The sequence below is a fragment of the Burkholderia sp. WP9 genome, from assembly GCF_900104795.1.
In the GTDB taxonomy this organism is placed as follows: Bacteria; Pseudomonadota; Gammaproteobacteria; order Burkholderiales; family Burkholderiaceae; genus Paraburkholderia.
The window spans coordinates 1,953,738-2,011,408 of record NZ_FNTG01000001.1 but is presented as its reverse complement, the minus strand read 5'-3'; the positions used below and the strand labels follow the sequence as shown (position 1 = coordinate 2,011,408).

Genomic DNA, 57,671 nt, shown 5'->3' with positions numbered 1-57,671 from the left:
CGCTCTATGAAAGCTGGACGATCCCGTTGGCCGTGCTGATGGTGGTGCCGCTCGGCGTGATCGGCGCGGTTGCCGCGGTGCTGTTGCGCGGCCTGCCCAACGACGTGTACTTCAAGGTCGGCATGATCACGGTGATCGGCCTCGCGGCGAAGAACGCGATTCTGATCGTGCAGTTCGCCCGCGATCTGTATCAACGCGGCCTGCCGTTGACGCGTGCGGTGACCGAGGCGGCCGGTGCGCGCTTCAGGCCGATCGTGATGACCTCGGCGGCGTTTCTGCTCGGCGTCGTACCGTTGGTGGTGTCGAGCGGCGCGGGCGCGGAAAGCCGCCGCTCGATCGGCACGGGCGTATTCGGCGGGGTGCTGGCTGCCACAGTGTTCGGGCTGGTGTTCGCGCCGGTCGCGTTTCATGCGGTCGCGTCGCTCACGCATGGCCGGCGCCGGCTTGCGGAGTTGCATCGCAAGCGCGAGGCGCGGCGGGCACGCCGTGCTTCGCTCGAACGCGCGCCACTCGACGAATCGCCGACCGCCTGACGGCGTGCCGCCTGCGCGTTGTTCACCTATGCGTGATCCACCTGCATGATCCACGTGCATGGTCCACCTGCGGCGCCGCGCTCAACCGGCCGGCTGATGCGCCGCCGGAGCGGGGGTAGCGCCGGCCGGCGCCTGCGTATTGCTCGCCGACACGTGCGGTGCGGCAGGCATGCAGTCCGCACGATACTCGGTTTGCAGCCTGTGTTCAGCTTGTTCCAGGTCGCTCGGGTAGTTGTCGTCATCGTCGCTGGGTTGGTAGCCGACCGCTTCGAGTTCGCCGAGCTCGCGCATCAATTGCTTGTGCGTCACTTCGCCTTTCAATTGTTTGAACGGGTAGTCGTTGCATTGCTGCGGTGTGAGATGTGGCGCCGCCATGGCCGATGCGCTGCCGATCAGAAGAAGGGCGCTGAGCAGGGTTTTCGTTGCAAGTTTCATTTCCGATTTATCCACGAGAAGGTTTCATTTGTCCCGCGAGGAGGAGTTGCGGGCTGACATCAGGCTAGTGGAAGCGGCCTACCGGGAAAGCGTCGGGAAAATGAAACTTGTTTTATCGTCGCGTGGTTTTCCGGACTTTCACGGCCTCGCGGTGAACTTAAATTTTTCTTCATGAAGCGGATATCCATCCGCTAACCCCCCTCGCGTAGCCTGCATGCAGGCATTTGGGCGATGCGCCGGCATCCGTCGACCGCTCTCCCGTGCTCAGAACGCGCAAGCCGAATATGGCATCATGTCCTTCTACTGATAACCTGTCGCGCCGGCCGCTTGCATCGTTTGAGCTGGCTGCGGCGCATGCAATGATCATGTCGCGAGTATTGACGATCGAAGACGATGAAATTACCGCGAATGAAATTGTCGGTGAACTGAAAAGCCGTGGCTTCACCGTGGACTGGGTGGCCAACGGCCGGGACGGCATGGCCCGCGCGATTAGCGAAGACTACGACGTGATCACGCTCGATCGCATGCTGCCCGGCGTGGATGGTCTGACGATACTGACCACCATGCGCAGCATCGGCATCCAGACGCCGGTGCTGATGTTAAGCGCGCTCGGCGACGTGGACGAGCGGGTGCGCGGGTTGCGCGCCGGCGGCGACGATTATCTGACCAAGCCTTTCGACCCCGAAGAGATGACCGCGCGGCTCGAAGTGTTGCTGCGCCGCAGTCAGACTTCGACTGCTCAACTCGAAACTCAATTGAGAGTCGGGCCGCTCGAACTCGACCTGATTTCGCGCAAGGTGCAGCGCGACGGCGAGGAAATCGCCCTGTTGCCCACCGAATACCGCGTGCTCGAATTCATGATGCGCCATGCGGGGCAGACCATCACGCGCACCATGTTGTTCGAAGCGGTATGGGGCTATCACTTCGATCCGGGCACCAATCTGATCGACGTGCACATGGGGCGCCTGCGCAAGAAAATCGACCCGCCCGGCGTGACGCCGATGATCCAGACCGTGCGGGGCTCGGGCTATATCCTCGCATGAGCACATTTTGATGGACACTTCCTTCCCGGCTCAGTCCGCGCTCGGGCGGCGCTGGCACTCCACCACCTTTCGCCTGCTTTCCGTCTACGCAGTCATCTTTTCGTTTTCCGTGATGCTGTTGCTGGGCTTCATCGGCTGGGCCGTGACCGGCGACATGGAGCGCGAGACCGATGTGGTGATGGATTGGCAACTGATCTACTTCGATTCGCTGCCTGATTCGGACCTTGCGGATGCGATTCACCGGCGCATCGAACATGAGCGCATGCACACCAATTACTACGGTCTGTTTGCCGCTGACGGCCGTCTGCTGGCCGGCGACGTGCTCGCGTATCCGGCCGCGTTGCCCACTAACCGGAGCGGCAAAACGCTCGATCTGACGCTTGCGCTGGGGCGCAACGATCAGGCGCCGGTGGTGCGCGCCATGGCCGAGCGGCGTAAGGACGGCTCGACGCTCGTGATCGCGCGCGACCTCACGCACATTCTGCGGATTCGCGAGACCATCATCAATGCGCTGGTGGGCGGCGGCGTATTCTGTCTGCTCGCCGGCGTGGCCGGCGGCCTCGCGATGAGCGTGCGGCAGATGCGCCGGCTGAAAGCGATCCGGCGCGTCACGCAGCGCATCGCGCAGGGTGATCTCGCGCAGCGTCTGCCGATCGGCGGACGTGACGAAGTGGATATGCTTGCGCATCTGGTGAATCATATGCTTGCCGAAGTCGAGCGTCTGATGAACGAAGTGAAGGGTGCGTGCGACGGCATCGCGCATGATCTGCGCACGCCGCTCGCGCATGTGCGAACCCTCCTTGCGCACGCGGCGGAGCGCACGGAAACGCTCGACGATGCCGCGCTCGCGAAACTGGTGGATCGCGCGCGCACTGAAACGGACGCGCTGCTCGACCGGTTTCGCGCCATGCTGCGCATCTCCGAGATCGGCACATTGCAGCGGCGCGGCGGGTTTGGCGAGACGCAACTCGAGACGCTGATCACCGAGGTCGGCGAACTTTACGAGCCGCTTGCCGAGAGTCGTTCGATCCGGCTTTCTGTCCATGTCCAGCCGGTGGATTCGATTTACGGCGACCGCGCGTTGCTCTTTGAAGCATTGAGCAATCTGGTGGACAACGCCATCAAGTTCACGCCCGAAGGCGGCGTGGTGCGTATGGAACTGCGGCAGACGGCAGCCGGGCCGCAGGTGGATATCGTCGACAACGGTCCAGGCATTGCCGCCGGCGAGCGCGATGCGGTGCTGCAGCGTTTCTATCGCGGCGAGAGCACGCGGCATCTGGCCGGCTCCGGACTGGGGCTGAGCATCGTCTCCGCGGTGATGCGGGTGCACGACTTCACCATGAAGATCGGTAATGCGCAACCAGGCACCCGGATATCCATCGAATGCTGGTCGAGCACGTTGGCGTGAGTCCTGTTTCTTTTTCTCGTTCCTGAAGGGTAGTGAATGCGTGTTCTCTTCGTGGGTCCTGCTCATCCGGAAGCTGCGTGGCTTTTCAAGGCGCTTCAAGAGAGCGCGCACAGTTTGCAGCGTGCCGATGATCTGCGCGATGGGGTCTTTCTCGCGACTCAGGAACCCTTCGATACGATCGTTTTGATGGTGCTGGAAGTTGGTTTTTATCCCACCCTGCTGCAGTTCATTGGGGAGTTTGCCGCGGCGCGCAGTGGCGCGGCGATCGTCGCCGTGCTGGGAGCGGCTACCGCCCAGGATCGCACCAAGGTCTTGCGCGCCGGCGCGGATGCCTGTTTCTGTCAACCTTATTCATTCATTGAAATGCATGAGCGGTTGCAGGCTTTGCAGCGTATTGGCGTGGCACGGGTGGCGTTTGGCGGTTCTGGTCCCACTTCGTTTTCTCCGGTTCTGAATGCTGCCGATGAACCTTCTCTCGACGCGGCTACGCGGGAGCTCGTTTTTGGCGGGCGGAGGGTCGCTGTTACTCGTAGGGAGTTTCTGCTGCTCGAGTGCCTGATCAGGCAGGTGAATGCGCCCGTGGCACGGGATCAGCTTATTCGGTATGCCTGGCCGGAGAAGGAGGATGTCGATCCTTCGAGTGTCAATCTTGTCGTTTCCCGGTTGAGGAGAAAACTTTTGGGTGATTTGCCCGAGGTCAGGATTGAGACGGTCAGTCGGTTTGGGTATCAGGTTTCGGTTTGACGCCGGTGACAGGTTGGTCTCTTTTTCACGCATTCCTTCCGTTTTCTCCGATCCGCCATTACGGCCTGAGTCAATGATCTGTTCATGAAAATCCAACGCATTAATTGAAAGTCTGTCTTGCAGGCGTGGTGATTTCTGATCCCGATATATTCGTGGCGTGGTCGCATACATCGTAGTGTGATCGCTTTTGTCAGGCATCCTCAATTAAATGAAAGGTGATTCATGAATCAGAAGATGAAGCTGGTGCGTCTGGTCGGGGCACTGTTTTGCGTCGGCATCGCATCCTCCGCGCATGCGCAGAGCAGCGTTTCTCTCTACGGAATTCTCGATACGGGTATCGACTTTGCCAGCAACGTCAATGGCAACCGTCTCTACCAAATGGCCAGTGGTGTCAGCGCCGGCAGCCGTTGGGGGCTCAGAGGCAAGGAGGATCTCGGGGGTGGCCTGTCCGCCATTTTCGATCTTGAGAGTGGTTTCAATTCGACCAATGGCAGCCTCGGCAGCGGACTCGCTTTCTCGCGTAATGCCTACGTGGGAATCGCCAGTCAGACGGCCGGCACTATCACCCTCGGGCGGCAGTGGGATCCGATCGTCGATCTGATCGAACCGTTCTCGCTCAACGATAGCTATGGCGGCTGGTATTTCTCCCACCCCAACGACATGGATAACCTCGATAACGGCTTCGCGATCAGCAACGCCGTGAAGTACACGAGTCCCACTATCGGCGGCTTCACCGGCGAAGCGCTCTATTCGTTCGGCGGTCAGGCGGGGCAGTTCTCGAATAATGCGGCTTATAGCGCGGCGGCCTCGTACACGAACGGGCCGTTCTCCATTGGCGCGGGCTATCTGCGCGTGAACGATCCCGAGGAGTCGATCCAGAGTTATCAGAACGGCTCGGGATTTACCAATGCGGTGTACGGCAACTATCTGGCCAATGCGCGCAGTCAGGGCATCTTTGCCGCGGGTGCTTCGTATCAACTCGGCAAGTTCAAGGTAATGGGTAACTTCACCAACGTCGATTTTCAGCAGGGCGACGCGGGTCAGGATGTCAAATTCCAGAACTACGAATTCGCCGGCACTTTCGCGGCGACCAGTCAGCTCAATCTCGCAGCGGGCTATACCTACACGGATGGCAGGAATCACGCGACCGGTCAGGAGCCGAAGTATCAGCAGCTCAATCTGAGCGCGGAATACGAGTTGTCCAAACGCACCGCCGTGTATGCATTGGCCGCCCTGCAAAAGGCGAGCGGCGGCGCAGTGGCGCAAATTGCAGGCTTCGATCCGTCGTCTGACGGCAAGCAGGTGGTCGGCCGGGTTGGCGTGCGGCACTCGTTCTAGGGCTGAAGCTGTTGGCAGAAAGAGCGCGCTAGCCGTAAGGTTAGCGCGCTCTTTTTTCTAGGAACCAAAATAGATGTTGCAAAAACTGGGTGGCCCGACGCAGTTGTCGGCAGTGCTAGAAGGTGCCGTCGCGCAACCGGATAACAGCAGGCCGGCGGCAACTGCGGCAGCGGCGAAACGGGTGGATCGTTTAATCGCGGTGCGAAAATTCATCGATATCGTTGGCGAGAAATTTGATCGTGCACTACAGGTATCTCAGTGCGCGTAAATCGTCGAATTCAGATACGCGAGTTGTCCGTCTTTCTCCGCGTGTACCAGTTCCCGGTAGACCTGAGCACGCGTCTTTTCACCGGTGGACTGGCCATAAGGTGGAATCCACGAGCCGGCGGCGTTGACCGCCGCGGTGCTATTCGCGGCCACTTGCATGGAGGGCGCGGCGGACTGCTGGTTTGCCGCAGTAGTCGATTGAGCGAAGGCTGAAGCCGTTGCGGTGGCGCCGATGAAAGCGATGGCGAGTGTCAGGGTTTTCATGTCGTAATCCTCACAAATCAGATTGGGTGAGACCGATGCGCGAACCTGGATGCGCTCGCGAATCGGTTGATGAGAAGGATAGACAACCGGGTTTAGCGGATCGGCGGTGTGTGCATGAAAAGATATTTATCCGTTGAAGCGTCTGTTAGCCGATGAATGGGTTGCCCGCAGTACGCATGTCATGAAGATAAAAAACGTTTCATTGAGCGACCGGTTTTGATCACGGGTGTGTCATTGCGGCTATCTACATTGCGGCTACCCGCACGGTGTGCGGGGTCGGTCTGGCGATGCGCGGACCGGCGCCTTCTCTTACCCGGAATCAGACATGAACAAAGCACTGGCAACCACTCTCGTCGCGCTGGCCGGCACCTTCTGCGCGGCAGCGCACGCGCAAAGCAGCGTGACACTCTACGGCACGCTCGATACGGGGCTCGACTACATCAGCAACCAGAAGGCGGGCACCGGCGGAAAAAGCAACTGGATGATGGAAAGCGGCAACGTAAGTACCGATCGTTGGGGGCTGCGCGGTAACGAGGATCTGGGCGGCGGACTGAGCGCAATCTTCGATCTCGAGAACGGTTTCAATATCGACAGTGGCAAGTTCTCCAACGGCGGGGATGAATTCGGCCGGCAGGCGTGGGTCGGTATCGCGAGTACGCAGTGGGGTAGCGTGACAATGGGCCGGCAATACGACTTTCTGGTGGATTTCGTCGCACCGCTGTCCGCGACTGGTTCGGGTTTCGGCGGCAACATTGCAGATCACCCATTCGATAACGATAACCTCAACAACGATCTGCGCATGAACAATTCGGTGAAGTTGCGCAGCGCAACCTATGACGGCGTTACGTTGGGCGGCGCCTACGCGTTCAGTAACGCGGCGGGCGGCTTTAGCGACAACAACGCCTATAGCCTTGGTGCGCAATGGGCGGGCGGCCCGTTCAATCTGGCGGTCGCCTATCTGCAGGCTAACCAGCCGGGCGGTGTCAATCAGCCCAATAATACGGGCGGCGCGCTGAGCAGCAGCGACGGCGATGCGACCTTGACCGGCGCGCGTCAACGCATTCTGGGGGCGGCGGGGCGGTACACGTTCGGCGCCGCGACGGTCGGCCTCGTCTTCACGCGCACAATGCTCGACGACCCGCACCAGATCACGCAAGGCGGTGTCTATTCCACGCTCAACGGCGATCTGCTGACCTTCAATAACTATGAACTGAACGCGCGCTATGCAGTCACCCCCGCGTTTATGCTCGGTGGTTCTTATACATTGACCGATGGGCATTTCAGTGACGCCGGCAAGAGTGTCTCTCCGAGATGGAATCAGTTCATGCTGCAGGCGGACTACGCGCTGTCGCGCCGCACCGATCTGTATCTGGAGGGCGTGTATCAACGCGTCTCGGGCGCGGACGGCATCGCAGTGCTAGCCAATGCCTCGATTTATTCATTGGCGGCTTCTTCGAATGATCGCCAGGCCGTGGTCGCGGTCGGAATGCGGCACAGGTTCTGAGCGTAGCGCGGGGATTGCCCGCTCGACGGAAACGCAAGATTCGCCGGCAACGAGCCGGCGACTTCTCCATGCGCTGTTGTTCGCGTCAACTCGTGGCGCCGGCAACGCTTACCCTGGCAGCCTGCACTCGCACTTGCGTTGCTCCATTGTCATGCGGGCTGCTGACGCCCTCGGCCGACCAGCCGCCGCCCAATGCTTCGATCAGCCGCACGGAAGCCTGCAAACGCCGCGTATCGAGGTTCAGCGCGGCGATCTGCGTGTTGAGTTCGGTGGTCTGCGCGGTCACCACGTCCAGATAGCTGACGACACCGTCCCGATAGCGCGACATTGAAAGCGTCAAGGTGCGTTGCGCGGCGATGAGCGCCGCGTTCTGTTGCGTGGCTTCGTCGCCGAGATGGTGCAGTTGCGCGAGGCTGTCTTCGACTTGCTGGAAAGCGAGCAGCACGGTGGCCTTGTACTTCGCGCCATTCTCCGCGAGCCTGGCGCGAGCCTGCTCGGTCATCGCGGCCCGGCGGCCACCGTCGAACAGCGTGAACACGAGGCTCGGCCCGACCGACCAGATTTCGTTTGGCGCCATGAGCCAGGGCGAGAGCGTGTCGCTCTGATAGCCGCCGTCGAGGCCGAGCGAAATATCCGGGAAAAACGCGGCTTTGGCGACGCCGATCTGCGCGTTCGCCTGGGCAACGCGTCGTTCGGCCGCGGCGATGTCGGGCCGCCGTTGCAGAAGCGCCGCCGGCACGCCGGTCGGAATGGACGGCAGGTAAGCCGAACCGGCCGCGGCGCCGAGCGTGAAGTTCGGTGCGGGTGCGCCGGTCAGGCTCGCGATGGCGTGTTCGTAGAGCGCGCGCCGCGCGGCGATGTCGTCGGCGGACGCGCGCGCCGTGTCGAGCTGTGTCTGCGCGCGCGACACGTCGAGGTCCGACGCGATGCCGCCGGCGTGCCGGCTTAGCGTGAGCTTGAGAGCACGCTGATAAGTGTCGATCGTATCGCCGAGCAGTTGCTGTTGGGCGTCGAGTCCTCGCAAGTTGAAATAGGCACTCGCGAGGTTCGCCTGCAGGCTGAGGCGTACAGATTCCAGATCGGCCTCGCTGGCTTGCATCGCTGCGCGTCCGGCGGCAACTTCATTGCGAATTTTTCCCCACAGGTCGAGGTCGTAGGCGATGCCGACATCGACGGTATTGGCGCCGTACGCGGAAGGTTGTCCCGCGCCACGCAGCGGCCGGTTATCCGACTGGCGCTGACGTTCGACGGACGCTTCGGCGCCGATCGTCGGGAACAAACCCGACCGGGCTTGCGCGAGGTAGGCCGTGGCTTCGTCGTGGCGCGCCATGGCCGCAGCCACGTCCGGATTGGCGGCCGCCACCTGTTTTTCGAGGCGGTCGAGCACGGGGTCCCGATACACGCTCCACCATGCATTGCGCGGCACCCGGTCGGCGGGGCGAGCGAGTTGCCAGGGGCCGCTTTCCTTGAACGTCGCCGGGATGCTGGTCGCCGGCGTGTGATAGGTCGGCGCGAACGAGCAGCCGCTCAGCATCGCCGCGGCCGCCAGTGCCATGCATAGACGGCGTTTATCCATGGGTGCTCTCCGTCGCGCGCCGGCCCGCCAGGGCAGTGTCGCTCGTGCCGCTCGTGCCGCTTGCGGTGCTCTGCAGGCGCACTTCATCACCCGACGCGATGGAGTCGGGCGGATTGTCGATCACGCGATCAGTGGCATTCAAACCCGATGCGATTTCCACATGCGTGCCGAGATCGGTCGCGATCGATACGGGTTTGAGTAGCGCGCGATTGTCCTTGCCGACCACGGCGACCTGCAAACCGTTCTGCCGGAAGATCAACGAACTCGCCGGAATCGACAACGCGTGCGCATTGGCCGGCAAGGCGAAGTGCACCTCGGTGTACTCGCCGGGGATCAGGACGCCGTCGTGATTGTCGACCGCGAGCTGGACGAGCAGGGTGCCCGAAGAGGGCGTGATGGCGTCGTCCGTGTCGACCAGCTTCGCATCGAATTTCACGCCCGGACGCTCAGGAACGGTCAGCGTGGCGTTCATGCCGGGCTGGATGGCGGCCGCTTCATCTTGCGGCACACTCACGTAGACGCGCAGCCGGCGCGCGTCGGACACCGAGAACAGCTCGGGCCCATTGCCGCCGCCCGCATTGATGAGCGCGCCGATGTCTGTCGTGCGGGCGGTGACGATTCCGTCGAACGGCGCCGTAATACGCTTGAAGGATTCGAGCGCTTCGAGGCGCCGCACGTTGGCCTCGTTGGCGGCGACGGTCGCCTGTTTGGCGACGAGATCGCTGGTCTTTTCATCCGCTTCCTGCTGCGAGACGGAGTCCTGCTGCAACATCTGCGTCCAGCGGCGCGCGGTGGACGCCGCGAGTTTTTCGTTGGCCACCGAGTTCTGCAAGTCGGCACGCGCCTGCTGCAATTGCTGATCGAGATCGGGTGTATCGATGTCGGCAAGCAACTGACCGGCTCTGACATGCGTGCCGATGTCCGCGTACCACGCATGCAGATAGCCCGACACGCGCGCATAGATCGGCGCGTTGACGAAGGCGGACAGGCGGCCTGGCAGCACCAGCGTCGGTGCGGCGAGATCGTGCTTCGGGGTATAGGCCACCACGGTGGGCACGGCTTGCTGGGCCGACCAGGTGGTCAGTTCCTGCTTCGCATGCACGCGGCTGGCAATGCCGCTTGCCACGACGCCCGCCGCCGCCAGCAGCGCGACGATACCGGCGAGCTTCAGGTGACGCAGCCGTTTCGGCGAATTGATCTCGATCTCAGTGGACATGATGCACTCCGGGTTCGGAAGAAGAGGGGTCTGGAGAGGGGCGGTGAACCGCGGCGTCGCGCCGGTGCACGATGCTGAAAACGACGGGTACGAACAGCAGCGTGGCGAACGTTGCGCAAAGCAGGCCGCCGATCACGGCGCGGCCGAGCGGCGCGTTCTGTTCGCCGCCATCGCCGAGACCGAGCGCCATGGGCGCCATGCCGATGATCATCGCCAGCGCGGTCATCAGGACCGGGCGAAAGCGCGTGAAGCCCGCTTCCATGGCCGCGACGAGGGCATTGCCGTTAATGGCCAGCCGCTCACGCGCGAAGCTCACGACCAGAATGCTGTTGGCGGTCGCCACGCCCATGCAGAGAATCGCGCCGGTCAACGCAGGCACCGAGAGCGGCGTGTGCGTGGCGAACAACATCCACACAATGCCGGCCAGAGCCGCCGGCAATGCGGTGACGATCACGAACGCGTCGCTCCATGAATGGAAGTTCACGACGATCAGCAGATAGATCAGCACAATCGCGCCGACCAGACCTAGCGACAGACCGAGGAACGCGCTATTCATCGTCTGGACCTGGCCGCGCAGCGTGACGATGGAACCCTTGGGCACGTCGTTCGCGGTCGAGCGCAGAATGTGCTGGATCTTCGCCGCCACGGCGCCGAGATCCTGACCTTGCGTTGTCGCGAACACGTCGTAGAGCGGTTCGATGTCGTAGTGCGAGACCACCGCATTGCCCACCCCGCGTGTAATCGTCGCAATGCCGCCGAGAATCTGCGCCTGGCCGCTCTTGCCCGTGACGGGCAGATTGTTCAGATTCGATAGAGACGTCATGCGATATTGCGGCGTCTGCGCGACGATCGGGTATGACACACCGTTCTTCGGATTGAGCCAGTACGTCGGCGATACCTGACTCGTGCCGGACAGGCTCGCCACCACGGAGTTGGTGACATCCTGTTCGGTGATGCCGAGCTGATCGGCGCGCGAACGATCCACTGAGACGGTGAATTGCGGATATGTCGACGCCTGTTGCATACGGGTATCGGCAATGCCGGGAATCATGCGCATGCGGCGCAGCACTTCGCTTGCGTACTGGTGATTGGCGGCCTGGTTCGGGCCCGCAACCTGCAGATCGATTGGCGCGGGTGCGCCGAAATTCAGAATCTGGCTGACGATATCGGCCGGCAGAAATGCAAACGTCGTGCCCGGGAACTGGCGTGGCAAGGTTTCACGCAACGCGCGCACGAAGTCCGCGGTGGGGCGATGATTTTCGTTCAGCGAAATCAGAATGTCGCCGTCTTGCGGGCCGATCGTGCCGCTATTGTTATAGGTCAGGTTGATGCCGCTGTTCGGCAAGCCGATGTTGTCGATGATGCTGCGCAACTGGTCTGGTGGAATGGCGCGGCGCACCGCGTTTTCGATCAGATCGAATTGCGCCGCGGTATCTTCGATCCGCGTGCCGACCGGCGCCCGCACGTGAATGGCGATTTCGCCGGAGTCGATGTCCGGGAAGAAATTGCGGCCGAGCCACGGAGCGAGCAGGAACGACGCTCCGACCACGATCAGAAAGCCCGTCACGAAGCGCTTGCGATGGGTGAGCGCGAGGCCGAGCACGATCCGATAAACGCCGCGCACGCGTTCGAAGCGATGTTCGAAGCCGCGCTGGAAGCGCACCAGCGGATTTCGCGAGGGCGCCGCGTGGGCATCGCCGCCATGCGGGGCCATCGTCGCGGCCAGTTCGCCGGAAGCGTGGCCGCCCGACGCATGCGCGCGCAGCAGGTATTGCGCCATCATCGGCACGAAGGTGCGCGAAAGGATGAAGGACGCGATCATGGCGAAGATCACGGCCTCGGCCATCGGCACGAACAGGAAGCGCGCAATGCCATCGAGCAGCAGCATCGGCACGAACACGATGCAGATGCACAGCAGCGACACGAACGCGGGCGCGACGATCTGCGCGGCGCCGTCGAGAATCGCGCTCTTGACGTCCTTGCCTTGCTCCAGATGCCAATTGATGTTTTCGATCGTAACGGTGGCATCGTCGACCAGAATGCCGACGGCCAATGCAAGGCCGCCCAGCGTCATGACATTGAGCGTCTCGCCCATTGCCGCGAGTCCGGCAATCGCCGCCAGCACGGCAAGCGGGATCGATGCCGCGATGATCAGCGTGGAGCGCCAACTGCCGAGAAACAGCAGGATCATCAGCGAGGTGAGCGCGGCGGCGATCACGCCCTCGCGCGCCACACCGCTCACGGCGCCTTTCACGAAGGTCGATTGATCGCCCATCGTGACGAGTTTGAGTCCCGCTGGCAACGTGGCCTCGATACGCGGCAGTTGTGCCTTCACGCCGGAGATGATGTCCAGCGTGGAAGCGGAACCGTTCTTGAGGATGCTCATCAGGACCGCGCGGTGTCCGTCCACGCGCACCACGTTGCCTTGTGGCGGATAGCCGTCGCGCACGTGCGCCACGTCGCGGATATAGATCGTGGCGCCGTCCACCGTCTTGATCGGCAGCGCGTTCAGTTCGTCGAGCGCGAGCGGACTGTTGTTCAGTTTGATGTTGTATTCGAAGCGGCCGATCTTCTCGGTGCCCGCCGGAATGATCTGATTCTGCTGCGCGAGTGCGGTGGCAACGTCGTTTGCCGAAAGTTTCTTCGCCTGCAAGGCCTGCGGATCCAGATCGATCTGCACTTCACGCGTCTTGCCGCCGTACGGCGTCGGAATCGCCACGCCCGGTACGCTCAGCAATTGCGGGCGAATAAAATTGGTCGCGTAGTCGGCGAGTTTCTGTTCGTCGAGCGTATTGCTGGTCAGCGCCAGTTGCAGCACCGGCACGGTGGAAGCGTTGTAGTTCAGGATCTGTGGCGGCGTGGTGCCGGGCGGCATTTGCTTGAGCACGGTCTGCGAGACGGAAGTCACCTGCGCGGTGGCGGTGCGGATATCCACGGTCGGCTGGAAGAATATCTTCACGATGCCGTAGCCGCGAAACGACTGCGACTCGATATGGGCGATGTCGTTGACGGTGGTGCCGAGCGTGCGTTCGTAATAGGTGACGATGCGCCCGGACATGTCGTCCGGTTGCAGGCCGGCGTAATTCCACACCACGCTGATCACGGGAATGCGGATGTCGGGAAAGATATCCGTCGGCGTGCGCAACGCGGCAAGCGGGCCGATCAACAGGATCAGCATCGCGAGCACGATGAACGTGTAGGGCCGGGTCAACGCTAACCGGACTATTTTCAACATCGAAGGCTGCTCCGTTCAAAGACGCGATTGAATCTGCGCGGGAGTGTGGCAAGAGGACTCGCGCCGTTGGCGCGCTCCGGTAACGGCATTCTGGGGAGCGAGGCCTAACAGGCGCGGGCTAAACAGATGAAACTAGTTTTAGGAAGCGGCGTTTGACCGGCGATTGCCTCGATAGGCCTGCGCAAACGGCATTAGCGCTGCATGCAGCGCTAATGCCTGTCTGTGAAAACGGGAAGGTGTCGGTCAGCCGAACAGATAACCTGAGCCGCGAATCGTGCGAATCAACGGGCGCTCGCCGGGCATTTCAACTTTCTTGCGCAAACGCCCCACGTGCACGTCGATCAGGTTGGTGCCCGGGTCGAAGCGGCAACCCCATACGGCTTCGAAAATCATCGTGCGGGTGAGCACCTGGCCGGTGTGGCGCATCATGAATTCGAGTACACGGAATTCAGTGGGTTGCAGATCGAGTTCGCGCTGGCGGTGGGTGACTTTGCGGCGTACCAGGTCCAGCTCCAGCGCGCCGTTGCGCAGCATGGTTTCAGCTTTCGCATGACGTGGGCGCCGCCGCAACAGCACCTCGACGCGCGCGAACATTTCCTCGGGCGAGAATGGCTTGGTCAGATAGTCGTCGCCGCCGGCTCGCAGGCCCTGTATGCGCTGATCGACATCGGACATCGCGCTCATCACCAGCACGGGCGTTTCCATGCCCACGCCGCGCATGGTCGCGACGATCGTCAAGCCGTCGAGATCGGGCAGCATGCGATCGAGCGTCACGACGTCGTAGTCGCCTGCCATTGCTTTGGCCATGCCTTCCCGGCCCGTGCGCGCCACATCGACGGAAAAGCCGCTCGCGCTGAGCGTGCGAACGATGTCGTGAGCGATCAATTCGTCGTCTTCAATCGTCAATATTCTCGGCATGATGCGCGGACCCGATTCAGGCGACCGCGCGCAGGGCGACCGGGCGGTCCGGCGCGCGATACTGGCCGACCGCGAAGTCGATGAAGGTGCGCACGCGCATCGAAAGGTAATTACGGCCGGAGTAGAGAATCGACACGTGGCGCGAGCCGCCGTTGATCTCGAACTGTTCGAGCACCGGAATCAACGCGCCGCGCGCGAGATCGTCCGCGATGATCGGCATGGGCAGCAACGCGATGCCCATGTGGTTGAGCGCAGCCGCACGCACCATCGCGCTGCTGGTGGCGGTGAGCGCACTGCCGGTGCTGACGCGATAGATGCCGTCGGCATCCGCGAACTCCCAGGCTCGCGACGAACCGTCGGACACGGTCAGCAGACCGTGCCGGTTCAGCGCCGCGGGATCGCGAGGCGTGCCGTTGCGTGCGAGATAGGTGGGCGAGGCAACGGTGAGCTCGTCGACGCTGGTGAGTGTGCGGCTGACCAGGCTGGAATTGGCGAGGCGCCGGTCGTCGGAGAAGCACACGTCGAAGCCGCCTTCCACGAGATCGATGTGCGTATCGAACGTGGTCACGTCGAAGTCCACGCGTGGATGCAGCGCGCGGTAAGCGGCCAGTAGCGCGCCCAGCCCCGTGGTGGCGAAGGTCAGTGGCGTGGCGATCCGTAATGTGCCTTGGGGGTCGCGCGTGGTTTCAAGCAGACTGGATTCCATTTCGTCGAGCTTTTCGATGATCGCGCGGCAACCGTCGAGATATTCGCGCCCCACGTCCGTCAGCGAAAGACTGCGCGTGGTGCGGTTCAGCAAACGCATGTTCAGATGCGCTTCCAGGGTGCCGACGCTGCGCGTGACCGCCGCCGCGGATATACCTAACTGTCTCGCCGCGAGATTGAAGCTGGCGAGATCGACTACCCGAATGAAGACACGCATCGCTTGTAGCTGGTTCATGTTGGAACGGTAGAGAGGGGCGATGGATGCATCATCGGCGATGGTGGATAAATCCGCGCTGCTAGGTGCATTAAGTCTTTTTTAATTTCGTGCAATGTTCATGAACTGCGTGCGCGGACTGCTTCCGGTTCCGGAAATAAAGATCAGCAAAACTAAGCAAGGAGAAAGCGCGCAGACGAGGCCGCGCTTATGGAAGAGGCTTGAATGAAAGTGACGGCAGCCGGGTTGCGTCCGAAGTGGGGGGCTGCATGGCGCGGTGCGCGCGTGATCTGAAACGCAGTGCTGCGCGACGCGCAACAAACCCCCGCGCGCGGATGCTTCAGTTGAGCATGCCGTGGGTTGCCAGCGAGTCTTCCAGGTGGCGCGTGAGCGCGTGATGCAATTTGGCGAGGTTTTCGGCTGGCAGCGCGAAACCGGCCCAGCCGAGACCGGAATGACGCAGGAACAGCACTGCGCCGTCGTGCAGCGGATGCTTTTCGGTGTGCCAGCACGGGTCGATCTCGATCACATACTGGTGGGTGCGCAACGGCTCCGTGGGCACTTCCGGGCGCATGGCGGCGCGCAAGACGCCGAGGTGTTCGATCACCGCGTCCAGATCGGCCACCTCGAGCAGTACGACGCCGCCTTCGACGGCGATGCGAACCGCGTTCTGACCATATTCGTTGACTCTTTCAATGCTCATGGGGCGCGACATGTCCAGGCTCCTTGTGCAACTATCACGGTGCAGGAATTATGTCGCGGCCATGCCGAGGAAATCCTTAAAGTGTGCGATCCGTGGATGAAACTTTGTTTAAGGAACGTGCGCACCGCACCGGCCCTGCGTCCGCCAGAGTTCCGACCGCCGCGCGCTGCAAATATCGATTAAGTCATACTTTTAACCGACCCGATGTTTCAATATAGAAACATTTTTAGCCGTTCGGGAAATGCGCTGAAAAACCTTAAATCGAAGTTGAACGGATAAATAACGACCGGTTGCATCGAGGTGGCCGTTAAATTCCCGATTTGCGAATGAAGGTGCTATGGAACGGTCATTATCTGCGAGGTTTGGATTTCAGGTTTGAAACACTTTTGAATGTGGCTGCGACATACGTAAGTCACAAAACAGCTTGCTTGACAGGGGCGTGAGCGATACGCCACGATGACCGAAAAGGTCGTCTGGTAGCCACTTCCGGCGCTGGAGCCAAAGTTCAGTGCCGCAGCGATTGGCAGCGGATCCGATACGACCAGCGTGCCTCATATCAAACACCCGATAACTGTTTTCTTCATACATTCCGTTTTTCGATAGTATTTGTTTTTCAAATTTACTATAGCGAGGGGTTCGGCTAACATCACGCTTAATCCGTTAAGTGGCGTTGTCCGAAATCTTCCTCGTCATAATCATTCCGTTCATATCGGCCGCTAACGGGATCGGGGTCCACAATGTACGACAGCCTGGGGAAATATCATGCCGCACATGCACCTTGATACTGCGAGGATCACCTGGCTGCATACGCCGACACTGAGCGCGCGTAATGCGACGCGGCGAATCGGCGTGTTGCTTTTCGACGGCTTCTGGCTTCTGGGGCCGGGCACGGTGGTGGAGATGTTCCAGACCGCCAATGAACTCACCGCGTCACGCGCTGGCGAAGAACAGCCTTACGAAGTGCAATTCCTTTCAATGGACGGCGGCAGCGTCGCCAGTTCCTCTTCGGCGCGCATCTGGACTGACCGAATCGACGCGCGTTTCGGCAGCGGCTTCGACGTACTGTTTATCGCCGGCGGCTACGGTGCGCATGTGGCCGCGCGCGACGAGCGCGTGCTCGGCTGGCTGCGCGCGGTGCAATCGCGCACTCGCGCGATCGAAACGATCGGTGAAGGTCGGCTCGTTCTGGAAGCGGCCTGCCCGTCGGATCACGACGGACCGCAGGTGAACCGCTATCTGAACAGCGTGACCAACGACTCCGCACTGAGCGCATCGAATGATCGGCATGACTGTGCGCGCAGCGCGCTCATGTTCATCAAGCGTGATCTTGGCGCCGAGCTCGCCCGCAGCGTCGCCGACCGTGTGATGCCCGGCATGGCCGCCACCTGGGTGCCGTTGCCGGCTGAAGGCGGCACGCTCAGCGTGGCCGAAAAAATCCGTGCCGCGGCGCGGTGGATGGAGGCGAATTGCGACCGTCCGGTTTCGGTGGCGGACGCCGCGCAGGTGGCGGCGATGAGCGAGCGCAATTTCCTGCGGCGTTTCAAGCACGAAATGCAGGTCACCCCGTCGGACTATCTCTTGCAGATACGCCTGCGCATTGCCTGCAACTTCCTGACCGAGACCGAATTACCGGTCGACAAGATCGCGCGCCGCAGTGGTACGGGTAATGGCGATCGTCTGGCGAAAATCTTCCGCAAGCGCATGGCGTTATCTCCAACGGAATATCGCGCCCGCAGCCGCGTCGTGACGCAGGCGTAGTGTTGGTGAATGCGGCTGCGCCATTAGCCGCGCGCCTTATGCGAATTGGACGCGGCCGCCATCACGGCCGCGTTTTCGCCGGTCTAGCTTCTTACGAGTACAGCGGCAATGGGCAACAAGGTGATCGCGACGGCATTGCCGGAGGTCAAGCTCATCGAGCCCGAGGTGTTTTGCGACGAATTCGGCTTCTGCTTCGAGAGCTTTAGCGAGGACGAGTTTAACTGTGACGTCTCGCAAGCTTTCCAGTTTGTGCAGGACCGGCATTCGAGCGCGGTGCATGGCGTATTGCGCGGGCTGCACTATCAGGTGCAGCGTCCTCAAGGGCGGCTCATGCGGGTCGTCGTGGGCGAAGTGTTCGGCGTCGCCGTGGACGTACGGCTCAATTCGCCGAATTTCGGCAAGTGGTGTGGGGCGCATCTGAGCGCGGCCAACCACCGCCAGATCTGGGTGCCGCCGGGCTTTGCGCACGGTTTCGTGGTGCTGTCCGACGTCGCCGAGTGTTTGTGGAAGACCACGGAATACTGGTTTCCCGAACTGGAGCGCTGCATCCTGTGGCGCGATCCCGACATTGGCATTGAGTGGCCAATCGATTTCGAGCCGATCCTCGGCGCGAAGGATGCCGCGGGCCGGCGTCTCTACGAAGCGGAAAACATCGCCTGAGCGGAGCGCGGAGTGCAGCCGCGCGTGCCGCTGTCCTGCGCTTCCGATCAGCGGCTTGCGACCACGGCGCCGACACTTGCAGTGACCACCAGCAGCGAACCCGCGATCTGCAATACCCCCATCGCCTGATTCAGCACGACGAAGCCCGCTAACGCGCCGATTGCCGGTTCGACACTCATCAGGATCCCGAATGAACCGGCCGGCATGTGCCGCAATGCCACCATTTCGAGCGCGTACGGCAGCAGCGGGACCAGTATCGCGAGGCCCGCCGTCGCCGCGACCTGGGCGCCCGCGACGTGCAGCCCGCTTTGCGCAAGTCCGAAAGGCGTGGCCACGAGTGCGGCGGCGATCAACGACACCGATAGTCCTTCGAGTCCCGCGAATAGGGTGCCGGTCTTTTTCATCAACACGATATAGCTGCCCCAGCCGAGCGCCGCGGCGCACGCGAGCAGCACGCCGAGCGGTTCGCCGATCCAGCCGGCGCGATCGCGCGAAAGCAGTATCACACCGGCAATCGCCAGCGCGGGCCAAAGCAATGCTCGCGCGCGGCGCACCGCGAAGGTCGCCACTGCGAGCGGCCCGAGAAAGTCGATCGCGACGGCAAGCCCTAGCGGAATGCGCTGGAGCGCCGTGAAGAAGCACAACGTCATGCCGGCCATCGCCGCGCCGAGCGCGCCGGCGGCCATCCAGTGCGAACGCGAGTAGCTTCTGAAGCGCGGGCGCACCAGCAGCGCGAGCACCAGCGCCGCCCAGCACAGGCGCAGCCACGTGGTGCTGAGCGAACCGTACGCGGCCATCGTCGGTGCGGAGAGGGCGGCGCCGAATTGCACGCTCGACATCGACAGCACGCACAGCAACGCCGCCCCGGCGGCGGCGCGGGCCGGCTTCACGTTGTTCTGCGAGGAATTCAGCGGGGATTGAATAGTCGTGTCCTGCATGGTCGTCGGTGTGCCGCTCGATGGAATCTGTTGACCCTATCTTATCGGTGCGTGCGGTATTAAGATAAGTTGATATTTCTTATGCCGACTTCAAGAACTTTTATGACCCGAGATCTCGACAGCAGCCTGCTGCGCACCTTTGTCACCGTGGCGGAGACGGGCGCGGTGGGTGTGGCGGCGGCGCGGCTCGCGCGTACCCAGGCGGCGGTGAGCATGCAGTTGCGCCGGCTCGAAGAAGAACTGGGGCAGCGTTTGCTCGACCGCTCGCCGCGCGGCGTGCAGCTCACCGAAGCCGGGCATCTGTTGCTGCCCTATGCTCACACGATCCTCGGCGCGGGTGCCGACGCACGCCGCGCGTTGGGCGCCGGGCAAGTGTCCGGCACCGTGCGACTCGGTATGCTGGAGGACATCGCGGTCGGCCGTTTGCCGCGGGCATTGCGGCGTTTTTCGATCGCATACCCGCAAGTGGCGCTGGAAATCGTGGTCGACAGCAGTGCGGCATTGTCGAACCGGCTCGCGGACGGCAGCCTCGACGTGGTGGTCGGCGATCCCGCGCTGGTCGACGCCGCGCCGCTTCTTACGTGGACGCAGCCCCTCTTCTGGGTCGGCGCGCGCGGCTTTGGCCGCGACGCGCGGGCGCCGTTGCCGGTGGTGGCATTCGGCGACGCGTGTCTGTGGCAGCAGCAGGTGCTGACGGCGCTACGGCGCGCGGGGATCGCGTGGCGCATCGTGTGCACGAGCACCAGCTTGCCGGCCGTGCAATCCGCCGTCGAAGCCGGGCTTGGCGTATCGGTGCTGCTCGACGGCAACATCCGCTCGGAGTCGATGCGCGTGCTCGGCCATGCCGAGGGTTTGCCCGATGCGCCCACGGCGGACTTCGGGCTCTTCATGCGGGAGGTTTCCGGCGCGCAGGCGGCGGCCGTGCAGACTTTGCAAACATTCCTCTGCGAGGAATTGCATCTCGGCTTGCGCGAAGGCGAGCCACAGCTTGCGTCGGCTGCGGGCTAGTGCGCCATTCAGCGCTCCCATGTGAGTTTTTACGACATTTTTTCTTGAGACGCACCCACTCGAAATCTACACTTCGGGCATCCTGATACCGCGAGGTGCTCAACGTGAAGCGACGTGCAACGACGCAACAATCCGTTCGTATCGATTACGTGTGTCACGGCGTGGGCCGTGTCGAATTGCGCCGCTTCGATCCGGCGCGCGATTCGTTCGTTGCGCTGACGGCAATGTTGCATCGCGCTTTCACGCCGCTCGGCGCGATGGGCCTCAATTGCACTTGTGTCGATCAGACCGTCGAGACGACACGCCTGCGCGCAACGCGCGGCGATTGCTATGTGGCGGTATGCGACGGACGCATCGTCGGTACGATGACGCTCTATGCCCTGGACCGTGAGTCGGCCTGCGAGCTTTACCGTCGCGACGATATCGCCAGCTTGCGGCAGTTCGCCGTCGAGCCGGTGTGGCAGGCGCGAGGGATCGGCACCTTGCTGATCGCATTCGCCGACCATTGGGCCGCGACGCGAGGTTATGCCGAGCTTGCGCTCGATACGCCGCAACCGGCCGCGCATCTGATCGCATTTTATCGTGGCCAGGGGTTTCGTATCGTCGATTTCGTGCGCTTCGACGGCAAGCGGTACGACAGCGCGATCCTGAGCAAGCCGCCGGTGGCGACGCGCACGCTCGCCAACTGGTCGCATCGATTGAGTGCGCGGGCGCAGATTGCGCGAGCGGCGTGAACGCTAGGACGCGCCGAGCGTGAGTCAATGGCTGGCGAGGCGCAGCTCACAACGATCTAAATGTATCGGCGCGACGAATCGTCAATTTGATCGGGCTTTAATCGTCGACTGTCAGCCCGCTGTGCGCGATTCCTTCGAGCAAATCATCGCGCAGCGCGTCCAGCGCAGGATCGCGCAAGTTTCGAGGGCGCGGTGCAGCGATGTGGATCTCACGCGTGATGCGGCTCGGGCACCCATCACCAGGCGGCGACAACAACAGCACGCGGTCGGAGAGATAAAGCGCTTCGTCGAGATCGTGGGTGACCAGCAGCGCGGCTGTCCTGTGTGCGTGCGTCAACGAAAGCAGGACGTGTTGCAAGCGTGAGCGCGTGATCGCGTCGACGGCGCTGAACGGCTCGTCGAGCAGCAGCAGGTCGGGCTCCGCGAACAGGCCGCGCGCCAGCGCCACGCGTTGCGCCATGCCGCCCGACAGCCGCTTGGGCAGCGCATCGCGAATGCCTGGCAAGCCGACCTCGGCGAGCAGCGCATCGACGCGTGGATCGTGTCCCTTTCGCGGTCCGGCGGCGAACGCGATATTGTCGGCAACGCTTAGCCACGGCAGCAGCCGGGGCTCCTGAAAGATCACGCCGATCTTCCCGGAAGGTCCGCGCTGCGATTGCTTCTCAAGCAGCACCGAACCGGCGGTGTCCGGATCGAGGCCTGCAATCGCGCGAAGCAGCGTGCTTTTTCCACATCCGCTGGGGCCGACCAGACTGACGATCTCACCGCGAGCCACTTCAAACGATACCTGTTCGAACACCGTGCGTTGCCCGAAGCGCCGGGTCAGCCCGCGCACTTCGAGCATGGGGGCGGGAGCGTGGCTCATTGTGCGTCTCCCGGCCCATTGCGTGCGTCGCGCCAGGACAGCATGCGCGTCTCGATCGCCTTGAAGGCGCCGTCGCTCAGTTTGCCGAGCAGCGCGAGCAGCAGGATCGCGCCGAAGACGAGATCAGGCCGGCCAGTCTCGCGCCCGTCGCTCAGCAGATAGCCGAGTCCGCGTGTCGCGGCGATCAGCTCCGCGGCAACCATGAACATCCACGCAAGGCTCAGGCCGGTACGCAAGCCCGTGAAAATCTGCGGCATCGACGCGGGCAGGAGGATGCGTGTGAACAGCGCGCGTCGCGTCAGCCGGTTGACTTCACCGAACTCGATCAGCTTGCGGTCGACGCCCTGTATGCCGGCCACGACGCCAAGCTGCACTGGAAAGAATGCGCCGATCGCGATCAGCGTGATTTTGGGCGCTTCGTCGATACCCATCCAGAGCAAAAGGATCGGCACCCAGGCGAGCGAAGGAATCGCGCGCAGCGCCTGAAACGCGGGGTCGAGCAGTGCATCGACGCGGCGGCTCAGCCCCATGGCCGCGCCGATCAGCAATGCGAACGCGGAGCCGAGCGCAAAGCCTGCGCACACCCGCGCGATGCTCGCGCCGACATGCCGCGCGAGGCGTGTGCCGCCGAGTTCCCACAGCGTTTCTACGATAGAACTCGGCGCGGGCACGAGATGCGCCGGCAACACGGACGACCGGACCAGCGCTTCGATCGCTGCGAGAAACAGAACCGGCAGCGCAAGCCCGGCATAGCGCCACGGGCGCAACGGGTCGCGGGTGCGCTGATCCAGCACTGGCTCGTTCGCGGACAGCCGTTGCGAAGCGCGGCTCGCAAGCGCGAGCGTCTCTTCAGTGGCGGCCATGGTTGCCACCGCCGGTGCATGCACTGACTGCTTGGGAGATTCGTATTGAGCGCATTATTTCGCGTTGGTGTTAGCGGACGCGATGACGGGTTGGGCGATTTTCGGATCGATCAACGCGTCGATGACCTGGTTGAGATCCGTGCCGCTCTTCACCAGTTGCTCATCGACGAGAATCGGCGCCGCGGCTTTGAGCGCGGCGATCTGCTGCGCGCCGGGCTGCGGGTGGCTGAAGTCGTTACGGCTGAGTTGCAGCTTCGCGACCGCGAGCGACACCTTCGATTCTTCGGAGACGATCTTCGCCGTGTCGTCGGGATGCGCGGCGATCCACACGCGCGCCTTCTCATACACCTTCAGCACGCGGGCGAGCGCGTCCCCATGTTCGCGGATGAAGTCCTCGCGCGCGTTCAGGAAGCCCCACGTATTGAAGTCGACGTTCCGGTACAAGAGGCGCGCGCCGTCGTCCACCTGCGCGGCGGCCATGTGCGGATCGAGACCGGCCCATGCGTCGACCTGTCCATTGGCAAGGGCGGTGCGGCCATCCGGATGCTGGAGATTCACGAGTTCGACGTCGTCGCGCGACAGTCCCGCCGTATGCAGCGCGCGCAACGTGAAGAGGAACGGGTCGGTGCCCTTGGTTGCGGCGATCTTCTTGCCTTTCAGGTCGGCGAGACTCTTGATCGAAGAGTCCTTGCGCACGACGAGCGCGGTCCACTCGGGGCGCGAAAAAATATAGACGGCGCGGATCGGATTGCCGTTCGCCTTGCCGAGAACGGCGGCCAGACCCGCCGTCGAGCCGATATCGATCGCGCCGCTGTTCAGATACTCGAGCGCGCGGTTGCTGCCGAGGCTGAGCACCCATTTGACCGGGGTATGGTCGGCGGCGAACTCCTGTTCCAGCCAGCCGTTGCGCTTGATGACGAGGCTTTCCGGCGAGTAATACGCGTAGTCGAGCTTCAGTTCGGCAAGCGGCGCAGCCTGCGTGCTGCCAACGAAGCACAGCGCGAGCGCGGCCACTGCTGCCGTCATGGACTTGCGCAGAACGCGCGCGCGGCGAGCGGGCGATTGGTGTGCCGCCGCGAAGAATGCAAAACCCCGAACCAGTGCCATTGATTGTCCTTGTGATCGATCTTGATCTGGACGTTCAATGTAGCGAAAGCGCTCACGCAAGCGAACCAATTAAAGTTCAGAATCAAAGCAGTTCTGGCGCTATTGCAGAGCAGGGGGGGCGGTGGGTGGAGGAAGGAGGGAAGAAATCCAGGGAAGAACCCCGGCACGGGCAGCAATAATTGCAATACCGTGTGGCAAGTATTGCAACGTAGTGCTGATTCTCGCGCCGGGATAGGGGTGTTTCCGCCTAAACGGACTAGGCGCTCATCAGCGTCGCATCACGCCCATCAGCAAGGTGACGAGGAAGATCACCACGAAGATGAAGAACAGGATCTTGGCGATTTCCGTCGCGCCTGCGGCAATGCCGCCAAAGCCGAATACTGCGGCGATGATTGCGATAATGAAGAAGATTGCAGCGTATCGAAGCATGGGGCCTCCCACCGGTGGATTGCTGGATTGATCATGAGAAACGGCGACTCGTTGTGGGCACTGCGTGCCTTGACGGGTTATTTGCCGGCGAGCGGAATAGAGCAATAGGTGTGCCCAGACCCGGCATGTGGCGCGCCGCCCAGAATCGCGGGTGGGTGCGTTGCGCCTTCTGGCGCATCATCCTTCCGTGTGCCTCAGCCTTTCTGAAAGACAAAGTCACACCGCTGCGGCGCACGGCTCATGGCTTACGGCCTGTTTTCTTCTTTTGAGCGTAGATCAAGGCGCCAGTTTCAACGGGGATGAACGGCGCCTGAAAGTGATCGATCAGAAAGTCGATGAATGCCCGTGCGCGCGCGGTCTGGTTCCGCTGGCTGGGATAGTAGACAAACAGATCGGCCGAGGGCAGTACCGTTTCCGGCAAGACGAGTTTTAATCTGCCGCTCTGAACGTACTTCGCCAGATCCCATTCGGAGCGGATCAATATGCCGTGCCCGTCGAGCGCCCACCGCAGCACGATATCGCCGTCATTGCTCGACAGCGCTCCTTTGACTTTCAGCGCTTCGGTGTGGTCGCCCTGCATATATCGCCAGACGCCATAGGCATCGTCGTTCTGCCGATGAATGATGCAACGGTGCCGAACGAGGTCCTCCACGCGTTCCGGTGTCCCAAAGCGTTCGAGGTATTTGGGCGAGGCGCAAAGAAAACGGCGATTGCTCATGATGCGCCGCGCGCTAAGCCGGCTGTCGGGAAGCTCGCCGAAGCGGATCGCCATGTCGAATGCTTCTTCCACGAGGTCGATGGGCCGGTCGGTGACTTCAAACTGGATTTCGACATTCGGAAAGCGCTTCGCGAAGTCAGACACGAGCGGCGCGATGGTCGTGCGCCCGAAACCCAGCGTGGCATTGATCCGTAACAGGCCATGAGGGTCCGACCGAGTCCCGGATATCTCGTCTTCCATCTGCCGGATCTGCCCGACGATCTGCGCGGCATAGTGCAGATAGGTCTCGCCTTCCGGCGTCAGGCTGACGCTGCGCGTGGTTCTGTTGACCAGTCGCGCGCCCAGTTTCTGTTCGATCAGCCCCAGACGTTTGGTTGCCGCCGGCGGGGTGAGGTCGAGCGCGCGCGCCGCGCCCGACAGGCTTTTCAGTCTGGCAAGGAGGATGAAAAACTCGAAATCGGATGCCGGGTCAGTGGCCACTCTGGTTATTCGCCTAAAGTAAAAAATGAAATGAATTTAGGCGAATTCTAGCGCGGCGTTTCGCGGATAAGCTAGTTTCCATTGCAGCCTGACGCATGCAATACGTGCCCAAAACTCAGGAGACCCCGCGATGAGAATCGTTGAAATCCGCGAAAAAACCGTTCCGATCAGTTCCCCAATCCGCAATGCCTACATCGACTTCAGCAAGATGACGCTGAGCCTCGTCGCCGTGGTGACGGATGTCATGCGCGACGGAAAGCCGGTAGTCGGTTACGGCTTCAATTCCAATGGCCGCTACGGCCAGGGCAAGCTGATGCGCGAGCGCTTCATTCCGCGCATTCTCGAAGCCGATCCCACCACGCTCGTCAACGACGCCGGCGACAACCTCGATCCGCACAGGATCTGGGCCACCATGTTCACGAATGAAAAGCCGGGCGGCCATGGCGAACGCTCGGTGGCGATCGGCACCATCGACATGGCAATCTGGGACGCGGTGGCGAAGATCGAAGGCAAGCCGCTGTTTCAGTTGCTGGCTGACCGCTACGGTAATGGGCAACCGGACCGCAAGATTTTCGTTTATGCGGCGGGCGGTTACTACTATCCCGGCCAGGACCATGGAAAGCTGAAAGACGAAATGCGCAGCTACATTGACCGGGGCTATACGGTCGTGAAGAAGAAAATCGGCGGTGCTTCGCTCGATGAAGATCTGCGCCGCATCGACTCGATTCTGAGCGTGCTGGGTGACGGACAGAAACTTGCTGTCGACGCCAATGGCCGCTTCGATCTCGACACGGCGATCCAGTACGCCAAAGCGCTCTCGCAATACGACCTGTTCTGGTACGAAGAACCGGGCGATCCGCTCGACTACGAATTGCAGGCCACGCTTCGCAATTACTACGACAAGCCCATGGCGACCGGCGAAGACCTGTTCTCGATGCAGGATGCTCGCAACCTCATTCGCTACGGCGGCATGCGTCCTGATCGTGACTGGCTGCAGTTCGATTGCGCGTTGAGCTATGGCCTCGTCGAATATCTGCGCACGCTCGATATGCTGCATCAGCACGGCTGGTCGCCGAGCCGCTGCATTCCGCACGGCGGACACCAGATGTCGTTGAACATCGCCGCCGGCCTCGGGCTGGGCGGCAACGAATCGTATCCGGACCTTTTCCAGCCCTACGGCGGTTTCCCGGACGGCGTGAAAGTGGACAACGGCTATATCACCATGCCCGATCTGCCGGGCATCGGCTTCGAAGGAAAGGCCGATCTCTTTGCCGAGATGCAAAAGCTGTCCGCATAAGTCATTAGCAACCCTACACGCCGGCACGTGTGTCGGCGTGGCGTTCACAAAAACAGACAAAGAGAACGCCGGAGAATTCGGTCCGTGCGCACCGCGGTGGTGGATGCCGCTGCGAGTGCTCACCCTGAATTTCATTAGAAGATGCCACGCATAGGAGACAGTCATGCGGGTTTCAAAGATTGGAAAATCGCTTTCCAGGCTCTACGTACAGGTTCTGATTGGCATTGTTGCCGGTGTCCTCGTCGGCCATTTCTACCCTGACATCGGTTCTCAACTCAAACCACTGGGCGATCTGTTCATCAAACTGATCCGGATGCTGCTTGCGCCGATCATCTTCGCATCCGTTGTCGTGGGTATTGCCCGCATGAACGATCTTCATGAGGCCGGCCGCGTGGGCGTCAAGGCGCTCGTGTACTTCGAGGTTGCCTCGACGATTGCTCTTGCCGTTGGCCTCGTTGTCGTGAACGTCATCAAGCCGGGCAGCGGTATGAACATCGATCCCGCCCATATCGACAGTTCGTCGATTTCCACCTACACCCATGCGGCGCAACAGCACGGCATGCTCGAGTTCTTCATGAGCATCGTGCCGAACAGCGTTGTCGGCGCGTTTGCGAATGGCGATATCCTGCCGATCATTTTCTTTTCGCTGCTGTTCGCGATCGCTCTCGCCAAACTGGGTCCACGTACCGCGCCGTTCGTCGACATGCTCGACATGTTCCTTCAGGGCATGTTCGGCGTCGTGCGAATCGTGATGTATGTCGCGCCTGTCGGCGCGTTTGGCGGCATGGCATTTACCATCGCGAAGTACGGAATCGGCACGCTGGCATCGTTCGGTCAGTTGATGCTGTGCCTTTACCTGACCTCGATTTTCTTCGTGGTCGTCGTGCTTGGACTGGTCATGCGAATGAGCGGATTGTCGCTGTGGAAGTATCTCCGCTACATCAAGGACGAAATCTTCATTACGCTCGGTACGGCTTCGACCGAAGCAGTGCTGCCGCAGATGATGATCAAAATGGAGAAGCTGGGTTGCTCGCGCCCTGTTGTCGGGATGGTGCTGCCCACAGGCTATACGTTCAATGCCGACGGTACGGCGATTTACCTGACCATGGCTTCGATGTTCGTTGCGCAAGCGCTGAACATCCACCTGACGATCTGGGACCAGCTTCTGCTTCTCGGCGTGCTGCTGCTGACATCCAAAGGGTCGGCGGGCGTAGCCGGAGCCGGGTTCGTCGCACTGGCCGCCACGCTGGCCTCGATGCACAAGATCCCCGTGTCCGGACTGGTGCTGCTGTTAGGTGTCGACCGCTTTCTCAACGAGGCGCGAGCGGTCACGAACCTGATCGGCAACGGAGTGGCGACCATCGTGGTGGCGCGATGGGAAGGTGCGCTCGATATGCACCGCGCCCGCGCCATGCTCGACAGGGTCGACACGAACCTCGATGCGCTGGAGTTACCCGCGCAGGCGCCGACGGATCGGACGCCTCCAGATGACATCGTTATCCGGCCTCGCACGCATTGAATCGACCTCCGTGATCAACCGGCGCGACCTCGCGCCGGTGTATTCACCGGGCGTTGCATTCGCTTGTGAGGAATCGACACGAGAGATGATTGTCACGCGCATCACAGCAAACATCCGGTGGCGCGCGTTGCCATTACCTACACTTGGATTGCGCGCAGAACGCTTTCGCGCATCAACGGCGCAATAGCGTTCGCGATCCGACTTGCGCGTCTGAATCCCGTCTCGTGTCAATCGTAAGGGGAATCGTCATGGCGACGTATGTGGTACTTGCACAATTCACTGATCAGGGAATCCGTAACATCAAAAACAGCCCGCAGCGTGCGGGTCAAGCGGCGGAATTAGCCAAGACCTTTGGCTGTGAAATGAAAGAGATCTACTGGACGTTGGGCGAATATGACATTGTCACGCTGATCGAAGCACCCGACGAGCAGAGCTTCGCGTCATTCGGATACGCGCTGGGCTCGGCCGGCAACGTCCGCACGCGAACGCTGCGCGCTTTTACGAAGGACGAGTGCAGCGCGATTATCGGCAAACTTCCATAAAACGCGCCCCCGCGCGCAACGCAAAAGCCCTGCAGACGAAAACCGCCGGCAGGGCAAAGCGCTCAACACATACAGTTCTCAACCGACGGACATTGAAACGAAACGCATCGCGCCCGCCGCGGCTAGCATCATGGCGGCATGAGTCATGCCGCCATGAGTTGGCGCATCAAGGCTTGGCGGCGTCCGTCACCTCATCGCTCCAGTAGGGCGGCAGTGCTTTATACGGATTGCCACCGGACAGCGACGTCACATACACGCCGCCCGCGCCGTGCGCCTTCGCGTATTGCACGACGCCCGGCAGTTGCGCGGCGGTCGCGCCGTACACCATGTGCACGAAGCGGCTCTTCGGATAGGCGGCCTGCCAGCTCATCGGCTGGTATTTCGCGTAGCTCTTGGCGGTGCTCTCGAACACGACGAACTGGTCGGCCGTCGGCAGGCTGGCGTACAACTCAGGAATGTTGGTGCCCGGATTGGCCGTTACCGAATAGGTGGCGTTCAGCCCTTTGATGTAGTTGTAGATCGACTGGTAGAACTGGATGTGCGACATCTGGCTGTCGGACGTCATCTCGTCGATGAAGAAGCCGTCCACCTTATACAGCGCCACATAGGTGTTGATGTCGGTCACGACCGCCGACAGCGAGCGCTTGCCGTAAGACGTGGACACATAGCCCAGTACCTTGCCGCCCGCGGCGCGCAGTTTGGCGACGGCGGCGGCATAGTTCGGATCTTCCTTGACGCCGGGGCCGCTGTTCGGATTCAGAATGGCGGTGGTCGGCACTTTGCGCGCCGTGGTCGTGAGACTGTTCCAGTTCGCGACGCTACTGGTGGCGTTGAAGTAGGAGGGGACGACGACGCTGGTGGTTGTGGTGGTGGCCGCGAAGGCAGTGCCGTTCAGGCATCCCACTAACAGGCCCGCGATCAGTCCGGCCCGTTTCAAACATTTGCCGGTTCGGCCCAGGAGGCGGGTTTTCTCCGCCGATTCCGAAGCAGCAAATGCAAATGCAAATTCAACCGCAACCGCACCCATTCCCCGATTTTTTTGCATGTAGCCTCCTGACGCGGTCTTTTGAAACCGCTGTCGATTGGCCCGCCGTGGATACGGCGGGCAACTGGCGAACTCCCGCAGGGGAGTCCCTATAGTTTTGCGTCGCCGGATCGCTCCGGGTTTGCCCAACTGCGCTAACGGCATCCCTTCGGATTTCTTTAGGGCGCCGTTCGATTTTTTTTGCCGCGTTTGAAGCGAGAGGCGTGTGACCGATGTTCCGATATCGTTTTTGGGAATTTGCTTTTCGGTATTTTTGTACCACACGTGCGTTGTCAAAATCATTTAAATGAATCGAACGCTTTACGAAAAAGCACGCCAGTTCAAAATTTTTGCGATTATTGATCAGAGGATTGAAGTTCGGCGGAGTATCGATCGGACTTGCTGCAGCGATTTACCAACACATTCACGAATCGCTTGACGAATCGATTTTGGAGGAGCGGGTCGGGCAATAGCGTTCGCACTTCGGCGCGCAATCGTTTGCCTTTCAATTCAAGTGGATGCGTTTTTCATTGTTTAACTGTCCGGCGTCAGACATTGGCGTATGCGAGCTTGAGACGGCCCTATCTGATGTGCTATCTTGCTCGGCCTTAGCAGGAAACAAACAAAGAGTCGGTTTCGCATCCGTCGCAACGTCGAATTTGCGTCGTGTAAATAATGCAGATTGGGCCGGCTTTAAAATCAGCTAGCGGAAATTTTCTCCATACGGAGTTAACGCCGCTCGCGTTCAGACTGAACGGGGAAAGATTTTGGCGATGAAGAAGCGGACCCGGGCGCGCGCCGGCTGGGACTCTTGCGGGGTTGTCGAAAGTGCGGGCGAACGATTTCTTACACGCACCTTGATTGCGGTCATGCTCGGCACGGCCGGTATCGCACCGCTCGTGACGCATGCTGAGGTTGCGCCGTTGCAGTCCGCTGCCGCGGCCGCCAGTTCTGCTTCCTCTCAGCCCAACCTGGCTTTCTTTTACGCGGCCAATCCGCCAGTCGGCGAATTACAGGCATTCGACTCGGTCGTGGTCGATCCGGCTACCGGCTTTGATCCGGCGGCCCATCCGCTGGCTCATACCACGTGGATCGCGCGCACTAACGGTGCGGAGTCCGCCGGTTCGGCCGAGGCTTTCCTCTCCAGTCAGATTGAGCCGCTGTGGCAGCGCGGCTATCGCGGCTTCCTGCTCGACACGCCCGCGGCCATCGCCGCGGCCGGGCGTATTCATGATGCGCATCCGGACGCGCGGCTCGTGGCGGGCGGCGCCGACGTCATGCGCAACGCGCTGCCGTATGCGAAGTCGCTCTACGCGGTGGTCGGCGATTCGCTGATTCGCGGCGTGGACGACGGCGGCCAGCTTCTCGAAGTCGCGGAATCGTTGCGCGCGCAACGCATTGCGGCGGCCCGCGCGTTCACGCAGCAAACCCGCGTGCCTGTCGTGTCGCTGGAGTATTGCGCCCGCAACGACCGGCAATGCGCCCGTGATACGGCCGCGCGCGTCGTGTCGGCCGGCATGCTGCCGTATGTCACGAGCAAGGCCCGCGACGTGGTCGGCATCGGCAAGATCGAAGTGCTGCCGCGCAAGATTCTCGTCGTGTAGGACCGCGACACCAAAGATCCGCTCGACCTGAGCGCCGGCGTGCGCGATCTGGCCACGCCGCTCAACTATATGGGCTACGACGTCGAGTACGCCGACTTCTCGTCGCGTCTGCCGGACGCCATCACGCCAGACCGTTATGCGGGCGTGGTCGCGTGGATCCAGCGCGGCGCGGTGCCCGATCCCGAGGCGTGGCAACGCTGGGTCGCCGCCCGCATGGCGGATCATATTCCGCTCGCCTTCCTCGGCCAGTTCGGTTTCGACGCCGCCGGTTCGGCCGGCGCGGCGCTCGATCTGCAAGCGGTGGGCGGCACGCTGGCCGCGCCGGTCACGGTGGTCAAGAGCGACCCGATGGTCGGCTTCGAAATCAGCCCGAAGCCGGAGCCGCGCGATCTGCAAGGCGTGCGCGTGGGTTCACGCAGCCAGCCGTTGCTGCGCGTGTCGGCCAACGGCGTGCTGCTCGATCAGGTCGCGCTCACGCCGTGGGGCGGCTATGCGCTGAGTCCCTACACGGTGACCTCGCTCGACAGCATCGAGCAGGAGCGTTGGGCCATCCAGCCGATGGCGTTCATGAAAGCGGCGCTGCATTTGCAGGACATGCCGTCGCCGAGCGTCACGACCGAAAACGGCCGGCGTCTGTTCATGTCGCACGTGGACGGCGACGGTTTCGCTTCGCGCGCCGAGTTCCCCGGCCCCGACTATTCGGGCGAAGCGCTGTATCAGCAGATCTTCACCCGCTATCAGGTGCCGATGACACTCTCGGTGATCGAAGGCGAGGTCGGTCCGAAGGGCCTGCATCCGGAGATCTCGCCGCGTCTGGAAGAGATCGCCCGCAAGATGTTCGCGCTGCCGCACGTCGAGATCGGCACGCACACGTATTCGCATCCGTTCCAATGGGAGCAGGTGGACAGCAAGACCGGCGCGCAAGTGGACCGCGGAGGCGGCGACGCGGCGTTCTCGCTGAACATTCCGGGTTATCACTTCAATATCGACCGTGAGATCACCGGTTCGATCGACTATATCAACACGCGTCTCGCGCCGGCCGGCAAGAAGACGGTGATTCTGCAGTGGTCGGGCGACTGCCGGCCGCCGGGCTTCGTGGTGCGCAAGGTGTACGAGGCGGGCGTCTACAACTTCAACGGCGGCGACACGGTCATCACGAAGTCGGCCAATAGCTGGACCAATATCGCGCCGATCGGCGTGGACAAGGGACCTGGCGCCTATCAGGTGTATGCGCCGAACCAGGACGAGAACGTCTACACGAACGACTGGCAAGGCCCGTTCTATGGCTTCACGCGCGTGCTCGAAACTTTCTCGATGACCGACCGGCCGCTGCGCTTCAAGCCGATCGACATCTATTACCACATGTACAGCGGCACCAAGGTGGCCTCGTTGCGCGCGCTCGACCAGATCTTTTCGACGGTGCTCAAGCAGCCGGTCATGCCGGTCTACGTGAGCGAGTACATCCGCAAGGTGCTCGACTGGCACACGTTCGCGGTGGCGAAAGAGGTGGGCCCGCAGGCGGGCGACTGGATCGTGCGCGGCAATGGCGAAGTGCGCGAGCTGCACTGGCCGCAGGCGGCCAAACCGTCGCTGGATAACGCTTCGGGCGTGACCGGTTTCGCGAACGGCCCCGACGGCACCTATATCCATATCGACGGCGGCAGCGCCCGCTTTGCGATCGGCGGCGCCGCGACCCAAGACGCGTCGCCGTATATCGGCGAAGTCAACGGTTTCGTGCGCAACTTCCGGCGCACGCCGCAGGGCATGCGTTTCGAATTCGCCGGCCATTACCAGCCGTTCGTCAAGCTGGCCAACGCGCAGCAGTGCAAGGTCAGTGTCAACAACCAGGCTGTCGCCACGCGTCGCGACGGTGATTTCCTGCGTTTCGATACGCAGGCCGATATCGGCCACAAGCTGAACTACAAGTCAGTCGAGGTCGCCTGTGGCCGATAATCGTCCTCGTATCGCGCCCACGTGGCTCGTTCTGCTGCTCGCCGGTGTGGTGTTGATCACGCTGTACCTCGTGCATCCGCGCGGCGGACTGCGCAGCCGGATGACGTCGACCGACGCGCCGAGCGATCTCAGCATTGCCTATCTCGAAGCATGGCTGCGCGTGCAGCCCGACAACACGGAAATCCTCTCGGTGCTCGGCACGCAATATGTGCGTCTGGGGCGCAACGAGGACGCGCGCCGTATCGCCACCCGCATGGAGGCGATTCCCAGCGAACAGATGCATCGCGCGGCGCAGTTGCTGCGCCTGAGCGTCGACACGCGCGAGACGTTCGCGCTGCCCGCCAATGATCCGGGCCGCGAGGCCGCGCTCGCGCGCTTGCGTACCCAGCTCACGAATGCGGCGGCCCTGTCGTGGTCGAATGCCGATCTGCAGATGCTGGCTGAGGCAGCCGCCTCGGTGAACGCGCAACAACTCGCCGGCCAACTGTATGCGCGCCTCGCCGCGCAGGATCCGGCGCAGCAAACGCGCTGGAACCGCGAAGTGGTGCGCTTCGCCATGTACGGCGGCGACTATCGCGGCGCGGCGAACGCCTGGTTCCGCCTGCAAGCGGCCGCGGCGACCTTCGATGCGCAGCGTCAGTGCTTCATCGCCGGCATTCGGGCCTTGCAATCGGGCAATCTGCTCGACGAAGCGCTGGCCGCCGCCAACGAACACGGCGCCGCGTTTGCTCACGATCACGAGACGCTCGTCGTCCTGCTGAACCTGGCGCGCGCCGCGCATCGTCCGGATCTGGTCGACCGTTACGCGAAGGCGCTGGCCGGCTATGCGCAGGCACAGCCAGACGAAGACGGCGCGCTGCGTCTTGTCGACTTCATCCGCGAACGCGCGCACGAAGACGGTTCGCCGGCGCAGTACGCTTATATGGACGGTCCGCAAGCCGGCGCGGCGCGTGCGTTGCGCACCCGCACGCATGGCGCGGGTGACGTGCAGCTCGTACGCGTTGCGGCATCCACCGTGGCAGCGGGGCATTCCGCATCTGCTGCATCTACCGCAGCCGCAGCCGCCGCAGCCGCCGCAGCGGCGTCGAGCCCCGCAGCCAATACGGCCGCGGCAGCCGCACCGACGGGCGCGTCGAGCCCCGCAGCCGGATCGAACGCCGCAGCCGCGTCGAACGATGTTCCGAGCCTGCTCTATCAATCGTTCCTCGAATCGAGCGATCTGCCGAATGCACAGCGCGTAGCGACCGAGCAGGTCAGCAAGAATCCGGGCTCGCCGGTCTGGACCAAGCGCCTCGCTCAGGTTGCTGAATGGAACCACGCGTCGCCGCTCGCCTTGCAGATGTGGCTCACTTACGCCCAGGCCACGCACGACCCGGAAGGCTGGAAAAACGTGATGCGTCTCGCGCCGATGCTCAACGACGACAACGCCTATCTGGCCGCGTTGATCCAGGCGTCGAATGCGGCGCCCGGCGATCTCAAGCTGATCGACTCGGTGGTGGCAGCCTACGAACGTCTGGGCCGCCCGGACGACGCGCTCGCGTTCCTGCGCAGCCGCCAACGCAATTCGCCGGCTGAAGCGATCGACTCGCGTCTGGGTCAGCTCGCCGAGCGCTCGGGTCACGACGACGAAGCGCTGACCTATTACCGCAAGCTGAACCAGCTGTACCCGTCGAACACCCAATACGCGATGCGCACGGCGAGCCTGCTGTATCGCCACGGCGACTACAAGGGCGCGCTCGGCACGCTGCTCGCCGCGCGTAAGGGCGCCAAGGACGACGACACGCTGTTCTGGCGCAATGCCGCGCAACTCGCGCGTCTGTTGCAGCGTGACGACATCGCGAACGACGCCTACAAGCATCTGCTGGCGAGCGGCAAGGCCGCGCCCGAAGACCTGAGCGCGATGACGTATTTCTACGACGCCTATCCCGTCGACGCGGCCCGCACGTCCGAGTTGCAGTTCCGCCGGGACCAGTCGCAGCGCGCGCTCCAAAGCGCGATCCACTATTACACCGACGCGGAGCAATACGATCGTGTCGACGCGTTGCTGAAAAGCCTGACGCCCGAGCAACTGGCGGCCGCTGAAGCCGACCCGGCTTTTCTGCGCGTGCGCGCCGAATACTATCGGCAGATCGACCGTCCGCTCGACGCGCTGCACGACCTGCAACACGCGGTGGCGTTGCCGGGCGCGACGCTCGACTTGCGCGCCGCGCTGCTCTGGACGCTGGTGGACTACGGCAGCGAAGCACAACTGCGTGAGGCGGTCGCCGAATGGCGCGATGCGCCCGCGCAGGCACCCTCTTTGTGGGGGCCGCTGGCCGCCGCGCAGATGCGTCTGAACCGGCCGGAAGCGGCGCTCAAGTATTTGCGTCTGCAATCGGCGGCCATGTCGCGCGATCCGCTCTGGCAACTGACTTATGCGGAAGCGCAGGAAATGGCGGGGCGCAGCGATCTCGCGTGGTCGATCCGCCGCAACGTCTGGCGCCAGATGCAGCAGGAGGAGGCCGAGGTGCGCGCCAACAGCGCGCAAGGCCAGATCGTGCTGCGCACGCGCGCCTCGCAGGGCAGCGAAGTGCGTGAGCAGATGCTCGGCCGTCGCGTCACGCTCGCATCGATCTTCGAAAACGCGGACGTGTCCAAGGCGTTCCTGATCGATCTGCTCGCGAGCGACGCGGGCCGCAACGACAACGCCGAAGCACGCCGTACGCTGCTCGGCGACGCGGCCGGCCTGCCGCCCGCGCAGCCGGTGAAAGCGCACGCCGCCGTGGCGTCGCCGGATCAGGCGACGCTGAGCTCGTCAGTGGCGCGCGACGTGGCGCTCGCCTGGGCGATGTCGCACGAAGCGAATCCGTTGGCCAAGCGCTGGCTGGCTCGCCAGTACGCCAACGTCCTCGTGCAGCCTTCGGAGCAACTGATTGCGATCGCGCTCGCCGAGAACGATAAGCCCGCCATGGAGCGTCTGCTCGACCAGCAAGGCGCGCGTTTGCCGATCTACAACCGTATCGACGCGTCGATCGCGGTGGACCGTCCGGGCGCGGCTGAAAACCTCGCGTTCCAGGGTCTGGAAGGCGCGCCCTATGATTCGGAGTTGCATAGCCGTCTGGAGCAGACCGCGCTGACGTGGCCGCAATCGCTCGACGCGACCGTAACCAGTTACGTCGAGCATCCGCTCGATTACATCGAACAGACGTTGGCGGGCAGCATCAAGATCGCCGATCTGTACATGGTCGGCGTGAACGGTGTGCAGCGCTTCCAGCACTCCACGGATCAGGGGCAGCTCACCAACGTGCCGTCGGTGGACCGTTCGGTAGAATTTTTCGCGCGGCGTCAAACCTACGACACGGCCTTCATGGTCACCGTGGGCCGCCGCGAAGCGCTCGACAGTTTCTATAGCGTGGCGGTGGCTGCGGAGTGGGGCAGGAATTCGCCGCTGTCGGTGGCCTTGAAGGCAGGCCGCAACCAGACGGCGCGCGAGTCGCAGGCGTTGCAGGTGGGCGGCATGAAGGACAACGTGGTCGGCACGATCACGTACCGTGCGACGCAGAGTCTGTATGCCACGGGCACTGTCGAAGCCGATCGCTTCTATAGCCAGGCGCGCAACTATCTGGGCAGCGGCGTGCTCTCGACCGGTGAAATCGGCTATCGCATCCGCACGAATTATCCCGACTACACGCTGCGGCTGATCGGTGCGCATGGCGACTACAGCGCAAGCGGCGAAGCCGACGGCCTGATTTCGCGGCTGATTCCCGTGAGCGCCGGTCCGGTCAGCGCGTCGACGTTCATCCCGCAGACGTACTCGCAATACGGGGTCTTCTTCGGCTTCGGCAACGATCTGATCGACCAGTACACGCGTGCATGGCGGCCGTTCCTCGACGTCGGCGTATTGCACGACTCGTTCCAGGGCTGGGGGCCGTCGCTCAGTCTGGGCCTCGCGGGCACGGTGTTCGGCGGCGATCATGCGGCGCTCTATTTCTCGCATCAGCGCGTCTCGCGTCTCGGTACGCCGGTGACCCAGATCGGCGCTCGCTATAGCTGGTTTTATTGACCCGGATTTCGCATAAATATCCCAAGGAGAATTCTTCATGTACGGCATTAAACGATTGGCTCGTGCGAGCGCCTGGTGTGTCGCGGCAACCGCGCTGGCGGTGCTGGTGAGCGCATGCGGCTCGGTGCATCAGACCTCGGGCCCCGCGCTCGCGCGCGGCGACAAGGTGGCGGTGGTGTCGATCGCCAACTACACTGAAACGCCGGATGCCGGACATAGCGCCGAATCGATCGCGGCCAACACGCTGCGCGCGGGCGGTATCGCCGACGTGCGCATCGAGCCGGCCGACGCGAACCGCAATTCGCTGTTCGACACGACGCAGCGCGCCGACAGCGACAAGTCGCTGGAATGGGCGCGTTCGCAGAACGCCCGCTATGTCCTCTCGGGCGCGGTCGAAGAATGGCGCTACAAGACCGGCGTGGATGGCGAGCCGGTGGTCGGCGTGACTTTCGAACTGATCGATGTGTCGAACGGCGCCGTGGTGTGGAGCGCGACGGGCACGCGTACGGGCTGGAGCCGCTCGGGTCTCTCGAGCGTGGCGACCTCGCTGATCGCCATGGTTCTGTCGCCGTTGCAAGCGCGTCAGTAAGCTTATTCCCAAGGTTTCGGCTTGCGCCTGACATGCAGGCCGCAAGCTGAAACCCGACCTGTATAAAAGGAAATGGCCGTGAATACCGCAGCCGTGGAAAACAACCCGGGCGCATCCAAGCCGCGCCATGCGCATCCGTTCGGCAATCTCGGACGCGTGCGCCGCTTTCTGGCGCCCGCGGTGGCGCGGCCGTTCGCGATCGTGGAGACCGTCGTGCTCGTGCTGGTCGTACTGGCCGTGGCCCGCTGGCTTCATCCGGAAGACCCGTTGCTGCTGCACTCCGGTTTTCCGTGGCTGTGGCTGGTGTCGCTGCTGGTAGCGCTGCGCTACGGCAGCCTGCTCGGCGTGCTGACCGGGGCCTTTATGCTCGGCGCATGGGCGCTCTTTTACCCGCATGGCGGCTCGTTCCCCGCGTTGTATTTCGCGGGCGGCCTGATCCAGACGATTCTCGCGGGGCACTTCGGCGATACGTGGGGCAGCCGCGCCGAGCGCGCGTCCTCGCTGAACGATTACCTGAACGACCGTCTCGTCGCATTGACCAACAGCCACTATCTGATGCGGCTGTCCCACGAGCGGCTCGAAAAGGACCTGCTTTCGCGCCCGACCACGCTGCGCGACTCGATTACCGAACTGCGCCGCCTGTCCGTCTCCAACGATACGGCGCTCGCCGTGCCGGCGGTCGCCAAGGAAGGCCACCCGCTGGGCGGCGCGAGCGGGTTGCTCGAATTCGTCGCGCAGGCCTGCCAGATCGAGGTCGCGGCGCTGTATCCGGTGCGTGACGGCAAGCTTGGCGCCGAGGCGATCGCACGGATCGGCGACGCATTCGAACTCGAAATGCATGACGAACTCGTGATGCACGCGCTCAACACGCTGAGCGTCGCGCACCTGAAGAACGAAGACACGGTCGTGCCGGTCAGCCAGTACCTGGTCTGCGCGCCGCTGGTGTCGGCGGACGGCGAGCTGCGCGCGCTGCTGGTGGTCAAGCGCATGCCGTTCCTGTCGCTCAATTTCGACAACCTGCAACTGTTGCTGGTGCTGCTCGGCTATTACGCGGACGGCGTCGAGCATTCGGCATTCGTGCAGCGCATTCTCGACCGTGTGCCGAACTGCCCGTATGAATTCGCGCTCGATCTGAGCCGTCTCGCACGTCTGCAGCAAAAGGCGGGCGTGGCGTCGTCGCTCGTCGCGCTGGCGTTCCCGCGCGATGAAGAGGGCGACTCGCTGTTCGAGCACGTCATGCGCCGCCGTCGTTCGCTCGACGTGATGTGGCCGGTGCAAACGGCCAAGCAGTCGGTGCTGGTGAATCTGATGCCCGCCACCGACACGACCGGTATCGACGGCTATCTGGCCCGTATCGAAGCCAGCCTGACGGCACAGTTCAACACCGACCTGGAACGCGCGCGCGTGGGCGTTCATACGCTCCACCTCGAGGGCGACGATCCGGGCGCGGCGCTGGTGCGTCTTCTCAAACGAAGCGGCCTCGATGTCTAAGACACTTTCTCTCATCGTCAGCGTGCTGGCGGCCGTGGTGGCCGTGATCGTGCAATACCTGGCGATCGCGAGCCTGCTGCAACCGGCCGGCGCGATCGATCCGCTGCTGCGCTTTCTGGCGCTGCAGGCGGTGGCCGGACTCGCCGAGGCGGTCGCGTTCCGCTTGTGGTTGCCGCTGAATTATCGCGAGCCGCGGGCGCTGTCGTTGCTGTTCCTGTGGTTCGCCTGCACGTTCGTGCCGGTTTTCGGCGGCCTCGTGGTGCTGACCAGTTGCATCTGGGCGGCGCTCTTTCCGGCCGGCAAGGAGAGCGATCAACTCACCGACGTGCCGCGCCCGGAATTCGTCACGTACCTGGTGTCGCGCGTGTCGCATGGCGGCGGCGCGCGCCTGCAGGCGCGCCTCGCGAATACCCAGGTCTCGCCGACTGACCGCCTGTCCGCCCTCGTGGCGATCCAGAGCATGCCGACCCGTACCACCGGCACGCTGCTGCGTGAGTTGCTGGCCGACCCGCTCGAAGACATTCGCCTGATCGCTTACGGCACGCTGGATCACGCCGAAAACGAAATCATGCAGAAGATCTTCCGCACCAGCAAAGCGCTGGAAGTGACCGGCAACGACACCGAGCGCCACGCGCTCAACCGCATGCTGGCCGAGCTCTATTTCGAACTCGTGTACCAGAACCTGGTGCAGGGCGCGGTCTACCGCCACACGCTGCAGCAGGCCGACCGCTATGCGCAGACGGCGCTAGAAACCGATCCGACCGATGCCGCGCTGTGGCTGATCCGCGGCCGTCTCGCATTGGCGAACGCGTTGCCCAATGCCGCGCACGAATACATCGCGCATGCGCTCGAACTCGGCTTTCCGCGTGAACGGCTGGTGCCGTGGCTGGCGGAAGCCGACTTCCTGCGCGGCGACTACGCGCGTGTCTCGCAGCTTCTCGCATCGCTGGGCAATGCTGCCGCGTTGCCCACACTCAAACCGGTTGTGAAGTACTGGTCATGATGAAAGAACTCCCGATCCGGCGTGCCGCCGATGCCGATGTCTGCCTGCTGCTCGAAGGCACATTCCCGTTCGTGCGGGGCGGCGTGTCGAGCTGGGTCAATGAAATGATCCGCTCGTATCCCGAGACGCGCTTCGCGATTGTCTTTATCGGCAGCCGGGAACAGGACTACAACGGCGTGGCGTATGCGCTGCCGGACAACGTGGTGCATCTCGAAACGCACTACCTGTACGAGCAGGCCGTGGCGGACTTTCAGCCGCGCGCGGTGGCTGGCGACGCCGCCGCGTTCGCGCGCTCGCAGGCCTTGCACGACGCCCTGCGCGATCCGCGCAAGGCCCACGACGCCGGCGAACTGATGGCGAGCATGATCCCGATGCTCGGCGCGCACGGCGCGCTGAACGAGGAACAGTTCCTGTCGAGCCGCGCGGCATGGGACACCATCGTCGATCAGTATCAGAAGTACTGTACGGATCCGTCGTTTACCGACTACTTCTGGACCGTGCGGATCATGCACAAGCCGTTGTGGCAACTCGCGCGCGTGGCCGAGCAGTTGCTGCCCGCGCGTGTCTATCACACGGTATCGACGGGATACGGCGGCTTTCTCGGCGCGCTGATGCACTACCGCACGGGCCGTCCGTTGCTGATCTCCGAACACGGCATCTATACGAAGGAACGCAAGATCGACTTGCTGCAAAGCCAGTGGATTCGCGATAACCGGGGTGTGTTCGAACGCGATATTTCGCGCGTCAGCTATTTCCGCGAACTGTGGGTGCGTTTCTTCGAAGCGATCGGCAAGCTCGCGTACGACGCCGCGGACGACATCGTCGCGCTGTACGAAGCGAACCGTTTGCGCCAGGTCACCGACGGCGCGCGCGCCGAGCGCACGCAATGCATTCCGAACGGGATCGACGTCGACGCGCTGGGCCCGCTGGTCGCGCAACGCAAGCCGCGTTCGCACCGCGTGGTGGCGCTGATCGGGCGCGTCGTGCCGATCAAGGACATCAAGACTTTCATTCGCGCGATCTTCATTGCGTCGCGCATCATGCCGGATCTCGAAGGCTGGATCATCGGACCGGAAGAAGAGGATCCCGCGTATGCGCTCGAATGCCGTGCGCTCGTGGAGAGTCTCGGGCTCGGCCGCAATGTGAAGTTCCTCGGCTTTCAGCGTATCGACGACATGCTGCCGCAAGTCGACGTGATCGCGCTGACCTCGATCAGCGAGGCGCTGCCGCTGGTGGTGCTGGAGGGCTTCGCGGCCGGCGTGCCGGCCATCACGACGGATGTGGGTTCGTGCCGTCAACTGATCGAAGGCATGGATCCGGAAGATCGCGCGCTGGGTTCGGCCGGCATGGTGGTTCAGCTCGCGGATCCGGCGGCATTTGCCCAGGCGGTGCTGTCGCTGCTCGCCGACGAGACCCGCTGGCAGGCCGCGCAGCAGGCAGGACTCGCGCGCGTGCGCCGTTATTACACCAAGAAGCAGATGATCGACCGCTATCGCACGCTGTATGAGCGCCTTGCCGCCATGCCGGATCGCGAACGCAACGGCAAGGCCGCCGACGCGGCGCGCTGCCCGATGCACCATGGCACTCAATCCAAGGCCGAGCCGCGCGTGCAGCCGGTGCAGCCCGTTCAATCGCAGGAGACACGCTGATGGCGGGTATTGGCTTCGAATTGCGCAAGATCATGCGCCGCGACACGCTCGCGGGCGTGGCGCGCGCTTATGCGTACGCGGGCCTGATCAGTTCCGGACCGCTGATCCTGTCGATCTTCGGCATCCTGATCATCGGCTTGATCAGTCTCACCTCGGTGATTCCGACCTTCGCGATCGTGCAGTTTCAGGTGTCGGTCACGTATCTGATCGCGCTCAGCCTGATTCTGACCGGGCCGCTGCAACTGTCGTTCACGCGGTTCATTTCCGATCGCCTGTTCGAAAAGCGCGACGACCTCGTGCTGTCGAACTATAACGGCGTGGTGCTGGTGTCGTCGATTCTCGCCAGCGTGGTCGCGGTAATCGCGATGCTGGTGGGCTTCCGCGCGGAGCCGCTGATCTACCGCCTGTTGATGATCACGGGCTTTGTGGTGGTCAGCAATATCTGGATCGCCGTGATCTTCTTGTCGAGCGTGAAGCAGTATCGGCAAATCCTGCTGGTGTTCGCCGTGGGCTATGCCTGCGTGGTGTGTCTCGCGCTCGCGTTGAACGGCTATGGACTGGTTGGTCTGCTCGGCGGCTTCGTGGCGGGGCACATCGTTCTGCTCGCGGGATTGTCGGGGTTGATCTACCGTAACTACCGCAGCGAGCGTTTTGTTTCGTTCGAAGTATTTGAGCGGCGCTTCGCCTATCCGAGCCTAGCGCTGGTCGGCTTGCTGTTCAACATCGGCGTGTGGCTCGACAAGTTCATGTTCTGGTATGCGCCGGGTACGGGCGCCGCGGTCATCGGGCCGCTGCGCGCCTCGGTGATTTACGACATTCCGATTTTTATCGCCTACGTGTGCGTGATGCCCGGCATGGCGACGTTCCTCGTGCGTATCGAGGCGGATTTCGTCGAGTACTACGACGCCTTCTACGACGCGGTGCGCAGCGGCGCGACCCTGCGCCATATCAACGAAATGCGCGACATGATGGTGGGCAGCGTGCGTGCCGGTCTGTACGAAATCATCAAGGTGCAGGCAGTCGTGCTGTTGCTGATCATCGCCTTCGGCGAGCGCGTGCTGGGCTCGCTCGGCATTTCACCGCTGTATATGCCGCTGCTGGTCGTCGACGTGGTGTCGGCGAGTTTGCAGGTGCTGCTGCTGGGCTTGCTCAACGTGTTCTTTTATCTCGACGGGCGGCGCGTCGTGCTGCGGCTCACCGGCGCATTCGTCGTGCTGAACGGACTGTTCACGGGCATTACGCTGCGACTCGGGCCGGACTTCTACGGCTACGGATTTGCACTGGCGTTGCTGGTCGTGGTGGTGGCAGCCGTGAAGGTGCTCGACCGCAATTCATGTCTTTGGAATACGAAACGTATATGTTGCGGGGTTGAAGAAAAAGGCGTTGCTGTTTTCGACTCAGCCTCGCGCTCGGCCTGCTGTTGCAAAACGGTGAGAACGTGGCGCGCTTCGCGAGTCGAGCCGGCGCGCCCGAACCCTCAGGCTGACACCGTTCGACTCCGGATTCCACCATGCATCAGTATCACCTTGGCCCGCTTTTGCGGGCCGCCCGCGCGCGCCTTGCCTTCCATGCCCATTCTAGCGATCTTGTAGCGCGCCGATGGATCAGCACGGCTGCCGTCGTCGCCGCTACCGGCTTGATGGCCGCTTGCGGCGGAGGCGGGGGCGGTGCGTCCGGCTCGGGTGGCTCGACTGCGGCATCGGCGTCGCCGGCCAGCGGCAGTGGGACTAACGCCGCCAACTCGACCAACTCGACCAACTCGACCAACTCGACCGGTTCAACAGGTTCGACGAACGCGAATACCAACACCGGCACCACCGCCCAGCCGATGAGCCCCGCGCCGGTGATCTCGTCCGCCCGCGCGTTGCCGGTCTCGCCGGTTTGGGCGGTCTATTACGGGTGGGGCAGCGCGATCGACATCGCGCAGGCCGCGGCCATGTTCAAGCTGATCGTGATCGACGCGGATCCGGGCACGGGCACGCCTGCCTTTTCCGCCGCGCAGATCGCGGCGTTGAAGGCGAATGGCGCGAAAGTCCTCAGCTATCTGAATTTCGGCGCTTGCGAGAAATCGCGGACTTACTGGAACACGGTGCCGTCGGGCTTCGTGTCGTGCGGCGCGAATACCTCGGCGCAAATCAGCAAATATCAGGGCTACCAGGAATACTGGATGAACCCCGCCAACGCCGACTATCAGAATCTGATCGTCAACTACGTGGCGGCGCGTCTTGCGGCAACCGGTGTCGACGGGTTCATGCTGGATAACTTCGAGATCGTCGGACACGGCGCCAGTTCGTCCGCCGCTCCATGCGATGCGACGTGTGCGCAGGGCGGGCTCGATCTCGTCAAGCAACTGCGTGACCGCTTTCCGGATCTCGCGCTGGTGCCCAATGCCGCGCCGGTAGAGGCTATCGGCGGGACCACGGGAGGCGTATCGTTTCCGTGGCTGATTGACGGCGTGATCGCCGAGCAGGTCTTCCTGCCGTCGACGAGCACGTCCGTGGTGCAACAGTTGAAGTCGTGGCAAAGCACCGAGCAGAACCTTGGGCGCAGCGGGTTCTTTGCGGGATCGCTCGACTATACGACGTCATGCACGGCGAGTTCGACCGCGCAAACCGCGTGGACGGCCGCGCAGCAGGCGGGGCTCAGTCCGTCGATCTCGACGGTGTCGCTCGACAGCATCTGCTGGTGGTCGTTCCTGCCGTCAGGCAGCTAACGCCCGCCACCTGATGCGGGCGGCTTTGCCCATACAACATGAAAGAGGACCTGGCTTTGCCTGAGCACGAACACGACCACGACCACGACCGACGCTGTTCTCCCTTGCGCGCACTGCTGCGGCGTGTGAGCCGGCTCGCGCGCATGGCCGCGCTCGGCGCGCTGGCTTCGGTGGCGCACGCGCAGGGCGCGGCGAACGCGCCCGTTGGGCCTTCGGTGGCGCTGTACTACGGCGCGAATCCGCCCGTCGAAGACCTGGCGCCATTCGACGTCGTGGTGATCGAACCCGACGCGCGCTTCGATCCACGTGCGCATGCGAAGGCGCATCCGGCGTGGTTCGCGTATGTGAGCGTGGGTGAGGTGAACCCGCATCGCTCGTATTACAGCGCGATGCCGTCAGCGTGGATGCCGGGTGTCAATGAGGCGTGGGCTTCGCATGTGGTCGATCAGACGGCCGCCGATTGGCCGGCGTTCTTCGTGGACAAGGTGATCGCGCCGCTATGGAAAAAAGGCTATCGAGGCTTTTTCCTCGATACGCTCGACTCCTACCACCTGATTGCCAAAACCGACGCCACGCGAGCCGCGCAGGAAGCGGGGCTGGTGCGGGTCATCCGCGCGATCAAGACGCGTTATCCGCGCGCGAAACTGATCTTCAACCGCGGCTTCGAGGTGTTGCCTCAGGTCCATGATCTCGCCTACGTGGTGGCGTTCGAATCGCTGTATCGCGGTTGGGACGCAGGCAAGCAGCGCTATACGGACGTGCCGCAGGCCGATCGCGACTGGCTGTTGAAGCAGGCCGCGATCATCCGCGATCAGTACAGGCTGCCGGTGCTCGCCATCGACTATTGCGATCCCGCGGACGAATCATGCGCGGCCGCTACCGCCGCGCGTATTACCGAAGCCGGGATCGTGCCTTACGTGACGGACGGCGGACTCGCAACCGTCGGCGTGGGTCCGGCCGAACGGCAATGAGCGGCAATGAGCGGCAATGAGCGGCACTGAACGGCAATGAGCGGCAATGAGCGGTCGAGCCGCCCGAGTTGAATCGATATAAAGGGGAATTTCGCATGGCTTTGAAAGGCACGATTCTGGTAACCGGCGGCGCCGGCTTTATCGGCTCGCATACCTGTGTCGAATTGCTGAACGGCGGCTACGACGTGGTCGTGGTCGACAACCTCGTCAACAGCAACCGCGAATCGCTCCAGCGCGTCGAGCAGATCACCGGCAAGCGCGTGGCGTTCTACGAAACGGATTCGCGCGATGAAGCCGCGTTGCAACGCATTTTCGACGCCCATCCCGTGACCGGCGCGATTCACTTCGCGGCGCTCAAAGCGGTGGGTGAGTCGGTCTCGAAACCGATCGAGTATTACGACAACAATCTCGGCAGTCTGCTGACGCTGCTCGCGGTCATGCGTGCACGCAATGTGAAGCAGTTCGTGTTCAGCTCGTCGGCCACCGTGTACGGCGTGCCGAAGACCTCGCCGATCGACGAATCGTTTCCGCTGTCCGCCACCAATCCGTACGGCCAGACCAAGCTGATTGCCGAACAGGTGCTGCGCGATCTGGAAGTGTCGGATCCGTCGTGGCGTATCGCCACGTTGCGCTATTTCAATCCGGTTGGTGCGCACGAAAGCGGTCTGATCGGCGAAGATCCGGGCGGCGTTCCGAACAACCTCATGCCGTATGTCGCGCAAGTGGCGGTGGGCAAGCTCGAGAAGCTGCGAGTGTTCGGCGGCGATTACGACACACCGGACGGCACCGGCGTGCGTGATTACATCCACGTGGTGGATCTCGCGCGCGGACACCTGGCCGCACTCGACGCGCTGGTCGAACGCGATGCGAGCTTCGTCGTGAATCTCGGCACGGGGCAGGGCTATAGCGTGCTGGACGTGGTGCGTTCGTTCGAAAAGGCGTCGGCGCGACCGGTGCCTTATGAAATCGTGGCGCGCCGCCCAGGCGACGTGGCGTCCTGTTTCGCCGACCCGGCCGCTGCTGAAAAGCTGCTCGGCTGGCGCGCGCAGTACGGCATCGAACGTATGTGCGCGGACCACTGGCGCTGGCAGTCGACCAATCCTGCCGGTTACGCCTGAGGCTCAGCTCGATTCGGGGCGGCTCGCCCCATCCGATACAACATCTCGTGGGAAAGCAATTTTATGTGTGGCATTGTCGGCGCGGTAGCGCAACGTAACATCGTCCCGGTTCTGATCGAAGGACTGCGTCGTCTGGAGTATCGCGGCTACGACTCGTGCGGCGTCGCCGTGCTGGCCGCCGCCGGTCCGCGCCGCGCGCGCAGCACCGCGCGGGTCGCGGACCTCGATACGCAGGCGCGCGAGACGCATCTCGAAGGCGGCACGGGCGTCGCGCACACCCGTTGGGCGACGCACGGCGCGCCGGTCACGGACAACGCGCATCCGATTTTTTCGAAAGACGAACTGGCGCTGGTGCACAACGGCATCATCGAAAACTACGAGCCGTTGCGCGAGATGCTGCGCGCCAAGGGCTATGTGTTCGTTTCGCAGACCGACACCGAAGTGGTCGCGCACCTCGTGCACAGCCTGTATCGCGGCAATCTGTTCGAGGCGGTTCGCGAAGCCGTGAAGCAGCTGGACGGCGCGTATGCGATCGCGGTCGAGCACAAGGCTCATCCGCATCTCGTGGTGGGCGCGCGGCAAGGTTCGCCGCTGGTCGTCGGCCTCGGTGAAGGCGAGAATTTTCTCGCTTCCGACGCGCTGGCTTTGGCCGGCGAGACCGAGCGCTTCATCTTCCTGGAAGAGGGCGACGTGTGCGAGTTGACGCTTGAAGGCGTGCGGGTCGTGAGCCGCGAAGGCGCCGACGTGCAGCGTGAAGTGCGTACGGTCGCGGCCTATGGCGGCGGTGTGGAACTCGGGCCGTACCGGCATTTCATGCAGAAGGAAATTTTCGAGCAGCCGCGCGCGATCGCCGACACGGTGCCGCAAGGCGAGTCGCTCGATGCCTCGCTATTCGGCGAACAGGCGGCGGACGTGTTTGCGAATATCGACAGCTTGTTGATCCTCGCTTGCGGCACGAGCTATTACTCGGGACTGACGGCCAAGTACTGGCTCGAATCGATCGCGAAGATTCCGACGCAGGTCGAAATTGCCAGCGAATACCGCTACCGGGATTCGGTGCCCAATCCGAAGGCGCTGGTGGTGGTGATTTCCCAATCCGGCGAAACGGCCGACACGCTCGCAGCCTTGAAGCATGCGCAATCGCTGGGGCATACCCATACGCTGTCGGTTTGCAACGTGGCGACGAGCGCGATGGTGCGCCTCACGTCACTGTCGTTTCATACGCACGCGGGCCGCGAGATCGGTGTGGCATCCACGAAGGCGTTCACCACGCAGCTGGTCGGCCTGTTCGTGCTTGCCGGGACGTTGGGCAAGATCCGCGGTACGGTGAGCGCCGCGCAGGAAGCCGACTATGTGCGCCAGTTGCGCCATCTGCCGGCTGCGTTGAACGCCGTGCTGGCGCTGGAGCCGCAGATCATCGCGTGGTCGGAGAAGTTTTCCGGGAAGGAAAGCGCGCTGTTCCTCGGACGCGGTTCGCACTATCCGATCGCGTTGGAAGGAGCGCTCAAGCTCAAGGAGATTTCGTACATTCATGCGGAGGCTTATCCGGCCGGTGAGTTGAAGCATGGTCCATTGGCGCTTGTTACGGATGCGATGCCGGTCGTGACGATCGCACCGAACGACACGCTGCTCGAAAAGCTGAAGTCGAATCTTCAGGAAGTGAAGGCGCGTGGGGGCGAACTGTATGTGTTCGCCGACGCCGACACGCGCATCGGCAGTGAACCCGGCATTCACGTCATCAGAATGCCGGAGCACTATGGGCCGTTGTCACCGCTTCTGCATGTGGTGCCGTTGCAGTTGCTTGCTTACCATACGGCGTGCGCGCGTGGGACCGATGTCGACAAGCCGAGAAATCTGGCGAAGTCCGTTACGGTGGAGTAAGGCGCTGTTGACCGGGGCGGGGTTCTGTTGCTTCCTGAATCATTGGAGCACGGAGCTTGTCCCGGTCTGGATAGGGCTGCTGCGAACTGCTTCGACTCTCTGCCAAATGGCGCGTGTCCGCAACTCCTGTAGCCCAGTTGCCTTTTTCGTTTCGACTGACGCACGGCGCGCGGTCAACGGATTCGGTTTGGCTCACGAAATTCGTTCAATGCCGCACCCGCCTTCAGGCGGTTTCTGTTTGACGGTTCTGGCTATCCGCGTCGCGCGATGAAGCGGGGCGCAACGGAATCGCATCGATTGCCCAGCTGACCACCTCGCGGCGCGCCGGACCGGGCACCGCGCACGCGACGCGCCCCGTGTACTCGCGCGCCAGCCGTTCTTCGTCGATCCGCCAGCCGCGCGCTTCGAGTTCTTTCACGCGCTTTCGAAACGCGATCTGCAAGGCGTCGGATTTGACCGACACTTCCTGCTGCCACGTATCCGGCACGCGCTCGGGACGCACGCGCTTCAGGACTTCGTGATCCTGTTCGAAAATCCGCAGATTGCGCGCGATGGTGTTCCGGTCGAACAGCGGCGAGCGCAGGAAGGTGCGACCCATCATCCACCAGGTGCGCGTGCGGTTCGCGTCGACGGGGACGTGTGCCGAGACGATATGGATCGTCCAGCCGTCGCGCGGCTTCAGTTCGAGCGTTGCGCACGGTCCGGACAGGTGGAAGCCGGGTGTCGTCGCGACCTCGACATGTTCGCCGGTCGGCTTGCGGCGCAGCCAGCCGCTGCGAACCGGGCGGCGCATCGTCATTCGCGCGATCGCGCTCCATTCGTGGCTTTCAATGTCGAACGCGGCGATCTCCGGGTGATCCGGGTCGCCGAACGTCGAACCGTGAACGAATGGCGCGTGTGCGAAGTCCAGACCGTTTTCGACCACCCGGTCCCAGCTGGCGTCCCAGTCGAAATGGCCGCGCACGACGCGCACAGCGGGATCATCGACCCAATCCAGCGCAGGCAGCGGCGGCCGTTCTTGTTCCGGCAGATCGCCGATGAACGCCCAGATCCAGCCGAAGCGTTCCTGCACGGGATACGCGTCGACACGTGCCTTGGCGGGAATCCGCAAGTCGGGCTGCGCGGGGATGTGGGTGCAGACGCCGTCGCCACCGAAGCGCCAGCCGTGATAGGGACATTGAACTGTCTCACCGACTTTGACGCCCGCCGACAGCGAGCCGCCGCGATGCACGCAGATGTCGGAGAGCAGGCGCGGCTGGCCTGTAGCGTCACGAAACGCGACGAAAGGCTGGCCGAGCAGTCGCACCGGCATCAGCGCGTCGGTCAGTTGCGTGGAAGGGGCGACGACGTACCAGAGATTCTTGAGCATGAGCAATGTTTCGTCAGAGCACCACACGGTGCCGTGGAGGTCGGTCGGAATTCCGAATGGCAGCCAACGCCGTGTATCGACGCAAGCTCGCGTGTTGATGCAAGCGGTGAAATCGTGCGCTTGCACCGCACTCCATTTCGGTAATCACTGACCTACAATATAAGGATGGTCGCGACCTGATAAGGAGGCTACCATGACTCAGTCCATGATCTACTTCGTTGTCGGCCTGGCGGTCGTGTTGGCGGCTGTGTTGATGGTTGCGCGACGATACAGGCGTGATCACCCTGCGGATGGAATGACCCATTGGCTTGATTCGCACCACATGGGCTGGCTGCACCGGCACAGACACTAATGCCGCATCGCAAAATCGAAAAACCCCGCATTGCAGCGGGGTTTCGTGCGATATGTATTCCTCGGTAGCCCTACCGCTGAGGGCGAGACTTTAGCCGGATTGTCCCATCGGCGTGGCCCATCAAGTCTCTATCCTGCGCATCGCTCATTGAATCCGGTCCGTGACCCGGCCGGCAAACGTCCAGCCCAGGTCCTGTCTCCAGATGTAGGTATAGCCGGTTGGACCGTCGATAAACACGGTCGTCGGCTGGCTCGCACCGCGGTTATCTTCACGTCGCGACGTTCCCACTGGTGTGACCCGGCCCTTGGCCGCCTTGGGCGCCGCATCTGCGGCGTCGAGCTTCCAGCCGTCAGCCGGAACATACGTGAGCCGCATCGTCCCGCCTGCGGGAGGCTGGATGAGCACGGTGAGCGGGGAATTCGCATTGCTCGCCTGCGCTTTACAGGGAGCCGCCGCGTCGTGCCCCGTCGTGGTCTCTAAGCTTGCTTCGTGAGTGGGCTCGCCGTCGGTGGCGGCGAAAGTGATCTGACCATACGTTGCAGACATCAACGCTGCCAGGGTGGCCGTGATCATTGCGGCACGTCGATTTGAGCGCTTCATTGCCGTTCTCTCCTACCTGCGGAAGTGGGCGACGATTCCGACGCACTCATGACGTGTGCACCATCTGGAAGGTGCTGGACCCACGGCGCGATGCCCTTCCGAAAGCAAGACGGAAATTACGAAAGTATTTTGAAGGAGCCGCGGCTAAAGGAGTTTTGTCGTGCCAAACGGCGACGGCCGCGGTGTTGCGCGGTGGTGCATTGAAGGGCTGACGGTTTGCATAAAATGGCCGCTCGGGCACGTAACGCGACACGCCGACGCCGACGCCGGAGCCAGGTCGTGGATAGCTATCTCGTGTGGGTTGTCTGATCTTCGAATGCGGAGACGATGCCGTCAATCATCGCTGCGATGCGCGCGGTATGCCGAAGGTCCTGATGCGTGACGAGCCAGATTTCGTAGACCGCCCCACGTGCGGGTTCAGGCCATAGCTGGACGAGGCCGTCGTGTTCAGCCAGATGTATCGGAAGCTCGCCGATGCCGAGGCCGGCCTTTACCGCGGTACGCAGCATCAGGCTGGAATTGAAGGTCGATACAATGCGCCCGGCATGTATCGGTTCGCCAGCAAGAGCGCCAGCAAGCGTCGGTGAGCGACTACCGGTCCAGCTTCCCTGATAGACGACAAGATCGTGGCCCGCGAATGCGGAGCCGGCAACCGGCTTGCCGTGCTGCTCCAGATAAGCGTTCGATGCAAAGAGCGCCATCGGCCAGCGAGCGAGGCGCCGCGCAACAAGATCGGGATTATCCGGCCTGACTGAGCGGACCGCGATATCCGCTTCACGCTTTGCCAGATTCGCCATGCGCGTCGACGTGTCGAGCAGGACGCGCACTTCGGGATGCGCGGCATGCAGGCGTTCGATGGCGGGCAACAGGAATTCGAGCGCGATCGAGTCGGTGCTGGTGACTCTTACGTCCCCCGCAAGGCGCGTATCCGTGCCTTGCGTTCGTCTGACGAGTTCGTGTGCGGAGTGCTCCATTTTCTCCGCCGATTTCAGCGCGGCCTCCCCTGCGGCGGTCAACGCGTAACCCTCAGAGGTACGCAGGAAGAGCGTTGCACGTAGGGCGTGCTCCAGTGCCGCAATCCGTCTGCCGACCGTGGCCTGATCGAGATTGAGTGTCCTCGCCGCTCCACGGAGCGTTTTTTCGCGCTCCACCGCGAGAAACACTCGCGCGTCATCCCAGTTCATCGTGTCGCTCTCCTGATGCAAATTTGCATCTCTCCATGTGAATAATGCTGCGCGAATTCATCAATGTCGAGGCCTATACTGATTTCAAGTGTCCTCGTTCACTGATCCTCCCGGATTAAACGAGCCTCATCCATAGAAGGGGTGGTATCCATGTCTGCTTCAACTTTTCGCGTACCGTCGTCGATGACGGCCATCGAGATCAAACAGCCCGGAGGTCCTGAGGTCCTCGTGCCCACTACGCGCCCGGTTCCGATGCCGGCCTCCGATCAGGTTCTGATTCGCATCCACGCGGCGGCCGTGAACGGCCCAGACGTTTTCCAGCGCAAAGGGCTTTATGATCCGCCCGCCGGCGCTTCGGACATTCCAGGGCTGGAAGTGGCAGGTCAGGTGGTTGCCGTTGGCTCCGACGTGTCCCAATTCCAGATCGGCGAACTGGTGTGTGCATTGATTCCCGGTGGTGGCTATGCAGAATACGCGGTCGCGCACGCCTGCAACACGATGCACATTCCCAAAGGCCTGACGTTGGTGGAAGCGGGGGCGATGCCGGAAACGTTTATGACGGTATGGCTGAACCTGTTCCAGCGCGGCAAGCTGGTTGCCGGGGAATCGGTGCTGATCCATGGCGGTGCGTCCGGTATCGGCACCACGGCGACCATGCTGGCGAAGGCATTCGGCGCTGCGAAAATCATCACGACGGTGGGTTCCGAGGCGCATCGGGAGGCTAGCCTGGCGCTGGGTGCGGACGTCGCGATCAATTATCACGAAGACGATTTCGTCGCCGAAACGAAGCAGTCTACCGACGGACGAGGCGCCGACGTGATCCTCGACATCATTGCCGGTGACTACGTGGCCAGAAATTATGACGCCGCGGCGATGGATGGGCGGATCCTCCAGGTAGGCGTGATCAAAGGACCGGCGAAGGATCTCAACCTCGTGCCGATGTTGACGAAGCGTCTGACGCATATGGGCTCGACTTTGCGATCACGCACGTCCGCGGACAAGGCGACCATCATCAATGAACTGGAGCGGCAGGTCTGGCCGCTCATCGAGAGCGGCATGATCAAGCCGGTTGTCTACCAGACTTTTGCGCTTGCCGACGCTCGCGGCGCTCACGAGCTGATCGATTCCGGTACACACTTCGGAAAAATTGTTCTTACGACAGGCGCCGATCTCATTGGCTGAAGGAGCGCTGTTTTTAAAGGTCGCGGTCGGTCTCATGATCGTCCTCGACGATCGGCCGAAGAGGGTTTGTAACGGGAGGGAGGTGGATCGCATCTGAATGACTCGGACGGGTCTTCAGGAGGACGAAGTCTGGCCGGCTCCAGAAGATAGTGTTGAAGCGCCACCAGAACAAAGCGCCCAGCATTCTTCTGGCAAGGCGCCACGGACCGCAGTCATTCGATACCAATGAGGGTCCGCTGCAAGCCCATGCCACGGGCAGACCGTGAAGCGATGGCTGAACTCGAAGGCCGGCACCGGCGGTCCATACAGTTTGAAAATGGCCCCTGCCACTATCTCGTGGCGAGAGAACGAAGTAGTTTGACTGTTTCCGCCGATCGCAGATCGGCAGTCACCGCTGTCGCTCAACCATCTTCACCGACTACAGTAGAACTTCGCCGAAAAGTATCGCCGCGTATCAACGATACAATTGGGCGGCTCTCAATGTAATCCACTCGAAGTGCCGCGAAAGGTGGAGCGGTCGTCACGCGCCAGATCGGTTGTCCGGAAGTGTTGTACTGGCACGCAATGCCAGTCTCGTGGAAGACAAACAAAGCGATCAGATCGACAGGAGTGGGTCATGTGCGTTCGGTACGCTGTGTGGCAGCTTGCAGTCGCGCAGACAAATGACGAGGTCGTTTGACCATGCCCGCGCTCCGGATGCATTGGTCGTGCGGCGCGTCATCGGCGTGCGCCGCCCTGGCCTTCACCCTGTTGCCCTGTCTGTCGAATGCACAGGCCGGGCCGGGCCAATCGACGCGCAATACCGTGGTCGGCGGCGATGTGAAGCAACATGCCAACGCCGTGCTCGCGATCATGACCTACACAACGGTCCCGGACGTTACGACCAGTAACCTGTCGGTCAATAGCGGCACTACCGGCAATCCAGGTTTCGGTCAGACGCAGTTTGGCGGCGGTTTCACCATCAGCAAATCCGTCCCGTTGTACCTGGAGGGCACGCTCGCCTACAGTCGTTACGATCCTATCTTTATCGCTACGAATGGCGCCGAGCAGCGTGCGGTGCCGACAAGATGGAACACGTTCAGCGGCACGGTGGGCATCGGCTGGGATTTCCGGATCACGGATGAACTGGTGTTCCGTCCGATCCTGAATGGCACGATCGGGCGTGTTTCAAGCGATCTGAAAGTGGGGCAGTCCATCTTCAATCACGTCACTGACCGCAACCTGCAATTCCTCGAAAACGGCTCGCTTGACGCGTACGGCTACGGTGGCTCACTCATGCTCGACTACGAGCACTACCGCGAGAACTATGAAATCGATGCCGAATTGCGTGCCACCGACATCTACCTGCGCAGCTTCGGCGGTTCGTCGGAGGCCGTTCAGGGTTCGGCCATGGCGCAGCAAGTGAGCCTGTGGACCCGCTGGCGCGCGCCTACCGGCTGGCATGCATTGGACCGGCCGATCCGCTATGTGCTGGAAGCCGCTTATTCCCACTACTTTGGCGACAGCGCCGGCGTGCTGGGGTTCAACGACCTCACGTCGTTGGGCGTCGGACTGGAACTCGATAGCAGCAAATATCCGATCTTCATCACTCGCACTCGTGCGATGGTGCGATACGTGTTCGGACACAACGTGCACGGTGTGTCGCTCGGGTTTGCAATGAGTTTTTAGCTTTTTGCGGACCGCACGGTGCGCGGATTCTGGTTGCGCGTAGCCACGCGCTAGCGCCTGGCTGTTTTTCCGCCAAGCAGGAAATGTGGCCAAGCGCATGTGGCCAAACCCATGTCGCCAAACCCATGTCGCCAAACCCCATTGGCTGCAGAGTCGCAGCGATAAACGCAAGCGCCGGATTCCGGTTCCGGACCTAACGCCGGCCGTCCAGTCGCGGTGTAGTATTCGACCATGCGGGCGTTCTCGCCCGGCCTCGACGGCTTGCGGATTTCATGCATCCATGACGTTGACGGCAATCTGGTTAAACGGTCTGGACACCGCTCCAACGAAACGCATGGCGGCGTCGGCCATGTCAACGGCATCGGTGGGGAAACATCATGTCAACCGAGTGGAAGCGCCGCGCCAGGCTCTTTATCCAGCGTTTCTGGCAGCCGACCAGCGCGTGCATGACCTGCATGCCAGGGAGTTGGGGCAATGTCATGAGTTTTGCCCACTGGGCAATTGCATTCCATACTGGTCTGCTCACCGGACTCCTCGCCGTACTCCTGACCTTCACACCTGCGGCGAAGCTCTACACGCATCGATACGGCAATGCGCTTGTCGTCGGCGTCCTGACGACGATAGGCGACGCTTATTCGCACGCGAGTCATTACCGCATCCCGTATGTCGAGCACATCGTGACGGGTGCTATTTCCGGTCTCCTGGCGTTGATTGCCTCCTATCTCTTCGAAAACCGCGCGCGTCGCCTGCGGGCGGCGTGGGCGTGGGTTGTCGGATAGCTTGTCCGTCGACTCTCTGAATCCTCGCGCTCGAACCGAATACGCGCTAAAGATTCATTCCCGGACGCCGATATGCAGATCGGCACGCCCATCTTGCGGCGCGTTAGCCGACGGGCACGGGAACACTCGGGTTGCGATAAGTCGATAGGGGATTGAAAGAGTATGCAGATCAAGAAGACCAGCGCGCTGACCGGCGTGTCATTGGCGTCCATCGCCCTGTTGTCCGGGTGCGCCCAGTTCGTGCCGGTCAAGGACATAGCCCGGGACAAGCCGGGGTATCTCGCAACGCATTTCAGCATCGAATCGTTGCCTTCCGGGGTGCGCGACAAACTGCCCGCTCCAGGCGAGCACACGCTGCCGTTCAAGATTCTGACGATGTCGGGCACGCTGTCAGGGCACGTCGGCGCCGTCGCGATGAAGAGCGATTTCAAAGCCACACTGATCAACGCCAAGGACACGGGTTTGGTCCAGCAGGTGCTCGAGACGTCGTCTAACGACGTACCGAGCGGCGCGACGTTCAGCCTTTCGTACCTGAACGTGTACAGCCTGAAACAGGAGACGGCTTCCTACTCGCAGACAATGGCGTTCATTCCGTTCGTCGTGCATGACAGCGACAACAACCAGTTCGCGTTCGATGCGCCGAAGGAAGATACGACGTACGCGACAACCTTCAAGGTCGGCACGACGGTGCAGATCACCAACTTCCGCACGACCGTGTCGCGCTGTCACACGGGCCACTACTATCCGGCTTCGCAGGTCAATGCCACGCTTACCGGCAAGGCGATCGACTTCGACTGCGAGGACACCAAGGACGGCATCATCCAGAACAAGACGCGTCGTACGTATCTGACCGAATACGGTATTGGAGTGAGCCGTTCGCTCGCGACGTCGACCGCGAAATTCGACTGGACCTATAGCGACTTCGAAAAAGACGGCGAGAAAGCGCCGACCCGTTTCGGCAAACCGGCGAGCGACAAACCCATCTGATCCGGACGCGTTTTTCACAAGCTTGAAAAGTTCGCACACTCATCCGATTGCGCAAATACCTGTATGGATGTACAGTAGCTCGCAGTGCGTTTCGTCACGGCGAGCAGGTACTATTTCGCGATATTCTTCACGCCGGGCGTGAACCGCGCGAAAGAGCATACGGAGAGATCATGTTTCGAATTTTCGGCTTGGGCGCAATGCTGCTCACGGTGGCTTCGACGGGAATCGCCGCGGAGCACTACGTCGAGATCTGGAACCCGCCAGAAGCGCGAGCGAGCATGCCGCACCGCCCGGCTGGAGCACGCAAGCCGGCAGCGGGCAGACACGTTGGTCCGCATGCCGTGGCGGTGCATGCGCGGCGTTCGCCGGCAGCGCCGGCAGCAGTTACGAAGCTCGCCGCGAAGGCGGATACGCGAGAAAACGTGCCCGTGCACGTACCGGACATGACCGAGATTCCACGGCAGATAACGCCGGAGGGCAATGTATTGCGT

At 62.3% G+C, this 57,671-nt stretch carries 46 protein-coding genes, 2 pseudogenes and 1 riboswitch (2 of these 49 cut by a window edge); of the genes and pseudogenes, 30 read left to right on the top strand and 18 right to left on the bottom strand.

The window, feature by feature from the left end; genetic code table 11:
* Nucleotides 1-533, top strand: partial view of a multidrug efflux RND transporter permease subunit gene (locus tag BLW71_RS08990; protein ID WP_091795300.1) — the end only. It extends 2,674 nt beyond the left edge of the window; only the last 533 of its 3,207 coding nucleotides appear in the window; its start codon lies beyond the left edge, outside the window; the stop codon is at nt 531-533.
* A gap of 81 nt (nt 534-614) precedes the next feature.
* Here BLW71_RS08990 and BLW71_RS08985 read toward each other — a convergent pair whose 3' ends face one another.
* Entirely contained in the window at nt 615-968 is a 354-nt protein-coding gene (locus BLW71_RS08985; RefSeq protein WP_091795296.1) for a DUF4148 domain-containing protein, read from the bottom strand.
* 365 nt (nt 969-1,333) lie between these two features.
* On the opposite strand from BLW71_RS08985, the gene BLW71_RS08980 reads away from it, so the two are divergent.
* From BLW71_RS08980 to BLW71_RS41575, 5 genes are all read left to right on the top strand, one after another.
* The gene (locus BLW71_RS08980; RefSeq protein ID WP_091800641.1) at nt 1,334-2,011 is read left to right on the top strand and encodes a response regulator transcription factor; all 678 of its coding nucleotides are present in this window, start codon (nt 1,334-1,336) and stop codon (nt 2,009-2,011) included.
* Nucleotides 2,012-2,021: 10 nt separating this feature from the next.
* Nucleotides 2,022-3,419 (top strand): HAMP domain-containing sensor histidine kinase, encoded by a 1,398-nt coding sequence (locus BLW71_RS08975; protein WP_091795293.1) that lies wholly within the window; start codon nt 2,022-2,024, stop codon nt 3,417-3,419.
* A gap of 36 nt (nt 3,420-3,455) precedes the next feature.
* Complete coding sequence (locus BLW71_RS08970) at nt 3,456-4,163, top strand: response regulator transcription factor (protein ID WP_091795291.1); 708 nt, start codon at nt 3,456-3,458, stop codon at nt 4,161-4,163.
* Between the two features lie 222 nt (nt 4,164-4,385).
* A complete protein-coding gene (locus BLW71_RS08965) occupies nt 4,386-5,501 on the top strand; it encodes a porin (protein WP_091795288.1) in 1,116 nt (371 codons plus the stop codon).
* A gap of 73 nt (nt 5,502-5,574) precedes the next feature.
* Complete coding sequence (locus BLW71_RS41575) at nt 5,575-5,769, top strand: hypothetical protein (protein ID WP_177204993.1); 195 nt, start codon at nt 5,575-5,577, stop codon at nt 5,767-5,769.
* On the opposite strand, the gene BLW71_RS08960 is transcribed toward BLW71_RS41575, so the two are convergent.
* Nucleotides 5,757-6,032: a DUF4148 domain-containing protein gene (locus tag BLW71_RS08960; protein WP_091795286.1), complete on the bottom strand. Its 276-nt coding sequence runs from the start codon at nt 6,030-6,032 to the stop codon at nt 5,757-5,759. The genes BLW71_RS41575 and BLW71_RS08960 overlap by 13 nt on opposite strands.
* A gap of 325 nt (nt 6,033-6,357) precedes the next feature.
* Between BLW71_RS08960 and BLW71_RS08955 the strand changes: the two genes are divergently transcribed.
* The gene (locus tag BLW71_RS08955; RefSeq protein ID WP_091795284.1) at nt 6,358-7,536 is read left to right on the top strand and encodes a porin; all 1,179 of its coding nucleotides are present in this window, start codon (nt 6,358-6,360) and stop codon (nt 7,534-7,536) included.
* An 85-nt stretch (nt 7,537-7,621) separates the two neighbouring features.
* Here BLW71_RS08955 and BLW71_RS08950 read toward each other — a convergent pair whose 3' ends face one another.
* From BLW71_RS08950 to BLW71_RS08925, 6 genes are all read right to left on the bottom strand, one after another.
* On the bottom strand, nt 7,622-9,112 hold the full coding sequence (locus BLW71_RS08950) for an efflux transporter outer membrane subunit (protein WP_091795281.1): 1,491 nt from the start codon (nt 9,110-9,112) through the stop codon (nt 7,622-7,624).
* On the bottom strand, nt 9,105-10,328 hold the full coding sequence (locus BLW71_RS08945; RefSeq protein WP_091795278.1) for an efflux RND transporter periplasmic adaptor subunit: 1,224 nt from the start codon (nt 10,326-10,328) through the stop codon (nt 9,105-9,107). Before BLW71_RS08945 ends, BLW71_RS08950 begins: the two co-directional genes overlap by 8 nt.
* A complete protein-coding gene (locus tag BLW71_RS08940; RefSeq protein WP_091795275.1) occupies nt 10,318-13,563 on the bottom strand; it encodes an efflux RND transporter permease subunit in 3,246 nt (1,081 codons plus the stop codon). The genes BLW71_RS08945 and BLW71_RS08940 overlap by 11 nt, the downstream gene beginning before the upstream one ends.
* A gap of 243 nt (nt 13,564-13,806) precedes the next feature.
* Complete coding sequence (locus BLW71_RS08935) at nt 13,807-14,481, bottom strand: response regulator transcription factor (protein WP_091795272.1); 675 nt, start codon at nt 14,479-14,481, stop codon at nt 13,807-13,809.
* Nucleotides 14,482-14,497: 16 nt separating this feature from the next.
* Nucleotides 14,498-15,421: a LysR family transcriptional regulator gene (locus tag BLW71_RS08930; RefSeq protein WP_091795269.1), complete on the bottom strand. Its 924-nt coding sequence runs from the start codon at nt 15,419-15,421 to the stop codon at nt 14,498-14,500.
* Between the two features lie 319 nt (nt 15,422-15,740).
* Nucleotides 15,741-16,115: a hypothetical protein gene (locus BLW71_RS08925; RefSeq protein ID WP_091795265.1), complete on the bottom strand. Its 375-nt coding sequence runs from the start codon at nt 16,113-16,115 to the stop codon at nt 15,741-15,743.
* A 750-nt stretch (nt 16,116-16,865) separates the two neighbouring features.
* Here BLW71_RS08925 and BLW71_RS08920 point away from each other — a divergent pair.
* Nucleotides 16,866-17,861 (top strand): GlxA family transcriptional regulator, encoded by a 996-nt coding sequence (locus BLW71_RS08920; RefSeq protein WP_091795262.1) that lies wholly within the window; start codon nt 16,866-16,868, stop codon nt 17,859-17,861.
* A gap of 108 nt (nt 17,862-17,969) precedes the next feature.
* Nucleotides 17,970-18,521, top strand: a complete 552-nt coding sequence (gene rfbC / locus BLW71_RS08915; RefSeq protein ID WP_091795259.1) for a dTDP-4-dehydrorhamnose 3,5-epimerase — start codon at nt 17,970-17,972, stop codon at nt 18,519-18,521.
* 47 nt (nt 18,522-18,568) lie between these two features.
* On the opposite strand, the gene BLW71_RS08910 is transcribed toward rfbC, so the two are convergent.
* Entirely contained in the window at nt 18,569-19,459 is an 891-nt protein-coding gene (locus tag BLW71_RS08910; protein WP_091795256.1) for an EamA family transporter, read from the bottom strand.
* Nucleotides 19,460-19,561: 102 nt separating this feature from the next.
* Here BLW71_RS08910 and BLW71_RS08905 point away from each other — a divergent pair, with 102 nt between their 5' ends.
* Nucleotides 19,562-20,467: a LysR substrate-binding domain-containing protein gene (locus BLW71_RS08905; protein WP_091795253.1), complete on the top strand. Its 906-nt coding sequence runs from the start codon at nt 19,562-19,564 to the stop codon at nt 20,465-20,467.
* Between the two features lie 104 nt (nt 20,468-20,571).
* Nucleotides 20,572-21,201: a GNAT family N-acetyltransferase gene (locus BLW71_RS08900; protein ID WP_091800638.1), complete on the top strand. Its 630-nt coding sequence runs from the start codon at nt 20,572-20,574 to the stop codon at nt 21,199-21,201.
* Nucleotides 21,202-21,298: 97 nt separating this feature from the next.
* On the opposite strand, the gene BLW71_RS08895 is transcribed toward BLW71_RS08900, so the two are convergent.
* The 5 genes from BLW71_RS08895 to BLW71_RS08875 all read right to left on the bottom strand — a co-directional run bounded on the left by BLW71_RS08895 (nt 21,299) and on the right by BLW71_RS08875 (nt 25,663).
* Nucleotides 21,299-22,066: an ABC transporter ATP-binding protein gene (locus BLW71_RS08895; RefSeq protein WP_091795250.1), complete on the bottom strand. Its 768-nt coding sequence runs from the start codon at nt 22,064-22,066 to the stop codon at nt 21,299-21,301.
* On the bottom strand, nt 22,063-22,929 hold the full coding sequence (locus tag BLW71_RS08890) for an ABC transporter permease (protein ID WP_091795248.1): 867 nt from the start codon (nt 22,927-22,929) through the stop codon (nt 22,063-22,065). The genes BLW71_RS08895 and BLW71_RS08890 overlap by 4 nt, the downstream gene beginning before the upstream one ends.
* Nucleotides 22,930-22,983: 54 nt before the next feature.
* Nucleotides 22,984-24,036 carry an aliphatic sulfonate ABC transporter substrate-binding protein gene (locus BLW71_RS08885; RefSeq protein ID WP_091795245.1) on the bottom strand — a complete coding sequence of 351 codons (1,053 nt, stop codon included), beginning with the start codon at nt 24,034-24,036 and terminating at the stop codon, nt 22,984-22,986.
* Between the two features lie 267 nt (nt 24,037-24,303).
* Nucleotides 24,304-24,465: a DUF1328 domain-containing protein gene (locus BLW71_RS08880; RefSeq protein ID WP_091795242.1), complete on the bottom strand. Its 162-nt coding sequence runs from the start codon at nt 24,463-24,465 to the stop codon at nt 24,304-24,306.
* Nucleotides 24,466-24,703: 238 nt separating this feature from the next.
* Nucleotides 24,704-25,663: a LysR family transcriptional regulator gene (locus BLW71_RS08875; RefSeq protein WP_091795239.1), complete on the bottom strand. Its 960-nt coding sequence runs from the start codon at nt 25,661-25,663 to the stop codon at nt 24,704-24,706.
* A 130-nt stretch (nt 25,664-25,793) separates the two neighbouring features.
* Between BLW71_RS08875 and BLW71_RS08870 the strand changes: the two genes are divergently transcribed.
* From BLW71_RS08870 to BLW71_RS08860, 3 genes are all read left to right on the top strand, one after another.
* Complete coding sequence (locus BLW71_RS08870) at nt 25,794-26,960, top strand: mandelate racemase/muconate lactonizing enzyme family protein (protein ID WP_091795236.1); 1,167 nt, start codon at nt 25,794-25,796, stop codon at nt 26,958-26,960.
* Nucleotides 26,961-27,123: 163 nt separating this feature from the next.
* Nucleotides 27,124-28,479: a C4-dicarboxylate transporter DctA gene (gene dctA / locus BLW71_RS08865; protein ID WP_091795232.1), complete on the top strand. Its 1,356-nt coding sequence runs from the start codon at nt 27,124-27,126 to the stop codon at nt 28,477-28,479.
* Between the two features lie 248 nt (nt 28,480-28,727).
* Nucleotides 28,728-29,021 (top strand): GYD domain-containing protein, encoded by a 294-nt coding sequence (locus BLW71_RS08860; RefSeq protein ID WP_091795229.1) that lies wholly within the window; start codon nt 28,728-28,730, stop codon nt 29,019-29,021.
* A gap of 166 nt (nt 29,022-29,187) precedes the next feature.
* Here the strand turns inward: BLW71_RS08860 and BLW71_RS08855 are convergent, their stop codons facing one another.
* Complete coding sequence (locus tag BLW71_RS08855) at nt 29,188-30,066, bottom strand: spherulation-specific family 4 protein (RefSeq protein ID WP_091795226.1); 879 nt, start codon at nt 30,064-30,066, stop codon at nt 29,188-29,190.
* A 56-nt stretch (nt 30,067-30,122) separates the two neighbouring features.
* Nucleotides 30,123-30,202, bottom strand: a riboswitch (cyclic di-GMP riboswitch).
* A 712-nt stretch (nt 30,203-30,914) separates the two neighbouring features.
* On the opposite strand from BLW71_RS08855, the pseudogene BLW71_RS08850 reads away from it, so the two are divergent.
* From BLW71_RS08850 to glmS, 11 genes and pseudogenes are all read left to right on the top strand, one after another.
* A pseudogene (locus BLW71_RS08850) lies at nt 30,915-33,602 on the top strand (polysaccharide deacetylase family protein).
* On the top strand, nt 33,592-37,644 hold the full coding sequence (locus tag BLW71_RS08845) for a tetratricopeptide repeat protein (protein ID WP_091795223.1): 4,053 nt from the start codon (nt 33,592-33,594) through the stop codon (nt 37,642-37,644). The pseudogene BLW71_RS08850 and the gene BLW71_RS08845 overlap by 11 nt, the downstream one beginning before the upstream one ends.
* Before the next feature lie 37 nt (nt 37,645-37,681).
* Nucleotides 37,682-38,233 (top strand): LpoB-related protein, encoded by a 552-nt coding sequence (locus tag BLW71_RS08840; protein WP_091795221.1) that lies wholly within the window; start codon nt 37,682-37,684, stop codon nt 38,231-38,233.
* 78 nt (nt 38,234-38,311) lie between these two features.
* The gene (locus BLW71_RS08835; protein WP_091800636.1) at nt 38,312-39,724 is read left to right on the top strand and encodes a PelD GGDEF domain-containing protein; all 1,413 of its coding nucleotides are present in this window, start codon (nt 38,312-38,314) and stop codon (nt 39,722-39,724) included.
* On the top strand, nt 39,717-40,727 hold the full coding sequence (locus BLW71_RS08830; RefSeq protein WP_091795218.1) for a hypothetical protein: 1,011 nt from the start codon (nt 39,717-39,719) through the stop codon (nt 40,725-40,727). The genes BLW71_RS08835 and BLW71_RS08830 overlap by 8 nt, the downstream gene beginning before the upstream one ends.
* A complete protein-coding gene (gene pelF, locus BLW71_RS08825) occupies nt 40,724-42,376 on the top strand; it encodes a GT4 family glycosyltransferase PelF (RefSeq protein ID WP_091795215.1) in 1,653 nt (550 codons plus the stop codon). The genes BLW71_RS08830 and pelF overlap by 4 nt, the downstream gene beginning before the upstream one ends.
* Nucleotides 42,376-43,748: pseudogene (gene pelG, locus BLW71_RS08820) on the top strand (exopolysaccharide Pel transporter PelG). Before pelF ends, pelG begins: the two are co-directional and overlap by 1 nt.
* Nucleotides 43,749-43,886: 138 nt before the next feature.
* Nucleotides 43,887-45,089 (top strand): glycoside hydrolase family 191 protein, encoded by a 1,203-nt coding sequence (locus BLW71_RS08815; protein ID WP_091795213.1) that lies wholly within the window; start codon nt 43,887-43,889, stop codon nt 45,087-45,089.
* Between the two features lie 38 nt (nt 45,090-45,127).
* Nucleotides 45,128-46,060 carry an endo alpha-1,4 polygalactosaminidase gene (locus BLW71_RS08810; protein WP_091795210.1) on the top strand — a complete coding sequence of 311 codons (933 nt, stop codon included), beginning with the start codon at nt 45,128-45,130 and terminating at the stop codon, nt 46,058-46,060.
* Nucleotides 46,061-46,155: 95 nt separating this feature from the next.
* Nucleotides 46,156-47,178, top strand: coding sequence for a UDP-glucose 4-epimerase GalE (gene galE, locus BLW71_RS08805; RefSeq protein ID WP_091795207.1), 1,023 nt, complete (start codon nt 46,156-46,158; stop codon nt 47,176-47,178).
* Nucleotides 47,179-47,241: 63 nt separating this feature from the next.
* Nucleotides 47,242-49,059 carry a glutamine--fructose-6-phosphate transaminase (isomerizing) gene (glmS, locus tag BLW71_RS08800; RefSeq protein ID WP_091795204.1) on the top strand — a complete coding sequence of 606 codons (1,818 nt, stop codon included), beginning with the start codon at nt 47,242-47,244 and terminating at the stop codon, nt 49,057-49,059.
* Nucleotides 49,060-49,282: 223 nt separating this feature from the next.
* Here glmS and BLW71_RS08795 read toward each other — a convergent pair whose 3' ends face one another.
* The 3 genes from BLW71_RS08795 to BLW71_RS08785 form a co-directional block, all read right to left on the bottom strand.
* Entirely contained in the window at nt 49,283-50,428 is a 1,146-nt protein-coding gene (locus BLW71_RS08795; RefSeq protein WP_091800634.1) for an aromatic ring-hydroxylating dioxygenase subunit alpha, read from the bottom strand.
* A gap of 496 nt (nt 50,429-50,924) precedes the next feature.
* Complete coding sequence (locus tag BLW71_RS08790; RefSeq protein WP_143048311.1) at nt 50,925-51,380, bottom strand: hypothetical protein; 456 nt, start codon at nt 51,378-51,380, stop codon at nt 50,925-50,927.
* 287 nt (nt 51,381-51,667) lie between these two features.
* Nucleotides 51,668-52,564 carry a LysR family transcriptional regulator gene (locus tag BLW71_RS08785; protein WP_091795198.1) on the bottom strand — a complete coding sequence of 299 codons (897 nt, stop codon included), beginning with the start codon at nt 52,562-52,564 and terminating at the stop codon, nt 51,668-51,670.
* Nucleotides 52,565-52,747: 183 nt separating this feature from the next.
* On the opposite strand from BLW71_RS08785, the gene BLW71_RS08780 reads away from it, so the two are divergent.
* The 5 genes from BLW71_RS08780 to BLW71_RS08760 form a co-directional block, all read left to right on the top strand.
* Complete coding sequence (locus BLW71_RS08780) at nt 52,748-53,746, top strand: NAD(P)H-quinone oxidoreductase (protein WP_091800631.1); 999 nt, start codon at nt 52,748-52,750, stop codon at nt 53,744-53,746.
* A 681-nt stretch (nt 53,747-54,427) separates the two neighbouring features.
* Complete coding sequence (locus BLW71_RS08775; protein WP_091795196.1) at nt 54,428-55,414, top strand: autotransporter domain-containing protein; 987 nt, start codon at nt 54,428-54,430, stop codon at nt 55,412-55,414.
* A gap of 377 nt (nt 55,415-55,791) precedes the next feature.
* Nucleotides 55,792-56,193, top strand: a complete 402-nt coding sequence (locus BLW71_RS08770; RefSeq protein WP_091795193.1) for a hypothetical protein — start codon at nt 55,792-55,794, stop codon at nt 56,191-56,193.
* 162 nt (nt 56,194-56,355) lie between these two features.
* Nucleotides 56,356-57,180 (top strand): hypothetical protein, encoded by an 825-nt coding sequence (locus tag BLW71_RS08765; protein WP_091795190.1) that lies wholly within the window; start codon nt 56,356-56,358, stop codon nt 57,178-57,180.
* A gap of 170 nt (nt 57,181-57,350) precedes the next feature.
* A protein-coding gene (locus tag BLW71_RS08760) for a hypothetical protein (protein WP_091795187.1) crosses the window boundary here: on the top strand, nt 57,351-57,671 show its 5' portion. Its footprint extends 39 nt past the window's final position; only the first 321 of its 360 coding nucleotides appear in the window; the start codon lies at nt 57,351-57,353; the stop codon falls past the right edge of the window.

What these genes read in the sequence shown, in the direction of transcription:
- BLW71_RS08985 (WP_091795296.1), bottom strand. Translation starts at nt 968, where the DNA reads ATGAAACTTGCAACGAAAACCCTGCTCAGCGCCCTTCTTCTGATCGGC.
- BLW71_RS08980 (WP_091800641.1), top strand. Translation starts at nt 1,334, where the DNA reads ATGTCGCGAGTATTGACGATCGAAGACGATGAAATTACCGCGAATGAA.
- BLW71_RS08975 (WP_091795293.1), top strand. Translation starts at nt 2,022, where the DNA reads ATGGACACTTCCTTCCCGGCTCAGTCCGCGCTCGGGCGGCGCTGGCAC.
- BLW71_RS08970 (WP_091795291.1), top strand. Translation starts at nt 3,456, where the DNA reads ATGCGTGTTCTCTTCGTGGGTCCTGCTCATCCGGAAGCTGCGTGGCTT.
- BLW71_RS08965 (WP_091795288.1), top strand. Translation starts at nt 4,386, where the DNA reads ATGAATCAGAAGATGAAGCTGGTGCGTCTGGTCGGGGCACTGTTTTGC.
- BLW71_RS41575 (WP_177204993.1), top strand. Translation starts at nt 5,575, where the DNA reads ATGTTGCAAAAACTGGGTGGCCCGACGCAGTTGTCGGCAGTGCTAGAA.
- BLW71_RS08960 (WP_091795286.1), bottom strand. Translation starts at nt 6,032, where the DNA reads ATGAAAACCCTGACACTCGCCATCGCTTTCATCGGCGCCACCGCAACG.
- BLW71_RS08955 (WP_091795284.1), top strand. Translation starts at nt 6,358, where the DNA reads ATGAACAAAGCACTGGCAACCACTCTCGTCGCGCTGGCCGGCACCTTC.
- BLW71_RS08950 (WP_091795281.1), bottom strand. Translation starts at nt 9,112, where the DNA reads ATGGATAAACGCCGTCTATGCATGGCACTGGCGGCCGCGGCGATGCTG.
- BLW71_RS08945 (WP_091795278.1), bottom strand. Translation starts at nt 10,328, where the DNA reads ATGTCCACTGAGATCGAGATCAATTCGCCGAAACGGCTGCGTCACCTG.
- BLW71_RS08940 (WP_091795275.1), bottom strand. Translation starts at nt 13,563, where the DNA reads ATGTTGAAAATAGTCCGGTTAGCGTTGACCCGGCCCTACACGTTCATC.
- BLW71_RS08935 (WP_091795272.1), bottom strand. Translation starts at nt 14,481, where the DNA reads ATGCCGAGAATATTGACGATTGAAGACGACGAATTGATCGCTCACGAC.
- BLW71_RS08930 (WP_091795269.1), bottom strand. Translation starts at nt 15,421, where the DNA reads ATGAACCAGCTACAAGCGATGCGTGTCTTCATTCGGGTAGTCGATCTC.
- BLW71_RS08925 (WP_091795265.1), bottom strand. Translation starts at nt 16,115, where the DNA reads ATGTCGCGCCCCATGAGCATTGAAAGAGTCAACGAATATGGTCAGAAC.
- BLW71_RS08920 (WP_091795262.1), top strand. Translation starts at nt 16,866, where the DNA reads ATGCCGCACATGCACCTTGATACTGCGAGGATCACCTGGCTGCATACG.
- rfbC (WP_091795259.1), top strand. Translation starts at nt 17,970, where the DNA reads ATGGGCAACAAGGTGATCGCGACGGCATTGCCGGAGGTCAAGCTCATC.
- BLW71_RS08910 (WP_091795256.1), bottom strand. Translation starts at nt 19,459, where the DNA reads ATGCAGGACACGACTATTCAATCCCCGCTGAATTCCTCGCAGAACAAC.
- BLW71_RS08905 (WP_091795253.1), top strand. Translation starts at nt 19,562, where the DNA reads ATGACCCGAGATCTCGACAGCAGCCTGCTGCGCACCTTTGTCACCGTG.
- BLW71_RS08895 (WP_091795250.1), bottom strand. Translation starts at nt 22,066, where the DNA reads ATGAGCCACGCTCCCGCCCCCATGCTCGAAGTGCGCGGGCTGACCCGG.
- BLW71_RS08890 (WP_091795248.1), bottom strand. Translation starts at nt 22,929, where the DNA reads ATGGCCGCCACTGAAGAGACGCTCGCGCTTGCGAGCCGCGCTTCGCAA.
- BLW71_RS08885 (WP_091795245.1), bottom strand. Translation starts at nt 24,036, where the DNA reads ATGGCACTGGTTCGGGGTTTTGCATTCTTCGCGGCGGCACACCAATCG.
- BLW71_RS08880 (WP_091795242.1), bottom strand. Translation starts at nt 24,465, where the DNA reads ATGCTTCGATACGCTGCAATCTTCTTCATTATCGCAATCATCGCCGCA.
- BLW71_RS08870 (WP_091795236.1), top strand. Translation starts at nt 25,794, where the DNA reads ATGAGAATCGTTGAAATCCGCGAAAAAACCGTTCCGATCAGTTCCCCA.
- dctA (WP_091795232.1), top strand. Translation starts at nt 27,124, where the DNA reads ATGCGGGTTTCAAAGATTGGAAAATCGCTTTCCAGGCTCTACGTACAG.
- BLW71_RS08860 (WP_091795229.1), top strand. Translation starts at nt 28,728, where the DNA reads ATGGCGACGTATGTGGTACTTGCACAATTCACTGATCAGGGAATCCGT.
- BLW71_RS08855 (WP_091795226.1), bottom strand. Translation starts at nt 30,066, where the DNA reads ATGCAAAAAAATCGGGGAATGGGTGCGGTTGCGGTTGAATTTGCATTT.
- BLW71_RS08840 (WP_091795221.1), top strand. Translation starts at nt 37,682, where the DNA reads ATGTACGGCATTAAACGATTGGCTCGTGCGAGCGCCTGGTGTGTCGCG.
- BLW71_RS08830 (WP_091795218.1), top strand. Translation starts at nt 39,717, where the DNA reads ATGTCTAAGACACTTTCTCTCATCGTCAGCGTGCTGGCGGCCGTGGTG.
- pelF (WP_091795215.1), top strand. Translation starts at nt 40,724, where the DNA reads ATGATGAAAGAACTCCCGATCCGGCGTGCCGCCGATGCCGATGTCTGC.
- BLW71_RS08815 (WP_091795213.1), top strand. Translation starts at nt 43,887, where the DNA reads ATGCATCAGTATCACCTTGGCCCGCTTTTGCGGGCCGCCCGCGCGCGC.
- BLW71_RS08810 (WP_091795210.1), top strand. Translation starts at nt 45,128, where the DNA reads ATGAAAGAGGACCTGGCTTTGCCTGAGCACGAACACGACCACGACCAC.
- galE (WP_091795207.1), top strand. Translation starts at nt 46,156, where the DNA reads ATGGCTTTGAAAGGCACGATTCTGGTAACCGGCGGCGCCGGCTTTATC.
- glmS (WP_091795204.1), top strand. Translation starts at nt 47,242, where the DNA reads ATGTGTGGCATTGTCGGCGCGGTAGCGCAACGTAACATCGTCCCGGTT.
- BLW71_RS08795 (WP_091800634.1), bottom strand. Translation starts at nt 50,428, where the DNA reads ATGCTCAAGAATCTCTGGTACGTCGTCGCCCCTTCCACGCAACTGACC.
- BLW71_RS08790 (WP_143048311.1), bottom strand. Translation starts at nt 51,380, where the DNA reads ATGAAGCGCTCAAATCGACGTGCCGCAATGATCACGGCCACCCTGGCA.
- BLW71_RS08785 (WP_091795198.1), bottom strand. Translation starts at nt 52,564, where the DNA reads ATGAACTGGGATGACGCGCGAGTGTTTCTCGCGGTGGAGCGCGAAAAA.
- BLW71_RS08780 (WP_091800631.1), top strand. Translation starts at nt 52,748, where the DNA reads ATGACGGCCATCGAGATCAAACAGCCCGGAGGTCCTGAGGTCCTCGTG.
- BLW71_RS08775 (WP_091795196.1), top strand. Translation starts at nt 54,428, where the DNA reads ATGCCCGCGCTCCGGATGCATTGGTCGTGCGGCGCGTCATCGGCGTGC.
- BLW71_RS08770 (WP_091795193.1), top strand. Translation starts at nt 55,792, where the DNA reads ATGTCAACCGAGTGGAAGCGCCGCGCCAGGCTCTTTATCCAGCGTTTC.
- BLW71_RS08765 (WP_091795190.1), top strand. Translation starts at nt 56,356, where the DNA reads ATGCAGATCAAGAAGACCAGCGCGCTGACCGGCGTGTCATTGGCGTCC.